Origin of the sequence: Pseudomonas sp. 22515 (genome assembly GCF_052044625.1) — a bacterium.
Taxonomy (GTDB): Bacteria; Pseudomonadota; Gammaproteobacteria; order Pseudomonadales; family Pseudomonadaceae; genus Aquipseudomonas; species Aquipseudomonas alloputida.
The window spans coordinates 1-57,189 of the sequence record NZ_JBQENN010000028.1 but is presented as its reverse complement, the minus strand read 5'-3'; the positions used below and the strand labels follow the sequence as shown (position 1 = coordinate 57,189).

50 protein-coding genes (1 of these 50 only partly in view) are annotated in these 57,189 nt (G+C 61.8%); 24 read left to right on the top strand and 26 right to left on the bottom strand.

Annotation, left to right across the window (positions count from 1 at the left end; all coding sequences use genetic code 11):
- A protein-coding gene (locus ACTJJN_RS22495) for a carboxymuconolactone decarboxylase family protein (RefSeq protein WP_003256052.1) crosses the window boundary here: on the bottom strand, positions 1 to 382 show its 5' portion. Its footprint begins 179 nt before the window's first position; the window shows 382 of its 561 coding nt (coding positions 1–382); it begins with the start codon at positions 380 to 382; its stop codon lies beyond the left edge, outside the window.
- A gap of 102 nt (positions 383 to 484) precedes the next feature.
- Here ACTJJN_RS22495 and ACTJJN_RS22490 point away from each other — a divergent pair, with 102 nt between their 5' ends.
- Positions 485 to 1,396: an AraC family transcriptional regulator gene (locus tag ACTJJN_RS22490; RefSeq protein ID WP_014756280.1), complete on the top strand. Its 912-nt coding sequence runs from the start codon at positions 485 to 487 to the stop codon at positions 1,394 to 1,396.
- 46 nt (positions 1,397 to 1,442) lie between these two features.
- On the opposite strand, the gene ACTJJN_RS22485 is transcribed toward ACTJJN_RS22490, so the two are convergent.
- Positions 1,443 to 1,982, bottom strand: a complete 540-nt coding sequence (locus ACTJJN_RS22485; RefSeq protein WP_011805352.1) for an RrF2 family transcriptional regulator — start codon at positions 1,980 to 1,982, stop codon at positions 1,443 to 1,445.
- A gap of 193 nt (positions 1,983 to 2,175) precedes the next feature.
- On the opposite strand from ACTJJN_RS22485, the gene ACTJJN_RS22480 reads away from it, so the two are divergent.
- Together ACTJJN_RS22480 and ACTJJN_RS22475 are read left to right on the top strand one after the other, a co-directional pair.
- Complete coding sequence (locus tag ACTJJN_RS22480) at positions 2,176 to 3,378, top strand: NAD(P)/FAD-dependent oxidoreductase (protein ID WP_014756278.1); 1,203 nt, start codon at positions 2,176 to 2,178, stop codon at positions 3,376 to 3,378.
- Between the two features lie 230 nt (positions 3,379 to 3,608).
- Positions 3,609 to 5,234: a methyl-accepting chemotaxis protein gene (locus tag ACTJJN_RS22475; RefSeq protein ID WP_440781621.1), complete on the top strand. Its 1,626-nt coding sequence runs from the start codon at positions 3,609 to 3,611 to the stop codon at positions 5,232 to 5,234.
- Between the two features lie 52 nt (positions 5,235 to 5,286).
- Here the strand turns inward: ACTJJN_RS22475 and ACTJJN_RS22470 are convergent, their stop codons facing one another.
- The gene (locus ACTJJN_RS22470; protein ID WP_012052008.1) at positions 5,287 to 6,693 is read right to left on the bottom strand and encodes a purine-cytosine permease family protein; all 1,407 of its coding nucleotides are present in this window, start codon (positions 6,691 to 6,693) and stop codon (positions 5,287 to 5,289) included.
- Positions 6,694 to 7,009: 316 nt separating this feature from the next.
- Between ACTJJN_RS22470 and ACTJJN_RS22465 the strand changes: the two genes are divergently transcribed.
- The 10 genes from ACTJJN_RS22465 (at position 7,010) to ACTJJN_RS22420 (ending at position 16,673) form a co-directional block, all read left to right on the top strand.
- Complete coding sequence (locus tag ACTJJN_RS22465) at positions 7,010 to 7,495, top strand: flavin reductase family protein (protein ID WP_003256061.1); 486 nt, start codon at positions 7,010 to 7,012, stop codon at positions 7,493 to 7,495.
- A gap of 80 nt (positions 7,496 to 7,575) precedes the next feature.
- Positions 7,576 to 8,616, top strand: a complete 1,041-nt coding sequence (locus tag ACTJJN_RS22460; protein ID WP_012052007.1) for an LLM class flavin-dependent oxidoreductase — start codon at positions 7,576 to 7,578, stop codon at positions 8,614 to 8,616.
- Positions 8,617 to 8,880: 264 nt separating this feature from the next.
- Entirely contained in the window at positions 8,881 to 9,477 is a 597-nt protein-coding gene (locus ACTJJN_RS22455; protein ID WP_003256068.1) for an amino acid synthesis family protein, read from the top strand.
- A 68-nt stretch (positions 9,478 to 9,545) separates the two neighbouring features.
- Positions 9,546 to 10,379 carry an alpha/beta fold hydrolase gene (locus ACTJJN_RS22450; protein ID WP_003256070.1) on the top strand — a complete coding sequence of 278 codons (834 nt, stop codon included), beginning with the start codon at positions 9,546 to 9,548 and terminating at the stop codon, positions 10,377 to 10,379.
- Positions 10,376 to 11,857 (top strand): aldehyde dehydrogenase, encoded by a 1,482-nt coding sequence (locus tag ACTJJN_RS22445; RefSeq protein ID WP_003256071.1) that lies wholly within the window; start codon positions 10,376 to 10,378, stop codon positions 11,855 to 11,857. The genes ACTJJN_RS22450 and ACTJJN_RS22445 overlap by 4 nt, the downstream gene beginning before the upstream one ends.
- A 12-nt stretch (positions 11,858 to 11,869) precedes the next feature.
- Positions 11,870 to 12,355, top strand: a complete 486-nt coding sequence (locus ACTJJN_RS22440) for a flavin reductase family protein (RefSeq protein ID WP_003256072.1) — start codon at positions 11,870 to 11,872, stop codon at positions 12,353 to 12,355.
- 186 nt (positions 12,356 to 12,541) lie between these two features.
- On the top strand, positions 12,542 to 12,931 hold the full coding sequence (locus ACTJJN_RS22435) for a carboxymuconolactone decarboxylase family protein (RefSeq protein WP_012052006.1): 390 nt from the start codon (positions 12,542 to 12,544) through the stop codon (positions 12,929 to 12,931).
- 88 nt (positions 12,932 to 13,019) lie between these two features.
- Positions 13,020 to 13,772, top strand: coding sequence for a GntR family transcriptional regulator (locus ACTJJN_RS22430; protein WP_014756270.1), 753 nt, complete (start codon positions 13,020 to 13,022; stop codon positions 13,770 to 13,772).
- A gap of 2 nt (positions 13,773 to 13,774) precedes the next feature.
- Positions 13,775 to 14,338, top strand: a complete 564-nt coding sequence (locus ACTJJN_RS22425; RefSeq protein ID WP_012052004.1) for an NUDIX hydrolase — start codon at positions 13,775 to 13,777, stop codon at positions 14,336 to 14,338.
- 151 nt (positions 14,339 to 14,489) lie between these two features.
- On the top strand, positions 14,490 to 16,673 hold the full coding sequence (locus ACTJJN_RS22420) for an ATP-binding protein (protein WP_440781620.1): 2,184 nt from the start codon (positions 14,490 to 14,492) through the stop codon (positions 16,671 to 16,673).
- Between the two features lie 19 nt (positions 16,674 to 16,692).
- Here ACTJJN_RS22420 and ACTJJN_RS22415 read toward each other — a convergent pair whose 3' ends face one another.
- Complete coding sequence (locus tag ACTJJN_RS22415) at positions 16,693 to 17,325, bottom strand: LysE family translocator (RefSeq protein ID WP_014756268.1); 633 nt, start codon at positions 17,323 to 17,325, stop codon at positions 16,693 to 16,695.
- Between the two features lie 66 nt (positions 17,326 to 17,391).
- Positions 17,392 to 18,006: a LysE family translocator gene (locus tag ACTJJN_RS22410; RefSeq protein ID WP_064493008.1), complete on the bottom strand. Its 615-nt coding sequence runs from the start codon at positions 18,004 to 18,006 to the stop codon at positions 17,392 to 17,394.
- Positions 18,007 to 18,117: 111 nt separating this feature from the next.
- Here ACTJJN_RS22410 and ACTJJN_RS22405 point away from each other — a divergent pair, with 111 nt between their 5' ends.
- A complete protein-coding gene (locus ACTJJN_RS22405) occupies positions 18,118 to 18,570 on the top strand; it encodes an Lrp/AsnC family transcriptional regulator (protein ID WP_064493009.1) in 453 nt (150 codons plus the stop codon).
- A gap of 348 nt (positions 18,571 to 18,918) precedes the next feature.
- Positions 18,919 to 20,331, top strand: coding sequence for a purine-cytosine permease family protein (locus tag ACTJJN_RS22400; RefSeq protein WP_014590635.1), 1,413 nt, complete (start codon positions 18,919 to 18,921; stop codon positions 20,329 to 20,331).
- Positions 20,332 to 20,481: 150 nt separating this feature from the next.
- Here ACTJJN_RS22400 and ACTJJN_RS22395 read toward each other — a convergent pair whose 3' ends face one another.
- The 4 genes from ACTJJN_RS22395 to ACTJJN_RS22380 all read right to left on the bottom strand — a co-directional run bounded on the left by ACTJJN_RS22395 (position 20,482) and on the right by ACTJJN_RS22380 (position 25,311).
- A complete protein-coding gene (locus ACTJJN_RS22395; protein WP_003256081.1) occupies positions 20,482 to 21,801 on the bottom strand; it encodes an OprD family porin in 1,320 nt (439 codons plus the stop codon).
- Positions 21,802 to 21,905: 104 nt separating this feature from the next.
- On the bottom strand, positions 21,906 to 22,634 hold the full coding sequence (locus tag ACTJJN_RS22390) for a nitroreductase (RefSeq protein WP_012051997.1): 729 nt from the start codon (positions 22,632 to 22,634) through the stop codon (positions 21,906 to 21,908).
- A 28-nt stretch (positions 22,635 to 22,662) separates the two neighbouring features.
- Entirely contained in the window at positions 22,663 to 24,015 is a 1,353-nt protein-coding gene (locus tag ACTJJN_RS22385) for an MFS transporter (protein WP_014756263.1), read from the bottom strand.
- A 270-nt stretch (positions 24,016 to 24,285) separates the two neighbouring features.
- On the bottom strand, positions 24,286 to 25,311 hold the full coding sequence (locus tag ACTJJN_RS22380; RefSeq protein ID WP_004577492.1) for an AraC family transcriptional regulator: 1,026 nt from the start codon (positions 25,309 to 25,311) through the stop codon (positions 24,286 to 24,288).
- A gap of 231 nt (positions 25,312 to 25,542) precedes the next feature.
- Here ACTJJN_RS22380 and ACTJJN_RS22375 point away from each other — a divergent pair, with 231 nt between their 5' ends.
- The gene (locus ACTJJN_RS22375) at positions 25,543 to 25,998 is read left to right on the top strand and encodes a MaoC family dehydratase (RefSeq protein WP_004577493.1); all 456 of its coding nucleotides are present in this window, start codon (positions 25,543 to 25,545) and stop codon (positions 25,996 to 25,998) included.
- Positions 25,999 to 26,215: 217 nt separating this feature from the next.
- Here ACTJJN_RS22375 and ACTJJN_RS22370 read toward each other — a convergent pair whose 3' ends face one another.
- Entirely contained in the window at positions 26,216 to 27,103 is an 888-nt protein-coding gene (locus ACTJJN_RS22370; protein WP_017148269.1) for a LysR family transcriptional regulator, read from the bottom strand.
- 112 nt (positions 27,104 to 27,215) lie between these two features.
- On the opposite strand from ACTJJN_RS22370, the gene ACTJJN_RS22365 reads away from it, so the two are divergent.
- Both ACTJJN_RS22365 and ppnN read left to right on the top strand, forming a co-directional pair.
- A complete protein-coding gene (locus ACTJJN_RS22365; protein WP_440781619.1) occupies positions 27,216 to 28,265 on the top strand; it encodes a YeiH family protein in 1,050 nt (349 codons plus the stop codon).
- Between the two features lie 213 nt (positions 28,266 to 28,478).
- The gene (gene ppnN / locus ACTJJN_RS22360) at positions 28,479 to 29,852 is read left to right on the top strand and encodes a nucleotide 5'-monophosphate nucleosidase PpnN (protein WP_003256095.1); all 1,374 of its coding nucleotides are present in this window, start codon (positions 28,479 to 28,481) and stop codon (positions 29,850 to 29,852) included.
- 121 nt (positions 29,853 to 29,973) lie between these two features.
- Here the strand turns inward: ppnN and ACTJJN_RS22355 are convergent, their stop codons facing one another.
- Together ACTJJN_RS22355 and pssA are read right to left on the bottom strand one after the other, a co-directional pair.
- Positions 29,974 to 31,119, bottom strand: a complete 1,146-nt coding sequence (locus tag ACTJJN_RS22355) for a GGDEF domain-containing protein (RefSeq protein ID WP_014756257.1) — start codon at positions 31,117 to 31,119, stop codon at positions 29,974 to 29,976.
- A 233-nt stretch (positions 31,120 to 31,352) separates the two neighbouring features.
- Entirely contained in the window at positions 31,353 to 32,681 is a 1,329-nt protein-coding gene (gene pssA, locus ACTJJN_RS22350; protein ID WP_014756256.1) for a CDP-diacylglycerol--serine O-phosphatidyltransferase, read from the bottom strand.
- Between the two features lie 181 nt (positions 32,682 to 32,862).
- Here pssA and ACTJJN_RS22345 point away from each other — a divergent pair, with 181 nt between their 5' ends.
- Positions 32,863 to 33,870, top strand: coding sequence for a GlxA family transcriptional regulator (locus ACTJJN_RS22345; protein WP_012051992.1), 1,008 nt, complete (start codon positions 32,863 to 32,865; stop codon positions 33,868 to 33,870).
- Positions 33,871 to 33,974: 104 nt separating this feature from the next.
- On the opposite strand, the gene ACTJJN_RS22340 is transcribed toward ACTJJN_RS22345, so the two are convergent.
- The 3 genes from ACTJJN_RS22340 to katG form a co-directional block, all read right to left on the bottom strand.
- A complete protein-coding gene (locus ACTJJN_RS22340) occupies positions 33,975 to 35,309 on the bottom strand; it encodes an MFS transporter (protein ID WP_012051991.1) in 1,335 nt (444 codons plus the stop codon).
- 162 nt (positions 35,310 to 35,471) lie between these two features.
- On the bottom strand, positions 35,472 to 36,683 hold the full coding sequence (locus ACTJJN_RS22335; RefSeq protein WP_014756254.1) for a M24 family metallopeptidase: 1,212 nt from the start codon (positions 36,681 to 36,683) through the stop codon (positions 35,472 to 35,474).
- 159 nt (positions 36,684 to 36,842) lie between these two features.
- Positions 36,843 to 39,098 carry a catalase/peroxidase HPI gene (katG, locus tag ACTJJN_RS22330; protein WP_014756253.1) on the bottom strand — a complete coding sequence of 752 codons (2,256 nt, stop codon included), beginning with the start codon at positions 39,096 to 39,098 and terminating at the stop codon, positions 36,843 to 36,845.
- A gap of 364 nt (positions 39,099 to 39,462) precedes the next feature.
- On the opposite strand from katG, the gene ACTJJN_RS22325 reads away from it, so the two are divergent.
- Positions 39,463 to 40,368 carry a LysR family transcriptional regulator gene (locus tag ACTJJN_RS22325; protein WP_012051988.1) on the top strand — a complete coding sequence of 302 codons (906 nt, stop codon included), beginning with the start codon at positions 39,463 to 39,465 and terminating at the stop codon, positions 40,366 to 40,368.
- A gap of 59 nt (positions 40,369 to 40,427) precedes the next feature.
- Here ACTJJN_RS22325 and ACTJJN_RS22320 read toward each other — a convergent pair whose 3' ends face one another.
- Positions 40,428 to 41,306 (bottom strand): DMT family transporter, encoded by an 879-nt coding sequence (locus ACTJJN_RS22320; protein ID WP_003256106.1) that lies wholly within the window; start codon positions 41,304 to 41,306, stop codon positions 40,428 to 40,430.
- A 245-nt stretch (positions 41,307 to 41,551) separates the two neighbouring features.
- Between ACTJJN_RS22320 and ACTJJN_RS22315 the strand changes: the two genes are divergently transcribed.
- The gene (locus ACTJJN_RS22315) at positions 41,552 to 42,376 is read left to right on the top strand and encodes an aldo/keto reductase (RefSeq protein WP_088512324.1); all 825 of its coding nucleotides are present in this window, start codon (positions 41,552 to 41,554) and stop codon (positions 42,374 to 42,376) included.
- 14 nt (positions 42,377 to 42,390) lie between these two features.
- Here the strand turns inward: ACTJJN_RS22315 and ACTJJN_RS22310 are convergent, their stop codons facing one another.
- From ACTJJN_RS22310 to ACTJJN_RS22290, 5 genes are all read right to left on the bottom strand, one after another.
- A complete protein-coding gene (locus ACTJJN_RS22310) occupies positions 42,391 to 44,490 on the bottom strand; it encodes a putative bifunctional diguanylate cyclase/phosphodiesterase (RefSeq protein ID WP_440781618.1) in 2,100 nt (699 codons plus the stop codon).
- Between the two features lie 160 nt (positions 44,491 to 44,650).
- Positions 44,651 to 45,145 carry a GNAT family N-acetyltransferase gene (locus ACTJJN_RS22305; RefSeq protein ID WP_060546040.1) on the bottom strand — a complete coding sequence of 165 codons (495 nt, stop codon included), beginning with the start codon at positions 45,143 to 45,145 and terminating at the stop codon, positions 44,651 to 44,653.
- 117 nt (positions 45,146 to 45,262) lie between these two features.
- Entirely contained in the window at positions 45,263 to 46,198 is a 936-nt protein-coding gene (catA, locus tag ACTJJN_RS22300) for a catechol 1,2-dioxygenase (protein ID WP_003256110.1), read from the bottom strand.
- Positions 46,199 to 46,241: 43 nt separating this feature from the next.
- Entirely contained in the window at positions 46,242 to 46,532 is a 291-nt protein-coding gene (gene catC / locus ACTJJN_RS22295) for a muconolactone Delta-isomerase (RefSeq protein ID WP_088512326.1), read from the bottom strand.
- A 17-nt stretch (positions 46,533 to 46,549) separates the two neighbouring features.
- Positions 46,550 to 47,671, bottom strand: a complete 1,122-nt coding sequence (locus tag ACTJJN_RS22290) for a muconate cycloisomerase family protein (protein ID WP_003256112.1) — start codon at positions 47,669 to 47,671, stop codon at positions 46,550 to 46,552.
- 135 nt (positions 47,672 to 47,806) lie between these two features.
- On the opposite strand from ACTJJN_RS22290, the gene catR reads away from it, so the two are divergent.
- The 3 genes from catR (at position 47,807) to ACTJJN_RS22275 (ending at position 50,993) form a co-directional block, all read left to right on the top strand.
- The gene (gene catR / locus ACTJJN_RS22285; RefSeq protein WP_014860020.1) at positions 47,807 to 48,679 is read left to right on the top strand and encodes an HTH-type transcriptional regulator CatR; all 873 of its coding nucleotides are present in this window, start codon (positions 47,807 to 47,809) and stop codon (positions 48,677 to 48,679) included.
- A 246-nt stretch (positions 48,680 to 48,925) separates the two neighbouring features.
- Positions 48,926 to 49,693, top strand: coding sequence for an SDR family NAD(P)-dependent oxidoreductase (locus tag ACTJJN_RS22280; protein ID WP_440781616.1), 768 nt, complete (start codon positions 48,926 to 48,928; stop codon positions 49,691 to 49,693).
- Positions 49,694 to 49,721: 28 nt separating this feature from the next.
- Complete coding sequence (locus ACTJJN_RS22275; RefSeq protein ID WP_017148266.1) at positions 49,722 to 50,993, top strand: D-arabinono-1,4-lactone oxidase; 1,272 nt, start codon at positions 49,722 to 49,724, stop codon at positions 50,991 to 50,993.
- Between the two features lie 46 nt (positions 50,994 to 51,039).
- Here the strand turns inward: ACTJJN_RS22275 and ACTJJN_RS22270 are convergent, their stop codons facing one another.
- From ACTJJN_RS22270 to ACTJJN_RS22250, 5 genes are all read right to left on the bottom strand, one after another.
- On the bottom strand, positions 51,040 to 51,837 hold the full coding sequence (locus ACTJJN_RS22270; RefSeq protein ID WP_004577507.1) for a helix-turn-helix transcriptional regulator: 798 nt from the start codon (positions 51,835 to 51,837) through the stop codon (positions 51,040 to 51,042).
- A gap of 115 nt (positions 51,838 to 51,952) precedes the next feature.
- Positions 51,953 to 53,185: an ethanolamine utilization protein EutH gene (eutH, locus tag ACTJJN_RS22265; RefSeq protein WP_004577508.1), complete on the bottom strand. Its 1,233-nt coding sequence runs from the start codon at positions 53,183 to 53,185 to the stop codon at positions 51,953 to 51,955.
- Between the two features lie 153 nt (positions 53,186 to 53,338).
- Positions 53,339 to 54,187 carry a helix-turn-helix domain-containing protein gene (locus ACTJJN_RS22260; RefSeq protein ID WP_080580376.1) on the bottom strand — a complete coding sequence of 283 codons (849 nt, stop codon included), beginning with the start codon at positions 54,185 to 54,187 and terminating at the stop codon, positions 53,339 to 53,341.
- A 53-nt stretch (positions 54,188 to 54,240) separates the two neighbouring features.
- On the bottom strand, positions 54,241 to 55,653 hold the full coding sequence (locus ACTJJN_RS22255) for an aminotransferase (RefSeq protein ID WP_012051980.1): 1,413 nt from the start codon (positions 55,651 to 55,653) through the stop codon (positions 54,241 to 54,243).
- A gap of 34 nt (positions 55,654 to 55,687) precedes the next feature.
- Positions 55,688 to 56,791, bottom strand: coding sequence for a polyamine ABC transporter substrate-binding protein (locus ACTJJN_RS22250; protein ID WP_003256117.1), 1,104 nt, complete (start codon positions 56,789 to 56,791; stop codon positions 55,688 to 55,690).
- Between the last annotated feature and the right edge of the window lie 398 nt (positions 56,792 to 57,189).

Below are 57,189 nucleotides of genomic sequence, written 5' to 3'. Positions count from 1 at the left end.
GGGTGGCGATCACTTCGCGGGCAAAGGCGGCCAGGGTTTCGTAGCGGGCGTTGGGGAGTTCGCCACGGGCACGCAGAGCATCGACCACCTCCTGCGGCAGCTTGGCCTTGTTCAGCGCGACGGCCGTATGGCCGGCCACGCAAAAGTCGCAGCCATGCTGGGTGGCCGCGATCAGTTGCACCACTTCACGCTCGGCCAGGCCAAGCTCGGACTTGCCATTGAGTGCCGAAACGGTCACGTAGGTTTCAAGCGCCGCCGGGGCGTTGGCCAGCACGCCGAGCAGGTTGGGGATGAAGCCGGAATTCTTCTGGGCATTCTCAAGAAACGGCCGTGCCGCTTCCGGGGCGCTCTGCAGCGTGTGTAAAGTAATGCGCGAGGACATGCAGTGATCTCCTTTGATGAGTGTCACTACAGTCTGTTGGTTATAAGAACTACCCTCCATATTCATCAGTCGCCTTTCCTTGTTCCTGAGTCTTTGTATTAGATGATTTCGTCCAGCCACCTTGTCGATTGGTTATTAGAGGGCCTGGAGCTCGATGCCAGCCTGTTTCATGTCGGGCGCTATTGCGGTGGCTGGCATGCCAGCACCCAGGGCATGGGCCGCGCCAGCTTTCACCTGGTGGTGCAAGGGCATTGCTGGCTGCACATTGACGGCCAGCCGCAACCGGTGCGCCTGGAGAAGGGAGATGCCGTATTCCTGTTGCGCGACCTTGCCTATCGCTTGTCCAGCGATCAGGACCCGGTCGACGCCTGTGCCCAACCGCGCCAGGCCATGCAGTCGCTGGATAGCGAAGCCAGCGACGGCGTCGGGCTGGTTTGCGGCTTCTTCCATTTCCAGTCCGGCCTGTCTTCACTGATTGTCGAAGGCCTGGCCGACTGGATCCTGCTGCGCGCCGAAGACCCCGCCGGCAGTGCGGCGCGGGCGCTGTTCGAGCTCATTCTGGAAGAATGCCGGCGGGCCGCCGGCCCGTCGCAGGCGTTGCTAGAGCGCTTGACGCACCTGTTGTTCCTGTACGTGCTGCGCCAGCAGGTCATTGCCGGGCAGTCACTGGGCGGGCTTGTCGCCCTCGTTCGCCAGCCAGCGTTTACCGGGCTGCTGGAGCAGTTGATCGAACAACCGGGGCAAGCCTGGACGCTGGAGAGCATGGCCGCCTGCACCGGCTTATCGCGGTCTGCGTTTTTCAAGCGCTTCAACGAACTGGCGGGGCAATCGCCAGGGCAGGTGCTGCTGGCACTGCGCATGCGCCATGCCAGCCAGTTGCTGCGGGCGGGTAATACCGTGGAGCAAGTGGGTGCGCAGGTGGGGTATCAGTCGGTGGCGGCGTTTACCCGGGCGTTTGCCAAGGCCATGGGGGTGCAGCCTGGGGCCTATCGGCGCCAACACGAAGGGCGCTGATCGGCGTACTTCCCTACTCGCGCAAAGGCCGGTTCGGGCAAGCCCTTCACACCTGGTCTACCGGAATATCCCCAGCCCCCTTGGCCTCCCGCCGCTCACCCATCCAGGCATCGACCTGCTGGCCAAATTCAGCCGGGGCCTTGCGCCCGAAGCGCATGGCCAGGTCCAGCACAGTCTGCTGTGCCAATGATTCTTCCATGCGCTTCTGCGCCCCCAGCATCACTGCGTGGATCGCACAGGTACCCTCGGTCGCCCAACGCGGCGGCGAGCCGTCGAACAAGGTGCAACGCTCGCGCACCTCGCGGCAATCGAAGATCTTCTTCGGTCCATCAATGGCATGGACGATATCCAGCACGCTGATCTGCGCCGCCGGCCGCGCCAGGCGGAAGCCGCCGCGCACGCCTTCGGTGGCCGCCACCAGCCCGGCACGGGCCAGCTTGGTGAAGACCTTGGCCAGGTATTCCTGCGGCACGCCTTGCAACTCGGCCAGGTCGCGCACGCTGGAATCACGAGTTTCACCGCGCTCGTCGACTAAAAACAACAGGCAATGGATACCGTATTCCACGCCAGCACTGTAAAGCGACATTCAAATCTCCGACCGATTTTGTCGTACATGTTACGCCGATACCCCGGCACTGACAAAACAAGGTGTCAAAAGGTAGCTCCACCGCAAAGGGAAAAGCCCTTGCCGAAGGCAACTACGACCGATATAGTCGTAGTTACTCGAAGGCCATACAGCTGGCCCCCGATGCCCTCTTCGAACCTTGCGGAGCACCTTCATGAAATCCAACATCCTGATCATCGGTGCCGGCTTTGCCGGTGTCTGGAGCGCCCTGAGCGCTGCCCGCCTACTCGACCAGGCGCAACGTGCCGATCTCAGCATCAGCGTGCTGGCGCCACAGCCGGAACTGCGCATTCGTCCGCGCTTTTACGAGGCCGACGTGCATGGCATGAAGGCGCCTCTGGGTGAACTGTTCGAGGCCGTGGGCATTCACTTCTTCCCGGGCAACGCCGACAGCATCGACACCGAAGGTCGCAGCGTCAGCTATACCGACACCCACGGCCAGCCACAGCGCATCGCCTACGACCGCCTGATCCTGGCCGCAGGCAGCCAGGTTGCCCGCCCGGCAGTACCAGGCCTGGCGGAGCATGCGTTCGATGTCGACCAGATGGAATCGGCCATGCGCCTGGAGCAGCATCTGGTCGATCTGGCCGCCCTGCCCGCTTCGCCAACTCGCAATACCGTGGTGGTGTGCGGCGGCGGCTTCACCGGCATCGAGACCGCAACCGAAATGCCTACTCGCCTGCGCTCGATCCTCGGGGCCGACGCGGCATTGCGGGTAGTGGTGGTCGACCGTGGTGCGCAAGTGGGGGCGGCATTGGGTGAAGGGATCACACCGTCGATTGTTGCCGCGTGTGAACAGGCCGGGGTCGAATGGCTGGCCGGCGCTTCGGTGGTGGCTGTCGATGCTGCGGGAGTCACCCTGGACAACGGCGAGCACATCGCCAGCAACACGGTAATCTGGACCGTTGGCGTCAAGGCCAGCCCGTTGACGGCGCACGTTGCCGGCGAGCGCGATACCTTCGGCCGGCTGAAAGTGGATGGCCATTTGAAAGTGCTGGGCCAGGAGCACGTTTATGCCACCGGCGACACCGCCTGGGCTGCGGTGGATGACCTGGGCAACCATGCCCTGATGACGTGCCAGCACGCCATCCCCATGGGCCGCCACGCCGGCAACAACGCCGCCGCCGACCTGCTCGGCCTGCAGCCGGTGCTGTATCGCCAGCCCAAATACGTCACCTGCCTGGACCTGGGCGACTGGGGCGCCGCCTTCAGCGAAGGCTGGGAGCGCGAACTGAAGCTGCACGGCCAGGAAGGCAAGGCCCTCAAGCGCCAGATCAACTCGGTATGGATTTATCCGCCAGCGGCTGACCGCGCCTTGGCGCTGGCTGCGGCGGACCCAATGATCGCCATCGTTTAACGGCATTTTTCTGACAAAACCGTCAACAATTGGCGGTTTTGTCAGTTTTGGCCGTTACATTGAATGGCTGTTCAATAATGATGGCCATATGGCATCATTGAAATCAAAAAAGTCACGAGGGTGAGACACACAAACAACTCCGCAGCGCATCAAGAGCCTGGCGCCATACCGGTGACCCGGCCATCCACCCAAGCTCCTGAGGCCTGCACGCCACCGTCAAGGAGCATTCCATGCAGTTACGGAATTTGAAGATCGGCATTCGCGCTGCAAGCGTGTTCGCCCTGTTGGGCATCCTGGTCCTGTTCATGGGCTTGATCGCACTTTACGAAACCCGGCAGATGGACAAAGCCACGGATGAAATCCGGGTGACCTGGATGCCGGCCGTAATAGCCCTCGGTGACATCAGCGCCAACCTCGGGCGTGCCCGCGCCGTCACCTTGCGTGCCGCGCTGGACGACAACCCCAGTGACCGCGAGCGCAACCTGCAGATGCTCAACGGCATCAATACCGAGCTGAATAATGCGCTGAAGGATTATGCCGACACGATCATCGCTGCCGATGACCGCGCCCTGTTCAATGCCTTCAGCGCGGCTTATCAGCACTATTTCGAATTACAGACCCGCGTGCTGCAAGACATTCAAGCTGGGCACATGGACGACGCCAAGCAGCAGATCAGCGGCCCGCTGACTCAGCACGCCGACAGCATGATGCAGGCCATGGCAGCGTTGATCGCCTATAACGGCACAGGTGCCGAACAAGCCTCGCAGCGCAGCAGCGACGTAGCGGACGAAGCGTTCACTGCGCTGGTTGCCTCACTGGTGGTGATCATGCTGGCCCTTGCAGCCATCGCTACCGTGCTCACCCGCAGTATCGTCGTGCCGCTGGCCGATGCACTGGCTGTGGCCGAGCGCGTGGCGACCGGCGACCTGACCCGGGAGATACGGGTAACCGGCCGCGATGAGCCGGCCATGCTATTGCGCGCCCTGAGCCGGATGCAGGGCAGCCTGCGCGATACCATTCGCCAGATCGCCGCGTCTTCCGACCAACTGGCCTCAGCCTCGGAAGAACTGCACACTGTCACTGAAGACACCAGCCGCGGCCTGCATCAGCAAAGTGCAGAAATCGACCAGGCCGCCACGGCGGTGAATCAGATGACTGCGGCAGTCGAGGAAGTGGCGAACAACGCGGTCAGCACTGCTGATGCATCCAAGGGCGCTGACCAGACCACCCGCGATGGCCGCGACCAGGTCAACCAGGCGTTGGCATCCATCCAGCATCTGGTAGCGGATGTGACCGGCACATCGGCCGAGATCGAACAACTGGCCAGCAACGCCAACGAGATCAGCCGGGTGCTGGACGTGATTGGTGCAATTGCCGGGCAGACCAACCTGCTGGCACTGAACGCCGCCATCGAGGCGGCACGGGCCGGAGAGGCAGGACGTGGGTTTGCCGTGGTGGCTGACGAGGTACGCGCCCTTGCCCACCGTACCCAGCAATCGACGGCAGAGATCGAGCAGATGATTGCCGGGATTCAGAACGGCACCGAGCGGGCAGTGACAGCAATGCACAGCAGCCAGGGTCGCGCCACGGGTACGCTGGAAGTGGCACAAAGCGCAGGGCAGGCGTTGGAGGTGATTGCCGAGGCCATTGCCTCGATCAACCAGCGCAACCTGGTGATTGCCAGTGCCTCGGAGGAGCAGGCGCAGGTCGCACGCGAGGTGGACCGGAACCTGGTGAATATTCGTGACCTGGCGATGCAAACGTCGGCGGGGGCGAATCAGACCAGTGCGGCGGCGCAGGAACTGTCGCGGTTGGCGGTGGACCTGAACGGGATGGTGGCGCAGTTCAAGGTTTGATCCAAAACAGCCGGGGCCGCATTGCAGCCCCGGCTACAGCAACAGCGGTCTATCAGTCGTTGACGCTTACCACCCGCCCCGCCTTCTCGACAGCCTTCCCCCGCGTCGCCAGGCAGTAGTAAAGCGGCACGGTCACCAGCAAGCCGAACAGCCACGACAGGTCAGCCCCTTCGACAATGTTCGAGTACGGCCCCACATACAGCGAAGTATTGGCAAACGGCAGCTGCACCAGGATGCCGCAGGCATAGGCAATGATCGCGTGGTGGTTGAAGCGGCCATAGATGCCGCCGTCGGCACTGAAGATCGAGGCGATGTCGTACTGGCCCTTCTTGATCAGGTAGAAATCGATCAGGTTGATCGAAGCCCACGGCACCAGCACCAGCAGCAGCGCCAGGATCAGGCCGATGAACTGGCCGATGAAGTCCGCCGAGGCATTCAGTGCCACCATCCCGCAGCCCACCAGAATGACCGAGGCCAGTATCACCCGTACCCTGATGCTCGGCGTCCACTCGGCCATGAAGGTCTGGATCGCGGTCACGATCGACAGCACGGCGCCGTAAAGGTTGAGGGCGTTGTGGCTGATGATGTTAAGCAGGAACAACACCATCAGGATCGGGCCCAGCCAGCCGGTGGCCTGCTTCACCGCATCCATTGCGTCGGTGCCTTCCGGCACGCACAGCACCGCCACCGTACCAAAGCTGAAGCACAGGATGGTGCCCAGGGTGGCGCCGAAGTAAGTGGCCCAGAACGGCTTGGCAATGCCCACTTCACGGGGCAGGTAGCGCGAGTAGTCAGAGGTGTACGGCGAGAAGCTGATCTGCCAGATCACACCCAGCGACACGGTGGCAATGAAGCCCGACAGGTTAAACGCGCCACGGCTGAAAAAGTCAGCCGGCAGATCCTGGACGAACATCATGATGAAACCGGCCAGCAACGCCGAGCCCATCACCCAGGTACCGATGCGGTTGAGGATATGGATGAAGCGGTAGCCGATCACGCCAATGGCAGTCGCACTCAGGGCACCGATCACGATCGCGCCGGGCATCGGCACGCTCGGCGCGATGCCGTGAATGGTCTTGCCCGCCAGGACGATATTGGAAATGAAGAAGCCGACATAGATCAGCGCGGTGAAGAACACGATCAGCAAGGCACCGTAGCGGCCAAACTGGCCACGGCTCTGCACCATTTGCGGAATGCCCAGCTGCGGCCCCTGTGCAGAGGCCAGGGCGATGACCACGCCCCCGACCAGATGGCCCAGCACGATGGCGATCAGGCCCCACAACAGGTTCAGGTGGAACACCTGGACCACCATGGCGCCGGTCACAATAGGCAGTGGCGCGATGTTGGTACTGAACCAGAGGGTGAACAGGTCGCGCGCCTTCCCATGGCGCTCGGCAGGTGGAACGTAATCGACCGTGTGATTCTCGACAAACTGGTGTTGCGACGACGGTTGGGACATGGTTTTCAGCTCGAAAGGTCGTTTTTATCTTTGTAAGGAAACCGCATCAAGGCGGCCTCTCAGCTGCGGACCATATTATGGTATTCCAAACTTTTGACAACACTGATCCGCATGAAAAAGCGGCCACTGATCCGCTTGCAAAACCCCTGCGACAAACCGCCTCACCGCTCAAGGCCACGTTTTTCGTGGCTTTGGGCCGTTCATCGCGAAAACGCAGGGTTGAAAATTCCGCTTGCAAAATAGGTATTACGGTATACCATCAGACACATCAACGATAAAAACCGCGGACCACCGCAGCCCTTCAGAGGTACTCCCGATGATCGACGCAACTGTCTACAAGAACGTTCTGGGCTCCTTCCCGTCCGGCGTTACCGTCATCACCACCCAGGACGACGACGGCTCGGTCGTCGGCCTGACCGCCAGCGCCTTCTCCTCCCTGTCGATGGACCCGCCGCTGGTGCTGTTCTGCCCCAACTACACCTCCGACTCCTACCCGGTACTGATCAAGCAGAAGCGCTTTGCCATTCACCTGCTGTCCGGTGAACAGCAGGCCGAAGCCTACGCGTTCGCCAAGAAGGGCAAGGACAAGGCCAGCGGCATCGAGTGGACCCTGAGCGAACTGGGCAACCCGATCCTGGCCGGTGCCACCGCCGTCATCGAATGCGAACTGTGGCGTGAATATGAAGGTGGCGACCACGCCATCATGGTCGGCAAGGTACACAACCTGATCGTCCCTGCCGAAGCGCCACGGCCGATGGTGTACTGCCGCGGCAAGATGGCCAGCCTGCCGGCCTTTGCCTGAAGCCTGCAGTTGGACGCAGCCTGCTCCCACACTGAAGCCCGATTGACTGACGGGCAATAACAAGCGTTGAGGAAAAACCCATGAAATTTTCGTTGTTCGTACACATGGAACGTTGGGATGAACAGGTCAGCCACCGCCAGCTGTTCGAAGACCTGACCGAACTGACCCTGATGGCCGAAGACGGCGGTTTCAGCACCGTGTGGATCGGCGAACACCACGCCATGGAATACACCATTTCGCCAAGCCCGATGCCACTGCTGGCCTACCTGGCCGCGCGCACCGAGAAGATCCGCCTGGGCGCTGGCACCATCATCGCGCCGTTCTGGAACCCGATCCGCGTCGCTGGCGAATGCGCCCTGCTCGACGTGATCAGCAACGGCCGCATGGAAGTGGGCCTGGCCCGCGGCGCCTATCAGTTCGAGTTCGACCGCATGGCAGGTGGCATGCCGGCCACCGACGGCGGCAAGGCGCTGCGCGAGATGGTGCCGGTGGTGCGCAAGCTGTGGGAAGGCGACTACGCCCACGACGGTGAAGTCTACAAGTTCCCGACCTCCACCAGCGTACCGAAGCCGTTCAACGCCACGCCGCCTATGTGGATCGCCGCCCGCGACCCGGACTCGCACAACTTTGCCGTTGCCAATGGTTGCAATGTCATGGTCACCCCGCTGATGAAGGGGGACGAAGAAGTGCTGGACCTGAAGAACAAGTTCCAGGCCGCCCTGGACAACAACCCAGACGTGCCGCGCCCGCAACTGATGGTGCTGCGCCACACCCATGTGCACAGCCCGGCTGATCCGGAAGGCTGGAAGGTCGGCGCCCAGGCGATCTCGCGCTTCTACCGCACCTTCGATGCCTGGTTCGGCAACAAGACCACCCCGGTGAATGGCTTTCTGGAGCCGAGCCCGGAGTCGAAATTCGCCGAAGTGCCGGCGTTCCAGCTGGAGAACATCCGCAAGAACACCATGATCGGCACGCCGGAAGAGATCATCGCACGCATCAAGTACTACCAGGAACTGGGCGTCGACGAGTTCAGCTTCTGGTGCGACAACAGCTTGCCCCACGCCGAGAAGAAGAAGTCGCTCGAGCTGTTCATCAAGGAAGTGGTGCCGGCGTTCGCCTGAATTCCCATTGCCTGAATCATTGCGGGACGCGCCCGCTCCCGTGGGCCCCTTCGGCCTGCGTGAGCGGGCTTTTTTTTGAAACCTGTGCAGTCCCTGTGGAAGCGGGCAAGCCCGCGAAGAGGCCAGTACAGACAATAGAGAAATCAAGGCATCAGGCCACCTTTCGTCCCCCGACAAGAGAAATTTCCTGACACCTCTTGCACAACAAATATTATGGTATACCATCAGACAACAAGAGCTGATAACCCTCACCAGGAGCCATCCATGAGTTTCGAAATCCGCAAGATCGTCACCTACTCCGAAGAGACCCGCATCGAAGGCGGCAAAGCCACCGACAAGCCGGTGACCATGGTCGGCCTGGCCGTCGTGATCAAGAACCCATGGGCCGGTCGCGGTTTCGTTGAAGACCTGAAGCCGGAAATTCGCGCCAATTGCTCGGAGCTGGGTGCCCTGATGGTCGAGCGCCTGACTGCTGCCATTGGCGGCGCCGACAAGATCGAGGCCTACGGTAAGGCCGCCGTCGTCGGCGCCGATGGCGAAATCGAGCACGCCTCGGCCGTCATCCATACCCTGCGCTTCGGCAACCACTACCGCGAGGCGGTACAGGCCAAGAGCTACCTGAGCTTCACCAACAAGCGCGGCGGCCCAGGCACTTCGATCCAGATCCCGATGATGCAGAAGGACGACGAAGGCCTGCGTTCGCACTACATCACCCTGGAAATGCAGATCGAAGATGCCCCGCGTGCCGATGAAATCGTCGTGGTCCTGGGCGCAGCCGATGGCGGCCGCCTGCACCCGCGCATCGGCAACCGTTACATCGACCTGGAAGAACTGGCTGCCGAAAAAGCCAACGCTCAATAACAACAACCAAGACGGGCCGGGGCGTGGCGTGCTTACCCGCCGCGCCCGACCTTCAAGGAGCGCCCTCCATGATTCAGCCTGTCGCTGAACGCACACCTGCCGGCACCAGCTATCTGGATGTCGGCCAGGGCCAACCCGTGGTGCTGATCCACGGCGTGGGCCTGAACAAGGAAATGTGGGGCGGTCAGTTCGTTGGCCTGGCCAACGACTACCGCGTCATCGCCTACGACATGCTCGGCCACGGTCAAAGCCGCGTACCGGCCGCCGACACACCGCTGGAAGGCTATGCCGACCAGCTCGCCGAACTGCTTGACCACCTGCAAATTGCACAAGCCACCGTGATCGGCTTCTCCATGGGCGGCCTGGTTGCCCGTGCGTTCGCCCTCAATTACCCGCAGCGCCTGGCTGCACTGGTCGTGCTCAACAGCGTGTTCAACCGCACCCCCGAGCAAAGTGCCGGGGTGATCGCCCGCGCTGCCCAGGCGGCGGAGCTGGGCCCAGACGCCAACGTCGATGCTGCCCTGGACCGCTGGTTCAGCCGTGAATACAAGGCTGCCAACCCGGCGCAGGTCGCCGCCATTCGCCAGGTGCTGGCGAGCAACGACCCGCAGGGTTACCACACCACTTATTCGCTGTTCGCCACTCAGGACATGTACCGCGCCGACGACCTGGGCAGTATCCAGGTGCCGACGCTGATCGCCACCGGCGAACTCGACTCGGGCTCCACCCCGGCCATGACCCGCCAGCTCGCCGCCAGCATTCCTGGCGCACGCAGTGTGGTCCTCGCCGAGCAACGGCATATGATGCCAGTGGAAGCACCGCGTGAAGTCAACAAGATGCTGCTGGACTTCCTCACCCAAGCCCGCACCCTCACCGAATCCGCCAAGGGGATTGTTGCATGACCCTCGTTCGTTTCCAGATGTGCATCGACGGCCAATGGCGCGATGCCCAGAGCGGCAAGACCTTCGACAGCCTCAACCCGGCCACCGCCCAGGCCTGGGCGCAACTGCCCGACGCCGATGAAGCCGATGTGGAGCTGGCCGTTCAGGCCGCCCAGCGTGCCTTCGACAGCAAGGCGTGGCGCAGCATTACCGCCACCGCGCGCGGCAAGCTGTTGCGTCGTCTGGGTGACCTGATTGCCGAGAACAAGGAGCACCTGGCCCAGCTGGAAAGCCGTGACAACGGCAAGCTGATCCGCGAAACCCGCGGTCAGGTCGGCTATCTGCCGGAGTTCTTCCACTACACTGCGGGCCTGGCCGACAAGCTCGAAGGCGGCACCCTGCCGTTGGACAAACCCGACCTGTTCGCCTACACCGTGCACGAGCCAATCGGCGTGGTTGCCGGGATCATCCCGTGGAACAGCCCGCTGTACCTCACCGCGATCAAGCTGGCGCCGGCCTTGGCTGCCGGCAACACCATCGTGCTCAAACCGTCCGAGCACGCCTCGGCAACCATCCTCGAGCTGGCCCGACTGGCCCTTGAGGCCGGCTTCCCGGCCGGTGTGGTCAACGTGGTCACCGGCTACGGCCCCAGCACCGGCGCGGCGCTGACCCGCCACCCGCTGGTGCGCAAGATCGCCTTCACCGGCGGTGCCGCCACCGCCCGCCACGTGGTGCGCAGCAGTGCCGAAAACTTCGCCAAGCTGTCGCTGGAGCTGGGCGGCAAGTCGCCGAACATCATCTTCGCCGACGCCGACCTGGACAGCGCCATCAATGGCGCCGTGGCCGGCATCTACGCCGCGTCCGGGCAAAGCTGCGTGGCCGGTTCGCGCCTGCTGGTGCAGGATGAAATCTTCGACGTGTTCGTCGAGCGCCTGATTGCCCGCGCCAAGCGCATCCGCATCGGCAACCCGCAGGACGACGCCAGCGAAATGGGCCCGATGGCCACCGCGCAACAGCTGGCAGTCGTCGAAGGCCTGGTGGCAGCAGCCAAGGCCGAAGGCGCAAAACTGCACATGGGCGGAAAGCGTGCCGACGTTGAAGGTGACGGCTGGTTCTACGAGCCGACCCTGTTCGAGTGCGACAGCAACGCGATGACCATCATGCAGGAAGAAGTGTTCGGCCCGGTCGCCGCGGTGATCCGCTTCAAGACCGAAGAAGAAGCGCTGGCCATAGCCAACGACTCGCAATTCGGCCTGGCTGCCGGCATCTGGACGCGCGATCTGGGCCGTGCCCACCGCCTGGCCCGCGACGTGCGTTCGGGGATCATCTGGGTCAACACCTACCGTGCCGTGTCGGCCATGGCACCGATAGGTGGTTTCAAGAACAGCGGCTACGGCCGTGAGAGCGGCATCGATTCGGTGCTGGCCTATACCGAGCTGAAGACCGTGTGGATCAACTTGTCCACCGCGCCGATGCCCGACCCGTTCGTGATGCGCTAAGAGGAACACGAGATGATCGAACCCGGCATCTACAAAGACGTGATGGGCTCCTTCCCATCCGGCGTCACGGTAGTGACCACCCTGGACGCCGACGGCGGCATCGTCGGCATCACCGCCAGTGCATTCAGCGCGCTGTCGATCGACCCGGCGCTGGTGCTGTTCTGCCCCAACTACGCCTCCGACACCTACCCGATCCTGCGCGACAGCAAGCAGTTCGCCATCCACCTGCTGTCCGCCGACCAGACCGCCGAAGCCTATGCCTTCGCAGGCAAGGGCAAGGACAAGGCCAAGGGCGTGGAGTGGCACCTGAGCGAGCTGGGCAACCCCCTGCTGGCCAAGGCTACGGCGATCATCGAGTGCGAGTTGTGGCGCGAGTACGACGGCGGTGACCACGCGATCATTGTCGGCGCGGTGAAGAACCTGGTGTTGCCGGCCGAGCCGGTGACCCCGATGGTCTACCACAAAGGCAAGCTCGGCGCCCTGCCGCCGCTTGGCTGATACATCTTGAAGTCGGTGTTGGCCGCTTCGCGGGCTCGCCCGCTCCCACAGGTATCGCACAGATCCTGGAACCCGTGGGAGCGGGCAATCCCGCGAAAAAGCCAACACCGATGACCCTGTTTTCAGGGGTCGCGCTAATCGTCTCACCCTCGGTTGCGGCCCCTGTTTTATGCCGGAGTACTGCACATGAGCAATGAAAAGTACGAAAAGGGTCTGAAAATCCGCACCCAGGTGCTGGGCGAGGACTACGTCAACCGCTCGATCCAGAACGCAGATGAGTTCACCAAACCGTTGCAGGAGCTGGTCACCGAGTATTGCTGGGGTCACGTCTGGGGCCGTGAAGGCTTGTCGCTGAAAGAGCGCAGCATGATAAACTTGGCCATGATTTCCGCGCTCAACAGGCCCCACGAGCTCAAATTGCACATTCGCGGTGCCCTGCGCAATGGCCTGAGCCGTGAACAGATTCGCGAAATCCTGCTCCAGGTCGGCATTTATTGCGGCGTACCCGCGGCGGTGGACAGTTTCCGCCTGGCCCGTGAAGCCTTTGCCGAAGCCGATGCGGAGCAAACCCGTTAACAACGGGCTGTTCGAACCACTGCATGGAAAGCCTCGGTTCGAGGCATTCCGCGATGTTGGCGCAACAGCCTCATAAAGAGCGCACCTGATGAAACGCCAGCCACTCGACGACAGCTTCAAGGTCAACCGCAATCCCGTTACTCTGCGCGAAATCGTGCTCGACAAGCTGCGCGCCGCTATCATGAACTTTCACCTGCTGCCCGGCGACCGCCTGGTCGAACGCGACCTGTGCGACCGTCTCGGCGTCAGCCGCACTTCGGTACGTGAAGCGCTGCGTCACCTGGAGTCCGAAGGCCTGGTGGAGTTCGCCGACGCCAAAGGCCCACGCGTGGCCATCATCACCCTGGAAGACGCACGTGACATCTATGAGCTGCGCTGTGTGCTCGAAGGCCTGATCGTGCAACTGTTCACCCTCAACGCCAAGGCCAAGGACATCCGTGCGCTGGAACGCGCGCTGGAAGTGAACCGCGAGGCACTGGAAGAAGGTGAGCTGCAACAGGTACTGGATTCGGTACAAGGTTTCTACGATGTGCTGCTGGAAGGCTCCGGCAACCAGGTGGCGGCCCAGCAGTTGCGCCAGTTGCAAGCACGCATCAGCTACCTGCGCGCCACCTCGGTATCGCAGGAAAACCGCCGCGGCGCCAGCAACCGCGAAATGGAAAAGATCGTCGAGGCAATCAAGAGCGGTGACCCGCTGGTAGCCCACCAGGCCTCGGTCGACCACGTCCGCGCCGCCGCCAAGGTGGCCTTGGAATACCTGCGCCAGAAGCAGGATGACAACGCCAAGGTGCGCGACATTGTCGAACCCTTGGCCCTGAAGGAACCCCGCATAGGTCGCTGATCATGCCCAATGCCCCGCGCTACTGCCCGCACTGCACCACGGAACTGGCCCGGGGCGTTCCCACAGGCGATACCCACGAACGCCTGCATTGCACCGGCTGCGGCTACATCCATTACATCAACCCCAAGATCATCGCCGGCTGCATCATCGAGCGCGATGGAAAGTACCTGCTGTGCCAGCGCGCCATTCCCCCTCGCCCCGGCACCTGGACCTTGCCTGCGGGGTTCATGGAAGCTGGCGAAACCACCGAGCAGGCGGCGCTGCGCGAGGTATGGGAAGAAAGCGGCGTACGTGCAGACATCGTCTCGCCGTATTCGATCTTCAGCGTGCCAAAGATCAGCGAGGTCTACATCATCTTCCGAGCCATCGTCACCGAAGAAACCGGGCAGTACGGGCCTGAGACGCTGGCGTACAAGTTCTTCGAGCCGGATGAAATCCCCTGGGATGAGATCTACTACCCGGCCATCCGGCAAATTCTCGAACGCTACATCCTCGAGCGGCAGGCCGGGGTGTATGGCATTTACATGGGCAATGATGACACCGGCAAGGTGCACTTCATGCGCTAGCCGGTACGGCCTCTTCGCGGGTGAACCTGCACTCACCCGGATTGCGCAGTTACCGAGGCTCGTGCAGTGGCACAGCCCCTCACAAAACCCTCGCCAACGGTCTATTCTCGGTGCACCCTAAGGGCCTTGAGAAAGAGGACCGGCAAAGCACATGGCTAGATGGCTAGATGGCGGCGGGCTAATGGCCGAACGCATCCGCAACCACGACTGGGCCACCACCCCACTGGGCCCGCTGGAACATTGGCCCGACGCCCTGAAAACCACGATGGCTCTGTGCCTGGCCTCGCGCTTTCCGCAAGCCGTGCTCTGGGGCCCGGACTTGATCACCCTGTACAACGATGCCTTCACCCCGATTCTCGGTCGCAAGCCCCTGGCCTTGGGCATCCCCTTCCGCGACGTGTGGCACGAAGCCTGGGATGAAATCAGCAGCATGGCGGCCCGCGCGTTGGCCGGCGAAGCGGTTTACATCGAAGACTTCCCGCTGATGATCGACCGCAACGGCGGCCTGGAGCGGGCCTATTTTACCTTCTGCTACAGCCCGATTCGCGGCCATGATGGCGAGATACTGGGCATGCTCGACACGGTCACCGAAACCACCGCCAGCGTGGTCACCAACCAGCGCCTGAACTTTCTCGATACCCTCGGGCGAGCCGTGACCGAGGCGACCGACCCGGACCAGATCATGGCCATCACCACCCGCATGCTGGTCGAGCACCTTGGCTTGTCCAGCTGCGCCTATGCGGTGATGGACCCCGACGAGGACGGTTTCACCATTTGCGGCGATGCGGTGACACCCGGCTCACCACGCCTGGTGGGCCACTATCACCTGCATGACTTCGGCCGCCTGGCGGTCAGCCGCCTGCGCAGCGGCCTGGCCCTGGTAATCAACGACAACCTGCGCGAACTGGCCACTGACGAGGCGGCGACTTTTCAGGCCATCGGCATTACGGCCACCATTTGCATGCCACTGATCAAGGGTGGCAGGCTGACCGCGCTGATGGCGATTCACGACCGCGTACCCCGGGTATGGACCGACTACGAGCAAACACTGATCAGCGAAGTGACCGAGCGATGCTGGGCACATATACAACGGGCCCAGGCCCATGCCGAAGTGCGCGAAGCGATGGCGGCCCTGGAAGCGCTCAACACCACCTTGGAACATCGCGTCGAAGAACGCACCACTCAGTTGCTGCACACCGAGGCCGTGCTGCGCCAAGCCCAGAAGCTGGAAGCCATTGGCCAGCTGACCGGCGGCGTAGCCCACGACTTCAATAACCTGCTGACCATCATCCGCTCGTCGCTGCACTTCCTGCAGCGCCCCAACCTCGCCGAGGAGCGCCGCGAGCGCTACCTCAAGACCATGTCCGACACGGTCGACCGTGGTGCCAAACTGACCGGCCAGCTACTGGCCTTCGCCCGCCGCCAGGCCCTCAGCCCACAGGTGTTCGAGGCCGGGCCTCGGCTGGAGGCCATGGCCGACATGCTCGACACCGTCACTGGCGCGCGCATCCGGGTCGAGCTGCAGTTACCGCAAGCGCCCTGCCACATCCGCGCCGACCTCAGCCAGTTGGAGACCGCGGTGATCAACCTGATGCTCAATGGCCGCGATGCCATGGCAGGCGAAGGTGCCTTGCAGCTGCGCCTGCAGGCCGACCAGTGCCTGCCTGCCTTGCGCGGCCAGCCTTCGCTGCCTGGCCCGTTCGCGGCGATATCGGTGAGCGACAGCGGAGTCGGTATTGCCAGCGAGTTGCTGGAGCGCATCTTCGACCCGTTCTTCACCACCAAGGCCCCGGGTGAAGGTACCGGGCTCGGGTTGTCGCAGGTGTTCGGTTTCGCCAAGCAATCCGGGGGCGATGTACAGGTGAACAGCATCCCCGGCCAGGGCACCACCTTTACCCTGTACCTGCCGCAGGAGGACTCACCTGCGGCCTTGCCCGAAGACGCCTCGGCCGGCAGCCAGCAGCAGGTACAGGGCGAGCGGCGACGAATACTGGTGGTAGAAGACAACCCCGACCTGGGCAGCTTCACGGCTCAGTTCCTCGAGGACCACGGCTACCAAATCAGCTATGCGCGTTCGGCAGAAGAAGCGCTGGCGCAGTTGACTGGCCCGGCAGGTGATTTTGATGCGGTGTTTTCCGATGTGGTCATGCCCGGCATGGGTGGCTTGGCACTGGCCCGCGAACTTCGCCGCCAGCGCCCGCAGTTGCCGGTGATCCTTACTTCGGGCTTTAGCGATGCGATTGCCGAAGGCGGGCACCAAGGGTTCACCTTCCTGGCCAAACCCTACTCGGCAGAACAGGTGTGCCAGATGCTCGGGCAAGTACTCGGCCACTGATACTTGTCGCAATGGACGATCAACGGCGCCCTTCTGCCAGCATGCGCACCGCCAGCCCCGCCAGCACCGTTCCCATCAACCAACGCTGAACCTGTTGCCACAGTGGCCTGCCAGCCAGGAACACGGCGATGGAGCCGGCCATTATCGCAATCAGCGCGTTGAACGTAACGCTGATGGCGATCTGCGTCGAACCCAGCACCAGCGACTGCAACAGCACGCTGCCGTGGCCCGGTTCGATGAATTGCGGCATAAGCGACAGGTACATGACGGCAATCTTGGGGTTGAGCAGGCTGGTGGCAAACCCCATGGTGAATAGCCGCCGCGGGCTGTCGGCGGGCAGTTCACGGAGCTGGAACGGCGATTGGCCACCCGGCCGCAGCGCCTGCCAGGCCAGGTACAACAGGTACAGCGCGCCACCGATGCGCAGCGCGTCGTAGGCAAAGGGTACTGCCATCACCAGCGCCGTAATGCCCATTGCCGCGCAGAACATGTAGATGACGAAGCCCAGAGCCACACCGCCAAGCGAAATCAACCCGGCTTGACGGCCCTGGCAGATCGAGCGGGAAATCAGGTAGATCATGTTCGGCCCTGGGGTCAGGACCATGCCGAGGCAAATCAGGGCGAACGTGAGCAGTTGCGTGGTTTCGGGCATGGGGCACTTCCTGGTTGTGCATGAGGGTGCAGCGAGTGTATCTGAAGTCATTCTGAACCGATAAATTCAGGTCATTTGCCCGGCTATCAAGCCCAGGGCGACGGTAATCATCGCCATCCCCGACACCCGCCCAACCAGCTTTGCCGCCCCCGGCCGGGTGCTCAGCACCGCTTTGGCGCCATAGCCGACCAGCGTGTAGATCACCAGCGAACTGCACAGGTGGACCAGCCCCAGCAACAAGATCTGCAACGGTACGGGCCAGCTCGACTGCGGGTCGGTGAACTGCGGCAGCAGGGCCAGGAACAGCAGGAATACCTTGGGGTTCAGGCCGCTGACGCAAAAACCCTTCAACGCCCAGCGCGAGCCCGACTCCCCCGCGCCGCCCTGCCCGGCCGCCGGCAAGGATGGGCTGAGCAACAGGTTACCGCCCAGCCACAGCAAATAGGTGCACCCCGCCAGGGTCAGCAAGGTCAGCGCCAACGGGTGACCAGCCAGCAGGCTGCCAACCCCGGCCGCCACCACCAGCGTGGCCAGGAAATGCCCCGACAACATTCCCGCCACCGCTGGCATCACCCAGCGACCGCGCATGCCTGCAGAGATGGCATACGCCCAATCTGCACCCGGGGTAATCACGAACAGCATCGACACCGCCCAGAACGCCGTCAGCACACTGATAGCCACTTGAATCTTCCTTATCTACTGCATTGGGATGTCGAAAGATTACGGATTTCGCTCGGGGATATTCTTTCGTATATTTCCCCTTGGCATTCATGAATTGGAAGATTCTTCCCAATGGATAGAACTGATCGAAAGATCCTTGCCGAGCTGCAAAAAGACGGGCGCCTGTCGGTAACCGAGCTGGCCGACCGTGTGGGGCTCAGCCTGTCACCCTGTCATCGGCGCTTAAAGGCACTGGAAGAGTCCGGAGCCATTCTGGGCTATCACGCACGGCTGGCACCGAGCGCCCTTGGGCTGAACTTTGCCGCGCTGGTATTCGTGACGCTACGCGAGGTAACCCGCCAGCCGGTGGCGGACTTTGAAACGGCACTGGCGCAGATCCCGCAGATTGTCGAAGCGCAGCGGCTGTTCGGCGACCCGGATTACCTGCTGCATGTGGTAGCCAAGGACCTGCCGGCGTTTCAGAAGCTGTATGACGAGCACCTGACCAGTATTCCCAATGTGAAACGCTTGAGCTCGACCTTGGTGATGAAGGAAGTGCTTCAGGATCGGCTGCTACCCATGTAGCTGTTTCTTCGTGTGCCGGCCCCTTCGCGGGNCCCGCGAAGAGGCCGGCCCAGGCAACCTTTCATCTGCCCTGAAAACGCGCACATCGCACCAACCCAGCCCACCGTGATCCGGTTGCCACCCCCGCCGCCCCTCTACCCCAAGGCCTTCAGCCAGCTGGCACTCTCCTTGCTACCGTCACCCGCTTAAGCTTTTGTCAGCCTTAGTTTTTTTAACGCTTATGGGCACATATTTACTAATTTCTCGTTATCCCCGCGCCCCTCATCATCGCTCCAACAAGAACGCGTCGCCCACCGCCGGCACGCCCCCGGGCAGTTCCCAATGCCCTACCTTGCCTTGGAGTCAGTCATGACCAGTGCAGCCAATTCGGCACCCCTGATAGAAAAACACACGATCGGCTACGTGCCCCCGCAAGACCGCCATGGAAAGGTAAGGGATCTGTTCACACTCTGGTTCGGCGGCAACATCGCGCCGTTGCCCATCGTCACCGGCGCGCTGGGTGTGCAACTGTTCCACCTGAACCTGGTATGGGGCATCGTCGCCATCCTTGTCGGCCACCTGGTCGGCGGGGTGCTGATGGCCCTGCACTCGGCCCAGGGCCCGCAAATGGGCATTCCGCAGATGATCCAGAGCCGCGCCCAGTTCGGCACCCTCGGTGCGCTGTTGGTGGTGGTGATCGCCGGTGTCATGTACATCGGCTTCTTCGCATCCAACATCGTCCTTGCCGGCAAGTCACTGCATGGCGTGGTGGACGCCGTTCCGGTACCGGTGGGCATCGTCATCGGGGCGCTGGGTTCAGGCATCATCGGCATCATCGGCTACCGCTTCATCCACGTGCTCAATCGCATTGGCACCTGGGTACTGGGTATCGGTATCGTGGTCGGCTTCGGCTACATCTTCACCCATGTACAAAGCGACGATTTCCTCACCCGTGGCAGTTTCAACCTGGCCGGCTGGCTGGCCACCGTGTCGCTGGCGGCGTTGTGGCAAATCGCCTTTGCGCCCTATGTGTCGGACTACTCGCGCTACCTCCCGGCAGATGTCAAAGTCAGCTCGACCTTCTGGACCACCTACCTGGGCTCGGCCCTGGGTTCAAGCCTGTCGTTCATCTTCGGCGCCGTGGCCGTGCTGGCGATCCCGGCCGGCATGGACACCATGGACGCGGTCAAGCTGGCCACCGGCACGCTCGGCCCGATCATGCTGGTGCTGTTCCTGCTCAGTGTGATCAGCCATAACGCCCTCAACCTGTATGGCGCGGTGCTGTCGATCATCACCCTGGTGCAAACGTTCGCCTACCGCTGGATCCCCACCGCCAAAAGCCGTGCAGTGCTGTCGCTGATCGTGCTGTCGGCCTGCTGCGTGGTAGCGGTGTTCGCTTCGGCAGACTTCATCGGCCACTTCGTTGACATGGTGCTGGTACTGCTGGTGGTGCTGGTGCCGTGGACGGCGATCAACCTGATCGACTTCTACGCCATTCACAAAGGTGACTACGACATCCAGTCGATCTTCCAGGTCGATGGTGGGATCTATGGGCGCTACAACCCGCAGGCCCTGATCGCCTACGCTGTGGGTATCGTGGTGCAGATACCGTTCATGAACACCCCGCTGTACGTCGGGCCGATTTCCGAGCACATCAACGGGGCTGACCTGTCGTGGCTGGTAGGGTTGGCGATCACCTCGCCGCTGTACTGGTGGCTGGCGAGCCGAGACAGTGCCTACCGTCGTCGGCAGACCAGCGCCAAGCTGGCAGCAGTGGCTTGATCGGTACTGGCCTTTCGCAGCAAAAGATGAAACGGCGGGGTGCAGGCGTCCGAACGCCTGGTGCAATTCAGGCGGGAAACAGCGAACCCGTCGATTGGGAGTGAATGGCAAAAAGTGGGCCGGCGCCAGAAGGCCGGCCCATTTCGCTATTCAGAAGTTGAAGGTGTAACGCATGATCAAGCGATTTTCATTAGCGCTGTCAGCGTAGGTCGAGCGGTTCGTGGAGTTTCGCCATTGGAACGAAACACCCTTCGCCGGCCCACTCTGAATGACATAAGAGATATCAGTGACCCGCTCCCATTCTTTGCCCTCCTCCCCGTTAAGGCGGAGTGAAGCGGCTTGGCGGCTCTTCAGCAGATCAGGATCAACATCATCACCTTTCATGTACCGGGTGGTGAACAGCAAGCCAGGTACACCCAACGCAGCGAAATCAAAGTCGTACCTTGCGAACCACACCCGCTCCTCAGGGGCAGTGAATGTACTGACCAGCGATTCGCCGAACAGGTAGGTATCCGTGCCGTTCACGAACGCAAACGAGGTGTCGCCCCAAGCCTTCTGGTAACCGCCACCGAGGGTGTGTCCCTTGATGCTGTAGGCGAAGTAGCTACTCAGCGTTCTGTTGTCCACCTCACCCAGTTTTTTGGAGCCTGTCTCGCTGGCATCGAACACGCGAACATCCGCGATCACATTGCCTTCCCCCAACGGTTTGATGACTTTAATGCCGGCGAAGTAGGAGGTGTAGAGGTCTTCAAGCTCGGCGGCGTGCAAGCTGAAGGTCATGTCCTTCGTGGGCTTGAAGTCAAATGCCAGGTAGTTGTAGTGATCCGCCTCAACCGGGGCATAGCCCGTGGCTGTGAGTGATTCGAAATCGGTGGAATTACGCTGCTTCACGGCGTTGACCCTTATAGCCGTTACCGTCAATTTATCGATGTCGTTGACGGTCAGCGAACCACCGCGAAAGACCTGAGGCAGCAGGCGGCTGTTATTACTCCAGAGCAGAGGCATCAGAGGGTTTACCCCCCCTATCCTCAACTCCGTCTTACCCATCCTTGCTTTGGCGGTGGCCACGAACTTACCGTATTCATCCTCAACCTGCCTGTCGGAATCGTAGGCCAGCAGCCCTGATCCCGTTCTGTCCGGGCTGGAATCAAGCTTCACCCCCAGCAAGCCCATCGCATCAATACCGAAGCCCACGGGCCCTTCTGTAAAACCCGATTGCAAGTTCAAAATAAAGCCTTGCGCCCACTCATCGCGCTTGGACTGAGTGGCGCCATCATTGCGAAAATCGCGATTATAGTAGAAGTTACGGAGTTCGAGACTGCCTTTGAAGTCTTCCACGAACGCGGCAGAAGCATAAGGCGCGACCAGCAATGCTGCTGAACAAGCCAACGATTTTTTTAAAGCAATAGACATCACAGGCACCTTGTTCTTGTTGTGTGCTTGAACATGGAGCGCAGCGAAGCGCCCCATGCAATGCCAATCCTACAAATGGGTGAAGGCCCGCTTTTGCGGAATGATCGAAACAGTATCACCCTGCCCGGCGCTAAACTTGGACAGGGCGCACGCCAGGTTTTTTATTCTGAGTGAAAGGTCGTGAATGCACGCACGGGTTCACGGCCAGTAACCAACGTGTTCTCAATGCTGCCATCATCGGCATAACCCAAGCTCATCCCACAGACGAGCATTTGGCTCTTCGGTATTGCCAGCATTTCAGTGATGATGCTGTGATATTTAAGGAATGCTGCCTGCGGGCAGGTGTGCAAGCCTCTTCCCCGTGCGGCAATCATGAGGCTTTGCAGGAACATGCCATAGTCCAGCAGGCTCCCTTCCTGAAGCACGCGGTCAATTGTGAAGAACAGGCCAACAGGCGCCCCGAAGAAGCGATAATTCCGGCCGTGTTGCTCGTGCATCCTTTGTTTATCGCTTCGACTGATGCCCAACAAGCTATAGAGCCCCCACCCTACCTCCCTGCGCCGTTCGATGTAGGGAGATGTCCACTCCCTGGGGTAATACGCGTAGGGATCAGAAAAGCGTTGGTCATCAGCCGGATGGTCATCAACCTCAGTCAGTGCTGCGGACAACCGTGCCTTCATATCGCCGGTAACAACATGCACGTTCCAGGGCTGCAGGTTGACGCCTGTTGCGCTATAGCGAGCAACGTTCAGAACCGCTTCAATTTCCTCCCGCGGAACTGGGGTTGGGAGGAACGACCTGATGCTCCGACGTGAGACGATTGCCCAGTCGATCAAACGGGCAGTTTCGTCCGAACCTACCGGTGATTTGCGCAAGCGATCAATAAGCATACCTGGCACCTTTCTCTCAGCATTATGGTCAGGTCAGCTCATGGGCAACCGTGGCCTTCTTCCTCACTACAGCCGAGTCCGAGCGAGATTGGTTGATCATGGTCACTGCAACAGCCCCTACCAGGCCGGCGAGCGCAATTGCCATGAAGTTCTGCTCCAGCGGCAACGCCATCGACACCAAGGCACCAATCAAAACAGGCGCGACAATCGCCCCGACGCGACCGACGCCCGAGGCAAAACCGACGCCAGTCGAGCGGATGGTGGAGGGATAGAAATCGCCGGCGTATGCATAGGCCAGAAGCTGGGTGCCAAGGGTCGAGGCACCCACGATGAACACGACGACAAAGAGCAGTTCGGTGGAGCGGGTATATCCCAGCAACGTGAGTGCAACCGCGCCCACGACATAGAACACCACCAAGACGTGTTTGATGCTGAATTTGTCGCTAAGCCATCCACCCAGAATTGCACCGAAGATCGAACCGAGGTTGAACACGATGACGAAATTCAGGGCTGAACCGAGGCTGAAACCCGCCATGGCCATCAACTTGGTGAGCCACGAATTGAGCGCATACACCATGAACAGCCCAGTCATGAATGCCATCCAGATCATGACCGTGCTGTATCCACGGCCTTCCAGGAAAAGGCTTCGTACTGGCTTATCTTGAGCAGAGATAATCTGAGGATTGCCGACGAGCTGCGTGTCATCCGTGATCACAAGGTCAGGACGAAGGCGACGCGCGATGATTTTCAACTCGTCTTGTCGACCCTGCTTCAACATAAAGCCGATAGAGTCGGGCATTGACTTGAGAATGAAAGGAATCAAAACCACTGGCAGGACGGCCACGTAAAACACGTATTGCCAACCGTAGCTTTCGATCAGTTGTTTACCCGTCAGGGCTACCAGAATTCCGCCCACCGAATAGCCTGCGAAAACGATGGTCACCAGCCGGGTGCGAACTTTCAAGGGCGAGAACTCACCCATCTGCGCCGTACAGATGGGCAACACACCGCCGATGCCCAAGCCGGCGATAAAGCGCATGATACTGAAGGTCAGCGGGCTGTCAGTGAACCCTGCCGCAGCGGTGAAAACGCTGAACAGCGCCACACAGATCGCGATCATTTTCGGCCGGCCAATTCGATCTGCCAATGTGCCTAAAAAAATGGCGCCCAGCATTGTCCCAAACAATGCTGAGCCAGCCATTACCCCGGCGCTGGTTGCGTCAATTTGCATATCGGCCATGATGGCCGGTAAGGCAGCCCCCACCACTGCCAAGTCGTAGCCATCGATAATCAGAATTAACACGCACCAGAACAGAATAATTCCATGAAAGCGGTTAAACTTCGACTCTTCGGTCAACGTGTAAATATTCAAAGCACTCATACCGTGTCTCCTTCAATCTTATTGTTGTGTTTTTGAAGTCCACATACGTATAGCGATCTGGCACAACTCGACCACACGCACAGGTACGCATGGTTCCGCGTGTGAGTCGGGAGAGTTGAGAGGCACCAACTAGACGGCGCCCGAGAAAAATCGTAGGCCTTATGGCAAGCGCCAACCATGCCCAATGGCATCATTCTGCTTGACCGGAACGGGCAGTTTTGGAAAACCAGATGGCTTCAATCAGCGGGTGATCGGCCCAAGCGCAGAGGACTAGTCCCCTCGAGGGCTACGCAACGAGCGTCGGTAAGCACCAGGGGTGATACCCGTCCATTTTTTGAATGCCCTGTGGAACGCACTGGTTTCAATGAAGCCAACCTCTGACGCAACGCCATCCACCGTCATACCTGCCCGGCAGAGCAGACTGATGGAAATATCCCGCCTTAGATTATCTTTGAGCCGTTGGTAGGTGAAACCCTCAGCGTAGAGCCTTCGCTGTAGGGTGGAACTGGACATGCTCAAGTCGCGTGCGAGTTCATCGAGTTCAGGCCATGTGTGTGGAGAGAGCAGTTTTAGTCGCCGCCGGATCGTAATGCTCGTGCTGTCGTCGTTACGGTATTTCACAAGGAAGTTACTTGGCGTTCCCTTCAAAAACAAAGGCAGTGTGCTGAGCGTTTGGCAAACCTTGTACTCCAGAACATTCTTCTCGAAAACAGCGGAGGTTCTCTCGGCCCGCCACTCGATTTCCTCACAAAAACGCATTCGATAGTCGCTGTCGTCCTCTGGCTGAGGAGGACGCATCGATAACTTCAAAACAGGGATGCGCCTGTCGCACAGCCAACAAAGCAGACCGTGCACGAGGACCAGCCAGGCACCATAACAAAACGCCCTTCGCGACTCACCATGATCATGGATGACAATTGCAGCATACTCTCCATCGCACTCCACCGACCCATAGATGTCATCAAGGGCAGTCCTGAGAAACGCCAGAATCCGCTTGAGCGCCTGTCCAATGGTGTCGCAGCCGAGGGCCAACTGCGCCATCAGCTTGAAGCTACCTCTGCGAAGAGGGTGACTGTCTGCCGCAAAAAACTCATCGTCGAGCAAATCCGCTAACGCAATCCACAATCTGGAGAACGTACCAGCAGGTACCCTGGCATAGCGCTGGTCCAGCAGGCGTGGATCAATATGCGCGTGGCTGAGCACAGTAGCAACATCCAGGCCACGCAGTTCTGCTCCTTGAAGTGCGTCCCGCACGAGGCTGATCGACGTAGTGCCTTTGTGGGCAGAAAACTCCATCTGGGGCTCCGTTGCTAACTCGATACCAAAGGCTGCCTTGCAAAGCAGACACACCCGTAGAAGATCTACCGTACCAATATCACTGTGCCAGGTGTCAACGCCCCTTGTTTTTTATTGCAACACGTTTTGGATTACCGCCCAGAGAGGTCACAACACCTGAGGTAAGCGGGCATTGCTTCATTCTCGCCCCTGCATCCAGGATAGTCACCCCACCTGTTTAAGGCCCTTTCCATGAGTGCCAGCGAGATGTTCTGGGAGCAGTTTTCTGTCGGCCAGGCGTGGACACACCATCGAGATGAAGCGTTGGCGCAAGACGAAATCATCGCCTTCGCAAAGCAATACGATCCGCTATACATGCACACTGATCCCGTTCAGGCGCTTTCCAGCCCCCTGGGCGTACATTGTGCAAGCGGCGTGCATACCTTCGCACTGGCTCAGCGAATGCTGTGTGATGCGCTGTTTTCGGTGACGCATGTCGTGGCCGGGCACCGCATTGAAAACTTCATCATGCATCGACCTGTGAAGCCGAGAGATAGGCTCAGCCTGACGGCAAAGGTGATGAATGTCTCACAGCACGCTCGTCGAGACGATTGCGGCTGGGTCACGCTCGCGATTGCTGTGCAGGTAGCCGGCACCGGTTCGGTGTTGACCTACGACCTGACTGTGCTAATCGCACGAGCAAAATGACCCCGACGCCGATCCATTTGGCCAATCCTCATTGCTCAGAAGCCCCCAAACATCTCTCTCAAGTACCGCCGTCAGAGGGTCGCAATTGCGCGAAGCGGCTGAGCAAGCGCAGCGCGCAGGCTTTCAAATTTTGGCGGGCAGTCCAGGTACAGCGCAGTCTTCAACATCTGTGCTGTAACCTGTGGGACCGGGCACGCCCGCGAAGAGGCCAGCACAGTCAACCCACCTCTTGCATGGCAACACACAATTCAAGAAACCGCGAGGCAGCCCGCGAAGGCGTAGCCCCATGCGGCAACAGAATGGAAAAACGCCGCACCAGCGCCTGCGGCGCAACCTGCAGCCGGTGCAGCGCCCCATCTTCATGACGAATGGACATCGCCGACACAAAGCCAACCCCCATCCCGGCCCGGACCGCCTCTTTTACCCCTTCAACGCCAGCGATCTCCAGCGCCACTCGCATTGCCACGCCATCACGGGCAAACGCCCGCTCGACGATCTGCCGCACACCCGAGCCGCGTTCACGCAGTACCAAGGGGTAGGTGCCGAGCGCCGCCAGTGTCTGCTGGTCACTGCTTGCCAGGGGATGCCCACGGGGCACAATCGCCACGATCTCGTCCTCGCGCCACGGCGTCACTTGCGTACCCAACGGCAACTCCTGCCCGGGCGGCCCCTCGATCAGGGCAATATCAACACTGTCCAGGGCGGCGACGATCTCCGCCGTGTTGCCATGCGAGGTGCTGACCAGCACATCCGGATGACGCCCGTGAAAATCGGCGATCAGGTAAGGCAGCAGGTAACTGGCGGGCGTGGTACTGGCGCCGATGCGCAAGGTGCCGCGCTCCAGCCCGCGCATGGCCTCGCGCAATGCTTGGGCCTGGCGGAAGGTTTCGCGCAGGCGCTCGGCATGCGCCAGCAACTGCTGACCGGCCGCTGTCAGCCGCACGCCGCGGCCGGCACGTTGGTAAAGGGGTTCGCCAAACGCCTCCTGCAAGAGCTTGAGCTGGCCGGACACCGCCGGCTGCGACAGGTGCAGGGCTTGAGCGGCATGGCTGATGTTGCCGTGCTCGGCAACCGTGGCAAATGTTATCAGCTGTTCTGGGGTCATGATTCAAAAATATCAGCTAAACGGATATTTGCCATCCTAAATTACGATTTTTTATAAGCTTATAACCAGATTAACGTAGGCCTTGTCGAAACACCTTTTCCGGAGGACTCACATGGCCACGGTTCCGTCCAACCCTGCCTTTGCCCCTACCCTCTCCACCCGAGGGCGGCTCAATGGCATTCTTTTCGTCGCGCTGTTCGCGGTCGCAGTCACTCAACTGGCGGCCCTGCCCGCTATCGCCAACCTGGGCATCAGCCCGCTGATCGTGGGTATCGTCGCAGGTGCCTTGTATGGCAACGCGTTGCGTGACGGCGTACCGGCAAGCTGGGCGGCAGGCATCAATTTTTCCGCTCGCGGCCTGTTACGCATTGCTGTGGCATTTTTTGGCCTGCGGGTAAGCCTGCAGGAAATTGCCGAAGTCGGCTGGTCGGGGCTTATCGTGTCGGTGCTGGTAGTCACCAGTACCCTGCTGATCGGCCTGTGGTGTGGCATGAAAGTGTTCAAGCTCGACCGCGATACCGCCTTGCTCACCGCCGCCGGCAGCGCTATCTGCGGCGCTGCCGCCGTGCTGGCATTTGAATCGNCCCCCCATAAAAGCGCCATGGCAGTCGGAAGCGTGGTGCTGTTCGGTACCTTGTCGATGTTCCTTTACCCGCTGGCGATCAATGCCGGCTGGCTGCATCTGGATACCATGGGCGCCGGGCTGTTGCTGGGCGGCACAGTCCACGAAGTGGCGCAGGTGGTAGGCGCGGCCAGCAATGTCAGCCCCGAAGCCACGCATGTCGCCACCATCGTCAAGATGACCCGGGTCATGCTGCTGGTGCCAGTACTGCTGGTGGTGGGCCTGTGGATCAGCCGTTCGCGCAAGGCTGGCCAGGCGCAGGGCAACGGGCGCATTGCCATGCCCTGGTTCGCTTTTGGCTTCCTGGCACTGGTACTGGTGAATTCGCTGCAAGTGCTGCCTGGCAGCGTGACCCAGGCCGTGAACAGCCTGGACACCTTTGCCTTGACCATGGCCATGACGGCGTTGGGCATGGAGACCCGCTTCAGCCAGATTCGCCAGGCCGGGCCACGGGCGCTGGCGACCGGGGCGATCCTCAACCTGTGGCTGGTTGGCGGGGGGTTGGCGATTACCCTGGGGGTGCAGAAGCTGTTGGGCTGACGGGAGACCGAGTCGGCTGCTTCGCGGGTAAACCCGCTCCGACACAGGTCCGCACCGCCATCAAGGCTTGCGCTGTACCTGTATAGGAGCGGGTTTACTCGCGAAGCAGGCCGCCCGGTCTCAAGGTTTTTCACAGCCCCCCTCGTTGCCGTCCACATTTCTCGGTATGGTGGTGTCAAAGAAGGATGTTTTACCCGCACAGGAAAGACTTAGATGCCTCAACGCCATGTCATCAATGCATCCGTCAGCCCCAAAGGCAGCCTGGAGACGCTGTCACAACGTGAAGTGCAGCAACTGAGTGAAGTCGGTACCGGTAGCCTCTACACACTGTTCCGCCAGTGCGCCCTGGCAATCCTCAACACTGGCGCCCATGTCGACAATGCCAAGACTATCCTTGAGGCCTACAAAGACTTCGAGGTGCGTATCCACCAACAGGACCGCGGCGTGCGCCTGGAGCTGCTGAACGCCCCGGCCGACGCCTTCGTCGATGGCGAAATGATCGCCAGCACCCGTGAAATGCTGTTCAGCGCCTTGCGCGACATCGTCTACACCGAAAGCGAGCTGGCCAGCCAGCGCATCGACCTGGAAAGCTCCCAGGGCATCACCGACTACGTTTTCCACCTGCTGCGCAACGCGCGTACCTTGCGCCCGGGCGTGGAGCCGAAGATGGTGGTGTGTTGGGGCGGCCACTCGATCAGCACCGAGGAATACCAGTACACCAAGAAGGTCGGCCACGAACTGGGCCTGCGCAAGCTGGATGTCTGCACCGGCTGCGGCCCGGGCGTGATGAAAGGCCCGATGAAGGGCGCCACCATCGCCCACGCCAAGCAACGCATGCACGGCAGCCGCTACCTGGGCCTCACCGAGCCCGGCATCATCGCCGCCGAGGCGCCCAACCCAATCGTCAACGAACTGGTGATCCTGCCAGACATCGAGAAGCGCCTGGAGGCCTTCGTGCGTGTCGGCCACGGCATCATCATCTTCCCAGGCGGTGCCGGCACGGCGGAGGAGTTCCTGTACCTGCTGGGCATCCTCATGCACCCGGACAACCACGACCTGCCGTTCCCGGTGGTGCTCACCGGCCCGCGCAGCGCCGAGCCTTATCTGCAACAGTTGCACGCTTTCGTCGGCGCCACGCTGGGTGAAGCGGCCCATCGCCTGTACGAAATCATCATTGATGACCCGGCGGAAGTCGCCCGGCACATGGTCGAAGGCCTCAAAGCGGTCAAGCAGTTCCGCCGCGAGCGCAACGATGCCTTCCACTTCAACTGGCTGCTGAAGATCGAGGAGAGCTTCCAGCGACCGTTCGACCCGACCCACCAGGCCATGGCCGACCTGGACTTGCGTCGCGAGCTGCCGCCCCATGAACTGGCGGCCAACCTGCGCCGGGCGTTTTCCGGGATTGTCGCAGGCAACGTCAAGGACAAAGGCATCCGCCTGATCGAGGAACACGGGCCGTATCAGATCCACGGTGACAGCGCCGTACTGGACCCGCTGGGCCGGCTGCTGCAGGCATTCGTCGACCAGCACCGGATGAAGCTGCCCGGCGGCGCGGCGTATGTACCGTGCTATCAGGTGGCAACCTGACCACGCTGTTTTGCTGATGACGGGCATGGATGCCCGTCAAACGCGGGGGCCGGGTGACGGGAGCGTCTGTACGGATCACCCACATGGGTTATATGAGAGCTCACCCACCTAGGTGATTCGCTCACTGCCGGAGTTCAACCACCGTCCGCTCGAAAAACCGAATGCTGTCGCGCCCCCCACGTTTGGACTGGTACAACGCCACATCCCCCTGCTCGATCAACGCCGCCAGGCTCGCCGGCGGCTGATCGAACACGTTGGCACCAATGCTCAAGGTCACCGCCTGGGGCGTAGGCACCGTCTTGTCGGCGTACTGCTGGAACTGCTCACGCAGCCCACTACCCAGTTCCATAACCCGTTCACTGCTCGCGCCACTGAGCAAGATGACGAATTCATCCCCGCCCAATCGCGCCGCCAGCGAGCGCTCGGGCAGCGCCGTACGAATCATCTCGCTCAAGGCAATCAGCAAACGGTCGCCGGCGATATGCCCGTGCAGGTCGTTGACCAGTTTGAAGTTGTCGATGTCGATCAGTAGCAATGCCCCAGGTTGCGCCGGGCTCACGTCCTTGAAGAAATGCCCCGCCCGTACCTCCAGTGCACGCCGGTTGTACAGCGCAGTCAGCGGGTCACGGGCGGCCAGCCGGGCAATCCGCTCTTCACGCCGGTAACGTACGGTGCCGGTCATCGACAAGGCAATCAGCATGATCGCCATCGCGCCTTCCACCAGCGAAACCTGAATGATCAGCCCGCCAAAGGTCGCCAGGTCAATCAGCGTGCCTGGCGTGATCGCGATGGCCGCCTTGGCCACATAGAACAGCCCATGGATCAGCAACACATAGCGCAGCTGCACGGCCCCGACACTCAGGGATTTACCATGTGGCCGCAGCAGGAAACTGGCCTTGAGCGTCAGCGAGGCCACCAACAACGAGTTGACCATCAGCATCACCTTCGACCACTGCGGGCCCACGGGCAGCAGCAGCAAGGCGAACCAGACCAGCACGATCATCAACCAGGCACGTGACAAGCGCTCCTGGGTGAAGCGCAGCACGCCGATCAGGAAAAAAACGTGGGCCACCACCAGCAAGCCATTGGCGAACCAGATACCGATGAACAGCAAGCCGATCCCGCGCAACAATGCCAGAGTGCTACCAACCGTAATCGTGGCGAAACCCGCACTCCAGTAAAGCAACGAGGGTTCGCGCACACTCCGCCATTCAATCGCCAAATACAAGGCGGCCGCAGCGGCCAAAGCGACTGTAATAGTCAGCATCGTGGGTGGATCTAATGCCATATACGCATTGGCCTGTCTGGTTAACGGGAAAAGGCCCGACTGTCTGCGACCGTGATCACGTTTCAGAGGGGCCTTGCAGTGTTGCCTGCACATTGTAATCCAGCCCCTGACAAAGGGCCGTGGGCAGCAATATCATAATGACATCAATGCGCGGTGCGCACCACTCTGACCCTGTCGCTGGCTTGCTGGCGACAGGGCCCGTACAGGCGATGTCAGAGCACCCGCTTGATCAACGGTTCCAACCGGCTATAGCGCAACCGACGCAGAAACTTGCGCACTTGCTTGGGATGTTCGGCCTTCTCCCCCAGCGCCTCTGCCGAACCGATTCTCGGCGCAAAGCGCCGCAGTTCGCTCAACTCCGCTTCCCGTGGCGCCAGCCATTGCCCCTGCGGGTCGTCGATCAGCAGGCCGTTCTCAAGGTCCAGGTTGAACCCGCGCGGGTTCAGGTTGTTGCCGGTCAGCAGCGAATAACGCTGATCGATCCACACACCCTTGGCATGGAAGGTATGCCCCGGGTCGTTCCAGATGCGTACTTGCAGCTGGCCACTGGCAATCGCGGCGTGGCGGCGGCGGGCAAAGGCGCGCAGGTTGTCCTCATACAGATAGGGCAATGCACCACTGGCACTGAACGGCTCGCCAGGGGCGATGTAGAAGTCGTTGGCGGTGCGGTCACCGACAATCAGTTCCACCCCAACCCCCCGTGCCAGCGCATGGTCAAGTTCGCGCATCACGACCTGTGGCGGGTTGAAATACGGCGTACTGATGATGATCTGCGTGCGCGCCACTGCCAGCAAGGCGCACAGCGCCCGGTTCAGTGGATTGCCACGGCCCACACCCAGCAGCGGGATCACCTGCAGGCCCTGCCCCGTCACGCTGGCCGGTACCTCGTAGGCCATGCGCCGCAGCCGTGCGCGCAAACGCCGAATGTCACCGCGCAAACTGCGGGTAGAAGGTGGCGCCGGCAGGTCGAGGCGCGGTGTGGCGGTATGGTGCAGCAAACGCTGAACCAGGCCGACCATGGCATCAGCCAGTGCCGGTGACTGGAACAGGTGGTAGCGATCCAGGCGATAGCGGTCGAAACGATGCAGGTAGACGTTGTTCAGACTGGCGCCGGTGTAGATCACGCAATCGTCGATGATGCTGCCTTTGAGGTGCAGCACCCCGAACAGTTCGCGGGTCTGCACTGGCACGCCATGAATCGCGATGTCCAGCCCGCGCAACTGACGCTGGGCCTGATACCAGGCGGCATTGCCCGGCTGACGCCCGGCCCCCAGCAGCCCGCGCCTGGCGCGGAACCAGTCGACCACGATGGTGATCTCCAGGCCTGGCCGCTCGGCCTTGGCCTGGTACAAGGCATCCAGGACTTCCTGGCCAGCCTCATCCTCCTGCAGGTACAGCGCGACGATAACGATGCGCCGAGTCGCCGTACGGATGCGCTCGAACAGGCAGGCGCGGTAAGCCCTGGCATCGGGCAGCACCTGGATCGCTTCGGGGGCCATGGCGTAGCCTGGCAAGCCCGCCAGCATGGTTTCGGGGTTCACTGACGCTCACCTTCTCTGTGCAATCACTGTCGGCCCAGCCAGCCGGCGGGGCCATTCCTGGCCGCTGCATCCGGGGTGTATGATCGACCCGGCAACGACCCATAACAACAAGAACCACGCGAGGCTCTGCTTTCTCACTGCCCCTGCCCAACCAGGCCTCAGCTTGCACAGGAACAGCGCAATGGTCCACCCCGCTTCTGCAAACCTATCGCCGTCTAGTGTAAAGAATTGTTCGGCAAAGACCTTTGGCTTCCTGATTTTGCCCAGTTTCACCACCATCGGCCTTGCGTCGGCGGTAGAGACCCTGCGCATGGCCAACCTGGCCGCGCGCAAGCCACTGTATCGCAGTGTGCTGATCGCCGCAGACGACGCGCCGGTGGTGGCCAGCAACGGCATGCGCGTACTGCCCGACTACAACATTACCAACGCCCCCGCGCTGGATGCCTTGCTGGTGGTCGGCGCCAACCCGATCGACCGAAGCCGTAGCAACCGCCCATTGATCGACTGGTTGCGCCAACTGGCCCGCCAGCGCTTGCCACTGGGCGGTATCTGCACCGGTAGCTACCTGCTGGCCAAGGCCGAATTGCTCAAGGGTTACCGCTGCACCATCCACTGGGAAGACCTGCCGACGTTGCAGGCACACTTCCCCGGTATCGTGATCTCCAGCCAGCTGTTCGAACTGGACCGCGACCGTTACACCTGCTCAGGCGGCGTGGCAGCCATGGACATGATGTTGCAACTGGTGGCCCGCGACACGGGCGGCCAGGACATCGCGGCCAAGGCCGCCGAGCTGTTGCTGTGCGACCGCGTACGCGGTGAGCGTGAGCGGCAGCGTGTGCCGCTGCGTACCCTGCTCGGCAGCGCCCAGCCCAAACTGAGCCAGGTGGTGGCGATCATGGAGGCCAATCTCGAGGAGCCGCTGGGGCTGGAGGAACTGGCCAGCCTCAACGACGTGACCGTGCGCCAATTGGAGCGGCTGTTCCACAAGTACCTGCAGCGCACGCCCAGCCAGTATTACCTGGAGCTGCGGCTATCACGGGCGCGGGAGTTACTGCTGCGCAGCGACGTGCAAGTGCGTGAGGTAGCGCTGGCCTGCGGCTTCAGTTCGCCTGCGCATTTTTCCAAGAGTTATAGCCGGTTCTTCGGGCTGTCGCCTTTAGGGGAGCGGCGGCAGGCCTCTCTCCACTGACGGGGGTCAGGTATTGGCATTGCTGGCCTCTTCGCGGGCAAGCCCGCGCCTACACGCACATCGGTGGTCCNGGGCTTGCCCGCGAAGAGGCCAGTGCAGGTCAACTAATCTTCAAGGGCCGCGTGCGCCGTCTCCCGACACATCAGCATGGCCACCAGCGCCACCAGTGCTGCCGCCAGCAAGTATCCTGCCGGGGCCAGCTTGCTGCCCGTCACCTGAATCAGCCAGGTGGCAATGAACGGCGCAGTCCCGCCAAACAGCGAATTGGCCACATTGAAGCTCAGGGCAAACCCGCTGAAGCGCACCCGGGTCGGAAAGATTTCGGCCAGCAGGCACGGCAAGGTCCCGTCGTTCATCGCCAGCATCGCACCAAAAAGGATCTGGATGGCCAGAATCACCAGCAGCGGCTGGCCGTCCAGCAGGCGAAACAACGGCACGGTCAACCCCAGGAACAACAGCGAGGCCACCACCAGCATGGTCTTGCGACCAAACTGGTCTGACAGCCGCCCCATCAGGAAGATCAAGCCGATATAGGTGGCCAGCGACACCGTCGAGGCGATGAACGAATCCCGCTCGCTCATGCCCATTTCACTGGACAGGTAGGTCGGCATGTAACTGAGCAACAGGTAGAACGCAACCGCATTCAGGCAGGTGACACCCATGCCGATCGCCAGACTGCGCCGGTGCTGGCCCAGCAGTTCGCGCAGCGGCGTCGTGGCCATGCCGGCCTTGGTTTCCAGGCGCTGCTCCATCTCCAGGAACTTGGGCGTGTCCTGCAAGCTCATGCGGATATAGCGCCCTACCAGGCCGAACGGCGCCGCCAGCAGGAACGGCAGGCGCCAGCCCCATTCATGCAGGGCTTCACTGCTGAGCAGCTCATGCAGCACCGCAACGAACGCCGCACCGAACAACAACCCCGCCGCTGTGCTGGCCGGCACGATGCTGGTGTACAAGCCACGCCGCCCAGGCGGCGCGTACTCGGCCAGGAACGCAGCGGCCCCGGCGTACTCACCCGAGGCGGAAAACCCCTGTACCAGGCGGATCAGCAATAGCAAGGCCGGTGCCCACAGCCCGATCTGCGCATAGCCCGGCAACAAGCCGATGCAGAAGGTGGATACCGACATGATCAGGATCGACCACGACAACGCGTTGCGCCGACCGTGTCGGTCGCCGAAATGGCCCCAGACAATGCCGCCCAGCGGGCGTACCAGGAAAGACAACGCGAATACCGCGAAGGTAGCCAGCAGGCCGGTGGTCTTGTCAGTTTGCGGGAAGAAGGTGGCGGCGATGATGGTGGCCAGATAGCCGTAGGCGGCGTAGTCGAACCACTCGACGAAGTTGCCCATGAAGCTGGCCCGGGCGGCCTTGCGCAGCGCCTGGCGTTCGGCGTTGTGCGCGGGGCCGGCGATGGCGGATGGGTCTAGGGTGGTGCTGGACATGACGGGTACCCTCTGGTTCTTTTAATTGGAGGCAGGGTCTGGTGGTCATACGGGGATCTTGTTGTTGTCTGGGCCGGCCTTTTCGCGGGTGAACCCGCGCCTACGACAACGGTGAAATCTTTGTAGGAGCGGGCTTGCCCGCGAAGCAGCCGACGCCGATGCTTATTTGTGAATGATGTTGTGCTCCGGCCCATACGGGAACCTGGTGATGTTCTCGGCGCCGCTGTCGTTGACGATCAGGATGTCGTGCTCGCGATAACCGCCCGCCCCCGGCCGCCCTTCAGGCAGCATGATCATCGGCTCGATCGACACCACCATGCCCGGCTCCAGCACGGTATCGATGTCCTCGCGCAGCTCCAGCCCAGCCTCGCGGCCGTAGTAATGGCTGAGCGTGCCGAACGAATGGCCATACCCGAAGGTGCGGTACTGCAGCAGGTCGTGGCGCAGGAAGATCTCGTTCAGTTCGCGGGCGATATCGCTGCAGCGCATGCCCGGGCGCACCAGTTTCAGCCCGGCTTCGTGCACTTCGACGTTGGCCTGCCACAGGCGCAGGTACTCGTCCGGGCAGTGGTCAAGGAACAGGGTGCGCTCCAGCGCGGTGTAGTAGCCGGCGATCATGGGGAAACAGTTGAGGCTGAGGATCTCGCCCTTGCCCACACGGCGGCTGGTGACCGGATTGTGTGCGCCATCGGTGTTGAGCCCGGACTGGAACCAGGTCCAGGTGTCCATCAGCTCGGCGTCGGGGAAGCGTTTGGCAATTTCGCGCACCATCGCCTGGGTGGCATGCAGTGCCACCTCGTACTCGGGCACCTGCTCACGCAGGGCCTCGACCACTGCCGCCCCGCCGATGTCGGCCACCTGTGCACCGTGACGGATAAGTGCCTGCTCCTCGGCCGACTTGATCATGCGCATACGCATGCACGGCGCAGCGATGTCCACCAGCTCGGCCTTGGGGTAGCAGGCGGCGAGTTTGCCGTGGTTCTGCAGGTTCAGGTGGTCGTACTCCACGCCGATGCGCGAGGCCAGCGGCAACGCCTGCTGGATGGCGACGAAATAGTTGTCGCGCTGCCAGTCGGTGTAGACAATGTTGTCAGTGCCGACCGTGCGCCGCCAAGGTTGCCCGCCGTCGATGTTGGCACTGATCGAGACCACCTTGTCCTGGGTGATCACCAGCGCATAGGGGCGGCCGAACGAGCAGTAGAGGAAATCGCTGTAGTAGTTGACGTTGTGGTACGAGGTGAAGATTGCCGCCTCAATGTCCTGCTCGGCCATATAGGCCCGCAGCCGGGCGTGGCGAGCAGCGTATTCCTGAGCGGAGAAGGTTGGTTGTACCTTGTCGCCATTGCGAATTTTCAGGGTCTTGGGCATTTGCATGGTCGGGGTTCCTTGTCGTTGTGAGCACGCTGTTCAGGCCGGCCGCCTGAGAAGCATTGCAACAGAACCGACGAGGACACTTTTGTATCTATCCGACCTGGAATTGGCGGGATAACCACTGGCCAAGGGGGCGCTGAGCGCGCCCCCCGCCAGGCAACGCTATTTCAAATCAAAGCGGTCCAGCTCCATGACCTTCTGCCAGGCGGCCACAAAGTCGCGGACAAACTTGTCACCCCCATCACTGCTGCCATACACCTCGCTCAACGCCCGCAACTGGGCATGCGAACCGAACACCAGATCGACCCGGCTACCGCTCCACTTCACCTGCCCGGTCTTGCGGTCGCGGCCTTCGAAGGTTTCGTTGTCCGCTGAGGTCGGTTTCCACTCCACGCTCATATCCAGCAAGTTGCGGAAGAAGTCGTTGCTCAGCGTCCCCGGCTTGTCGGTGAACACGCCGAGGTTGCTGCCACCATGGTTGGCACCGAGCACCCGCAGGCCACCGATCAGCACGGTCAGCTCCGGCGCGGTCAGGGTCAGCAACTGCGCCTTGTCCAGCAACAGTTTCTCGGCCTTGACGCTGTAGCGTGCCTTGGTGAAGTTGCGGAAGCCGTCGGCCAGCGGTTCCAGCACGGCGAACGACTCGACGTCGGTCTGCTCCTGGGACGCATCGACTCGGCCCGGGCGGAACCCTACGCTGCCGCTGTAACCCGCATCCTTGGCAGCTTTTTCGACTGCCGCGGTACCGGCCAGCACGATCAGGTCGGCCAGGGAAACCTTTTTGCCGCCGTTGTTGAACTCGCCCCGGATTTTCTCCAATGCCGCCAGCACCTTGTCCACGCCCTGGTTTGCAGCCCAGTCCTTCTGTGGCGCCAAGCGCAAACGTGCGCCGTTGGCACCACCGCGCTTGTCGGAGCCGCGGAAGGTCGACGCGGATGCCCAGGCGGTGGAGACCAGTTCGCCCACGCTCAAACCCGAGGCCAGGATCCTGGACTTGAGGGTCGCGATGTCTTGCTCGCTGATCGTGGATGGGTCAGCTTTGGGCAACGGGTCTTGCCACAGCAACTCTTCATTGGGCATTTCCGGGCCCAGATAGCGCGCCAGCGGGCCCATGTCGCGGTGGATCAGCTTGTACCATGCACGGGCAAAAGCATCCGCCAGCTGGTCAGGGTTTTCTTTGAAGCGGCGAGCGATTGGCTCGTAAATGGGGTCGAAACGCAATGCCAGGTCGGAGGTCAACATCGACGGTGCGTGCTTTTTACCGGGATCGTGTGCATCGGGCACCGTGCCTGCGCCTTTGCCGTCTTTCGGCCGCCACTGGTGCGCGCCGGCCGGGCTTTTGGTCAGCTCCCACTCAAAGTCGAACAGGTTATTCAGGTACTCGTTGCCCCACCGGGTCGGGGTGGAGGTCCAGGTCACTTCCAGGCCGCTGGTGATGGTATCCCCGCCTTTGCCGGAGCCAAACGTGTTGTGCCAGCCCAGGCCCTGCATCTCCAGGCCTGCCGCTTCCGGCTCGGGGCCGACGTTGTCGGCGGGGCCGGCACCATGGGTCTTGCCGAACGCGTGACCACCGGCGATCAAGGCCACGGTTTCTTCATCGTTCATGGCCATGCGGCCAAAGGTTTCACGGATGTCCTTGCCCGAGGCCACGGGGTCGGGGTTACCTTCCGGGCCTTCCGGGTTCACGTAGATCAGGCCCATCTGCACGGCGGCCAGCGGGTTTTCCAGGTTACGCTCGGCCGACAGGTCGCGATTCTGCTCTTCACCATGCTTGGCCGGCTCGGCCACCAGGTCACCCTGCCCCGGCGGCTGCGCCTTGACCTGATCCTTGCCGTAACGGGTATCGCCGCCCAGCCAGACCTTTTCCGACCCCCAGTACACGTCTTCGTCCGGCTCCCACACATCGGCACGCCCGCCGGAGAAGCCGAAGGTCTTGAAGCCCATGGACTCGAGGGCAACATTACCGGTGAGTACGATCAGGTCGGCCCAGGAAATCTTGTTGCCGTACTTCTGCTTGATCGGCCACAGCAGGCGCCGGGCCTTGTCCAGGCTGACGTTGTCCGGCCAGCTGTTGAGCGGAGCGAAGCGTTGCTGGCCAGAGCCCGCACCACCGCGGCCATCACCAATGCGGTAGGTGCCCGCGCTGTGCCAGGCCATGCGGATGAACAGCGGGCCGTAATGGCCAAAGTCGGCCGGCCACCAATCCTGCGAGTCGGTCATCAGGGCAGTCAGGTCTTTCTTCAGGGCCTGGAAGTCGAGGCTCTTGAACGCCTTGGCATAGTCGAAGTCCGGGTCGGGGCTGGACTTGGAGGAATGCTGGTGAAGAATTCTCAGGTTGAGCTGGTCAGGCCACCAGTCACGGTTGGTGGTGCCGCCACCTGCGGTTTGATGGAACGGGCATTTCGATTCGTTCGACATCTGCGGGTACCTTTGGGTCGGTTATCCAGATTTCCGGTCTATGCCAGTGTTCTTTCAGCCGAGCGGGTGGGCTCGTACTACCCCTCATCAGGTGTACACGGGGCTTGCGAAGCTGTCACGGCGGGGGGGCACGGTCTTGCACGCAGGTGCTGACGCGCTGCCCTGTCGCGGAATTCGCGGGGCCACGAGAAAGACTAGCCGAGCTTGGGCAGAGTTCTAATAGAGTGGCTGTTGGAGCCTGATAGGCTGGCTCTGTCAGGCGCAGGCCTGTATCGGNTGAGGCCGGCACATCCATACAAGGCACAGGGCCCTGCACCCTGCTTCAATACACAGCCATACCCTTTGCCCAGGACGCCGAGCCCTCATGAACCGCAATGACCTGCGCCGCGTCGACATGAACCTGCTGGTACTGTTCGAAGCCCTGATGATCGAACGCAACCTGACCCGCGTGGGTGAAAAGCTGTTTATCACCCAATCCACCGTCAGCGCCGCCCTCGCCCGCCTGCGCGAGCTGTTCGACGACCCGCTGCTGATCCGCAGCGGCCGGGCCATGGAACCCACCCCACGGGCCATGCAGATCTTTGCTGAACTGGGCCCGGCCATGGACGTGATTTCCGCCGCCATCAGCCGCGCCCGCGAGTTTGACCCGGCCAACAGCTGCAACGTGTTCCGCCTGGGCCTTTCTGACGATGCCGAGTTCGGCCTGTTTCCGGCCCTGCTGCAGGCCCTGCGTGAAGAAGCCCCCGCCATTAGCGTGGTAGTGCGGCGAGCCAATTTCCTGCTGATGCCGGGCCTTCTTGCCAGCGGCGAGATCTCGGTAGGTGTGAGCTATACCACCGACCTGCCGGCCACCGCCAAACGCCGCAAGCTGCGCGACATCGGTGTACGGGTGCTGCGCGCCGACGACCGCCCGGGGCCGCTGACCCTCGACGAATACTGCGCCCGCCCGCACGTAATGGTGTCGTTTTCCGGTGACATGAGCGGCAACATCGACCTCGACCTGGCACGCATCGGTCGCTGCCGCAAGGTGGTGCTGGCGGTGCCGCAGTTCGGTAGCCTGCGCGCCCTGCTGCGCAACACCGAGCTGATCGCCACGGTGCCGGACTATGCCGCTTGTGCCCTCGCCGACGACGGCAGCCTGCGCGCCGACCCAGCGCCGTTCGACATCACCGAGGCCGAGCTGTCGATGGTCTGGAGCGGCGCCCAGGACAACGACCCCGCCGAGCGCTGGCTGCGCGACCGCATCCTGCAGTTCATGGCCACGCCGTGATGCCCGCTTCGCAGCACAACGCTGTTGCTACCGGCCGTAAAGCCTGAAGTACGCAGCTGCTATTTGCTGCGCTGCATCCACGCTGCGCCAAGCCCACTGAGGCAGATCACCAAAATCCCCACCAGGCTCAGGGTATCTGGCACCTGGCTGTACACCACGAAGCCAAGCAACCCGGCAAACACGATCTGGCAATAGCTGAACGGCGCCAGCAACGCCGGCGCTGCATGGCGGAAGGCCTGGGTCAGCAGCAGGTGCGCAGTCATGCCAAAGCCCCCCAGTGCCAGCATCAACAGGGCATGGTCCCAGCGCGGCACTTCCCAGAAGAACGGCACCAGCGCACTCATTGCCAAGGTGTTGCACAGCCCCGCATAGAAGTTGCTGGTGGTCGGGCTGTCATGCGCCGCCAGAATGCGCGTCAGCAACTGATAGAAGCAGAAGCCCAACGCCGAACCGAACGGATACAGAATGGCCGGGGTAAACATCGCCCCACCCGGGTGCACCACCACCAGCACGCCGATAAAGCCCATGACCACCGCCACCCACTGCCCCACTGTCACTCGCTCTTTGAGCAGCGGCGCCGACAGCGCGGTGACCAGCACCGGGGCAAGGAAGTTGACGGCCGTGGCCTCGGCCAGTGGCAGGTATTGCAAACCGGTCGTGAACAGCAGGCTGGTGCTCAGCAGGCTCAGGGCCCGCAGGGTCTGCAGTACCGGCCGACGTGTGCGCAATACATTGAGCCCAGACTTGGGCAGGAAGATACCGGCCATCAGCAGCGTGTGCACCACATAACGCGCCCACACCACCATGACTATCGGGTACAGGCCACCCAGGAATTTGGACAAGGCATCGTGGCTGGCAAACAGGAACGTCGCCACCACCACCAAAGCGATGCCGCGCAGGGGTTGGTTGACGCCGGACAGCGGTGTGCTGGAACTCATGGCTCTCTCGATGACGGCGCGGCAACATGCCCCGCCCAAGGAAGACCGCGCAGGCATTGCCTAGCGGATGTAACAGCTGGGATTCTAGAAGAGATGCCGCAGCATAAGGAAGTTCATTTGCCGCTTGCCCCGGCCAAGTGCAATTTCTGTTCGGTGATCGACCACTTTTCACCTTGTAAGCATGGCCCGTGCACTGTCGATCGCCGACCATCGACCGACCCCTGCCCACCCTACAAGGAATTTACATGCAAAGGCTCAGCACCCGCACCGGCCTGGACCTGCCCGCCATCGGCCTGGGCACCTGGCCAATGACCGGCAGTGAATGCACCCAGGCCGTGCGCCAGGCACTGGACGTGGGTTACCGGCATATCGACACTGCCACCGCCTACGAAAACGAAGCAGCCGTTGGCCAGGCGCTGCGCGACAGCGACGTGCCACGCGAGCAGATCCACCTGACCACGAAGGTCTGGTGGGACCGCCTGGAGCCCAACGCCATGCGTCAGTCGCTGGAAGACAGCCTGCGTGCGCTGGGTACCGAACAGGTCGACCTGTTCCACATCCACTGGCCAGGCAAAGACTGGGACCTGGCCCGCAGCATCGACACCTTGGTAGCCCTGCGTGACGAAGGCAAGGCGCGCCACATTGGCGTGGCCAACTTCCCGTTGGGGTTACTGCACCAGGTGGTGGAAACCCTGGGCGCGCCGTTGTCGGCGATCCAGGTGGAATACCATGTTCTGCTCAGCCAGCAACCGCTACTCGACTTCGCTCGCCGCCATGACCTATTGCTCACCGCCTACACCCCGCTGGCGCGCGGCCAGGCAGCGGCGCAGCCAGTGATCCAGGCGATTGCCCGCAAGCATGGCGTACTGCCCAGCCAGGTCGCGCTGAAATGGCTGCTGGACCAGGACGGCGTGGCGGCGATCCCCAAAGCCAGCAGCCGCGAAAATCAGCTGGCCAACCTGGCTGCGTTGACCGTGCAGCTGGATGACGAAGACCGCGCAGCCATTGCCGGGCTGCCGAAAGACCAGCGCGTGGTTAGCCCGCCGTTTGCCCCGGACTGGAACAGCTGAGGCCGCCGCGCAAGTCATTGTTCTTGCGTGATGACCTGCTTCAACCGCTCGCTCGCCGGTGCCGGCCGCCCGTAAAAGAAGCCCTGGAAGTGCGAACAGCCTTCCGCTGCGAGCCGGCGCATCTGCTCCTCCGACTCCACGCCTTCGGCCGTGGTCTTGATCATCAGGCTGTTGGACAGCTCGGTAATGGCGCGAATGATCGACATGGCCTCGCGGCTGTCGCACATGTCATGCACGAACGACTTGTCGATCTTGATCCGGTCGAACGGGAACGAACGCAGGTAACCCAACGATGAGTAGCCGGTACCAAAGTCATCCAGTGAAATGGACACGCCCAGGTCTTTCAGCGCGCGCAAGGTGCGCACGTTTTCCTCGCTGTTGCCCAGCAGTACCGACTCGGTAATTTCCAGCTCCAGCCGCTGCGGCGGCAGGCCCGAGTCGGCCAGCGCGAGGGCGACGGTATGCACCAGATCGCCGTTCTTGAACTGCACCGCCGACAGGTTGACCGACACCGTCTGCTCACTGTCCCAACTGGCCGCCTCCTGGCAGGCCAGATTCAGCGCACGGTTGCCCAGCTCGTGGATCAACCCGGTTTCTTCGGCAATGGGGATGAAGTCCATCGGCATGACCATGCCACGGGTCGGGTGTTCCCAGCGCAGCAGCGCCTCATAACCGGTAACGCTGCTGGTCTGATGATCGACTACCGGCTGGTAGTGCAGCTGCAACTGCCCCAGGTGCAGCGCTGTGCGCAGGTCGGTTTCCACCAGGCGGCGCTGACGGGCGGCAACGTCCAGTTCGACATCAAAGCATTCATAACGATTACGGCCGTTACGCTTGGCTTGGTACAGGGCCATGTCGGCGTAACCCAACAGTTGCTCTGCCTGGTCATTGTCATCAGGCGCGATGGCGATGCCGATGCTCACCCCCACCACGAACTGATGCCCTTCGATCTGGAATGGCGGGCTGATGGCCTTGATCAGGCGCTGCGCGGTATTACACGCGGCATCCCGCCCCTCCAGGCCCGTCAGCACCACGGCAAACTCGTCGCCCCCCAGGCGGGCCAAGGTGTCGTGCTCACGCAGTTCGCGGCGCAGACGCTTGCCCAACTCGCGTAGCAACTTGTCACCAAACGCATGGCCAAGGGAGTCGTTGATGTTCTTGAAGTTGTCCAGGTCCAGGCACAGGGCAGCCGTCAGCTTGGCGTTTTCGCTGCCGCGCAACAGGGCCTGGCGTAGCCGTTCGTGGAACAGCGTACGGTTGGGCAGCCCGGTGAGCGCGTCATGGTGCGCCATGTGATGGATCTGCGCATGGGCGGCCAGCTCTTCGGTGGCGTCTTCAGCCACGAACAACACGTAATCGGCCTGCCCCTCGCGGCTCTGGCTGAGCAGGGTACGGCTGCGCAGGGTGCGAGGGCCACGGGCGGTCTCGACGCGCGTTTCGGCGGCGTGTCCCTTGGTGCTGCGGGCACCCCGCACGAATTGCTGCTCCAGGTAGTCACCGGCAGCCGGCGCCAGGCATTCCTTGGGCAACTGGCCGATCATGCTGCGCTGCGGCCCGCCGAACAGGCGTTCGGCCTGCTGGTTGGCCAACAGGATGCGCTGACTTTCCAGGTCCTGGACGATGACGCTCGCGGGAATGTTGGCAATCACCGAATCGAGAAACTGCGAAAGCTTGGCCATTTCCTGGCTGTACTGCTCGGCCAGCTCTTTGGCCTGCAGCAGTTCGAGCTCCTGGCGGTGGCGTTCGGAAATGTCGCGGGTGACCTTGGCGTAACCCACCAGTTGCCCGGCATCGTCGTACACCGCTTCGATGACCACATGGGCGTGGAAGACCGTCCCATCCTTGCGCAGGCGTGCGCCCGTTTCTTCAAAGCGTCCGGTGCTGCGCGCCTGCTCCAGGTTTAACGCCGGCAACCCGGCTACGCGCTCGGCATCGGTGTAGAACAACGAGTAATGCTGGCCGACGATTTCCTCGGCACGGTACCCCTTGGCGCGCTGGGCGCCGGGGTTCCAGTTGGCGACGATACCTTCAGGGGTGAGCAGGTAGATGGCATAATCCACCACGCTCTGGATCAACAGCCGGTACATGATGTCGGGGTTTGCTGCGAGCGACATGAACTTTACCTGAACCTTCGAAGCGCATGAAAAGGGACCCCGGCAAGCGGCGGCCGGGTCTTGGAAAGCGATGGTGGCATTATGCCGCTCGCGAGCATTTTGTGAAGCACATCACAAAAATGGCACTATCCCTTATCCGCACCAACGAAAAGGCGCCCCCTCAATGGCGGGTGCCGGTCACCAGGAAATTGAGCAAGTCCGGCTCATCCCCCAAGGCGATAGCCTGCACCGGCCGCGGCAGGCTCGCCAGCACGGCATTGCAGAAAGCCACGGCGGGCAGATCCTGTGCGTAGCAACGCAGCAGCCAGTCACCCTCGCCACTCAGCAACTGCAACGCCACCGCTTGGCCGATGCCCTGGCGACGGTACTTCTTCAAAATAAACAGGTCGGCAAGTTCCTGCGCATCGATGCCAGGCAGTTCGCTGCGCTCGACCAGGACGAAGCCGGCGATGAATCCGTCCACCAGCACCAGATACGCGCCCCAGCCGTCGTCCTGCCAGTAGCGTTGCAGGTGCTCCTCGTGGATGTAGAAACGGCCATCCGCCTCGACGTCTTCCTGCTCCCAGTCGGAGGACTCGTAGCAATAGAACTGGTAGAGATTGCGGATCAGCGAAGCCTGGTCGAGGGTGGTTGGCAGCAGCGCGATGGGGAGCATGGTGTGGGAGGCCTGAACAAAAAGACGATTCTAGATCACCCACCCCTGGCAACAAAAAGCCCGGGACCTCCCCGCACGGAAAGCCCCAGGCAAAATCACAGTGACACAACCTTGAACTCAGCCCTCCTGCAACGCCCGCGGCCGATGGCTTCGCGCCTCGGCGTCAGGCGACTTGGCACCCTGTAAGCGGAAGTCGAATGACAACTCGGCAAAGCGCTCTGCTTGCACGCCGCGGTCGCGCGCCGCCGCCGCATCCTCGACAAAACGCAGTTCGCCGATCAGCCCGTCACGGGTGGCATAGGCAAAGTCGTCCCACAGGTACTTGTCGCCCGCAAAGTTGATCTGCGTAGTCAGGTGGCGGTGCCCCGGTGCCGAGATGAAGAAGTGCACGTGCGCCGGGCGCTGGCCATGGCGGCCGAGCAGGTCCAGGCATTCCTGGGTTGGCCCCTGCGGGTCGCAGCCATACCCCGACGGCACGATCGAGCGCGCGCGATAACGGCCCTCGGCATCGGTAATGATACGCCGACGCAGGTTGAACTCGGACTGTGTCGAATCGAAGTACGAATAGGTGCCCTGGGTGTTGGCGTGCCACAGGTCGACGGTGGCACCGGCCAACGGTTTGCCGTCGGCATCGAACACCTGGCCCTGAAGGAACATCACCACGCCTGGGTCAGTGCCGTCGTCCATGCGCACTTCGCCCTCTGCCAGCGGCGCCCCGGCAACGTACAACGGGCCTTCGATGGTGCGCGGGGTGCCGCCGCCAAGGCCGGCTTCGGCATCCTTGGCATCCTGCAGCAGGTCGAGGAAGTGCTCGATGCCCAGGCCAGCAGCCAGCAGGCCTGCCTCGTTACGGCCGCCCAGGCGGTTGAGGTAGTCCACGGCGTGCCAGAACTCGTCCTCGGTGATGTCCAGGTCTTCGACCAGGCGAGCGGTGTCTTGCAGCACACGCAGAATGATCTGCTTGAAGCGCGGGTTTCCTTCGGCATGGTCCAGGCCAGCCACCCGGTTGAAGAAGGCTTGAATGTCGGCAGTGTGGGAAATTTTCACGGTCATCGTGCTTACCTCGTATTGTTCTTGTCAGGCATACAGGTGCGAATCAGCGATCGTCGCTGTGAATAGACGAGGGATGCCGACACAGGCCGTCGACCTCGATGTCCATGTACGGGAACAGCGGCAGCTGCATCAGCGTGTCATGCAACGTCTCGACGCTGGGCACATCGAACACGCTGTAGTTGGCGTAATGCCCGGCAATGCGCCACAGGTGGCGCCAGGTGCCTTCGCGCTGCAGGCGCTGGGCCAGTTCCTTTTCATCGGCCTTGAGCTGGGCGGCCTTGGCCGGGTCCATGTCGACCGGCAGCTTCACGGTCATCTTCACGTGGAACAACATGGTTATCTCCTTGCTTGTCAGCGACGAGCGAAGCGCGCCAGGCGCTGTTCGTCCAACGTCAGGCCCAGGCCTGGGGTATGGGGGATGTGCAGCTGGAAGTCGCGGTATTGCGGCGGCTCGTTGACGATCTCCTCGGTCAGCAGCAGCGGCCCGAACAGCTCTGTACCCCAGGTGAGCTGGCGCAGGGTGAGGAATGCGTGGGCCGAAGCCAGGGTGCCGATCGAACCTTCGAGCATGGTGCCGCCGTACAAGGCAATGCCAGCGGCCTCGGCGATCTGTGCAGTGCGCAGCACCGCGCGCGGGCCACCATTCTTGGCGATTTTCAGGGCGAAGATGCTGGCGGCGCCGTCGGCGGCCAGGCTGAAGGCGTCCTCGACGCTTTCGATCGACTCATCGGCCATGATCGGTGCCGGGCTGCGCTGGTTCAGGCGCACCTGGCCACCGCGGTTGATGCGCGAGATCGGCTGCTCGATCAGGTCGATGCCGTTGTCGCCCAATACCTGGCAGGCGCGGAGGGCCTGGGACTCGTCCCAGTACTGATTGACGTCGACCCGCACGCTGGCGCTGTCACCCAGCTCGCGCTTGATCGCGACCACGTGCTTGAGGTCCTGCGCCACCGGGTTGGCGCCGATTTTCAGCTTGAACACCCGGTGCCGGCGAATGTCCAGCATGTGCTGGGCTTCGGCGATGTCGCGGGCGGTGTCGCCGCTGGCCAGGGTCCAGGCCACCTCCAGGCTGTCACGCACGCGGCCCCCCAGCAGTTCGCTGACCGGCAGGCCCAGGCGTTTGCCCTGGGCGTCGAGCAAGGCGCTTTCGATGCCGGACTTGGCGAAGGTGTTGCCCTTGGCCAGCTTGTCCAGCTTGAGCATGGCGGCATTGATGTTGTCTGCCGGTAGGCCGATCAGCGCCGGGGCGAGGTACGCGTCGATATTGGCCTTGATGCCTTCGGGGCTTTCGTAGCCATACGCCAGGCCACCGATGGTGGTGGCTTCACCGATGCCTTCCACGCCATCACTGCAGCGCAGTCGCAATACCACCAGGGTCTGCTGCTGCATGGTGTGCATCGCCAGCTTGTGCGGGCGAATGGTCGGAAGATCGACGATAATTGCATCTATGTGTTCAATCAGCGCGCTTGTCATTGTTGCCAGGTCCCGTCAGGTCGGGCTTACAGTCGTAGGCCCGAGTGATGCGTTTACTTGATAGTTGAAGGATTGCGCGAGACCCTGACGACCGTCCAATATCAAATGAATCTCCCACCATACCCTGGAGGTCTGATGGAGCTGCGCCACCTGCGTTACTTCAAAGTCTTGGCCGAGACCCTGAACTTCACCCGCGCCGCCGAGCTGCTGCACATCGCCCAGCCACCCCTGAGCCGGCAGATCAGCCAACTTGAGGACCAGCTCGGCACCCTGCTGGTGGTGCGCGAACGTCCGCTGCGGCTGACCGAGGCCGGCCGTTTCTTCTACGAACAGACCTGCACCGTGCTGCAGCAGTTGCAGAACATCAGCGACAACACCCGCCGCATCGGCCAGGGCCAGCGCCAGTGGCTGGGCATCGGTTTTGCGCCCTCGACGCTGTACACCGTGCTGCCGGAGCTGATCCGCGAACTTCGCCAGGACAGCGAGCTGGAACTGGGCCTGAACGAGATGACCACACTGCAACAGGTGGAGGCGCTGAAAAGCGGGCGTATCGACATTGGCTTCGGCCGCATTCGCATCGACGACCCGGTGATTCACCAGCAGGTGCTGTGCGAGGACCCACTGGTGGCCGTGCTGCCCAAGGGCCACCCCCTGGCGGGCAGCCCGCTCAGTCTGGCCCAGCTGGCTGGCGAAGCGTTCATCCTCTACCCGGCCAATCCCCGGCCCAGCTATGCCGACCACGTGCTGGCGCTGTTCGCCCACCACGGCATGAGCATTCGTGTCAGCCAGTGGGCCAACGAACTGCAGACCGCCATCGGCCTGGTAGCGGTTGGCGTCGGTGTGACCCTGGTGCCAGCATCGGTACAGCAGCAGCACCGTCCCGATATCGAGTATGTCGGCCTGCTTGATAGCGGCGCCGTCAGCCCCATCATCCTCAGCCGGCGCAAGGGTGATGTAAGCCCGATCGTGAAGCGGTGCCTGGCGTTGATCGAGCAACAGGCACTCTGAACACACCATGCACCTTGTGGGGAGCGGGCGCGCCGGCGAATACGGGCAAAGCCCGTGCTATGCACCGGTTCTCCTGCTTCGCGGGCAGGCCCCACAGGGACTCTATAGCCCTGCCCCATTGCCTATGCGTGCCCCGTATACCCATCGGTATATGGATGTTCCCGATGATCTGTTTCATGCTCCGGCACGCGAATCGCGAAACGCCCGGGCTCAAGACAGTCAATCAAAAATCATCGGGAGTCGAACATGGCTGGACGTCTTAACGGCAAGGTGGCGCTGATCACTGGCGGTGCGGGTGGCTGCGGGCTGGCCGCATCGGAGCTGTTCGCGGCAGAAGGGGCAAGGGTAGGCATTGTCGACCTGCCCGGCAGCAAGGGCGCCGAAGTTGCAAGGCGATTGCGTGATGCAGGTTACCAGGCCATCTTCGCCGCCGCCGATGTCTCGGACGCACAACAAGTGAAGGCCGCGGTGGCGGCCGTAGAAGAGGCATTCGGCCACATCACCGTGCTGATGAACCACGCGGGCATCCTGTCGGCCATGCCCTTCCTGGAAACCAGTGAAGAAGAATGGGACCGGATCATGGCCGTGAACGTGAAGAGCATGTTCCTGGTCACCGGCGCGGTGTTGCCGGGCATGCTCGCGGCCGGCGGCGGCAGTATCGTCTGCACTTCATCCATCTCGGCAGTGGTGGGCATGCCGATGGAGGTGCTGTATTGCACCAGCAAGGGTGCCACCCATATGTTCGCCCGGGCTATCGCTGTGGAGTTTCGCGACCGAGGCATTCGCGCCAATGCCATCTGCCCGGGCTTCATCGCCACCGCCCACGGCCTGCGCGAGATCGATATGTTGCGCAAACATGGCGTGGACGTCAGCGAACAGGCCATCGCTGCCGCCCAGGGGCGCTTGTGCCAACCCTCGGAAGTCGCCAGCGCAGCCTTGTTCCTGGCCAGTGACGACGCCAGTTTCGTAAACGGTGCGCACCTGTTTGCCGACAATGGCTACACCGCCCTCTGATTACAAGAACAACCGGCAGGAGAACGATGTGAGCACCTCTTCCAACAACATGCATATAAACGAATTCGGCCTTGAACACGCGCACTGGCGCAACTGGGCCGGTAACCAGTCCTGCATCCGTACAGCACGCGGAGCACCGGCCAGCGAGGACGAACTGTGCTCAATGGTCAGCCAGGCCAGCAGCAATGGCATGAACGTGCGCGTGGCCGGCTCGGGGCATTCCTTCACCCCGGTGGCACTGACCAATGGCCTGCACCTGACCCTGGCCAACATGAGCGGCGTACGCCATATCGACCACGAGAGGAAGCGCGTCACCGCTGCCGCCGGCACCACCATCAATGCCTTGGGCAAGACATTGCGTGCCGCCGGGTTATCAATGGTCAACCAGGGCGACATCGACAGCCAGTCGATTGCAGGCGCATTGACTACCGGTACCCACGGCACCGGTCTGACCCTCGGCAACCTGGCCTCGTCGATTGTCGGCATGAAGCTGGTGCAACCCAATGGCGAAATACTCGTGGTCGACGAAAGCACCCCTGACCTGCTACAAGCGGGTCGGGTGTCGCTGGGCGTACTGGGCATTGTTTCCGAACTGACCTTGCAGGTGACCGACAGCTTCAACCTGCACGAGCGCATCTGGCGCGAAGACTTCGAAAGCGTGATGGAAAAGCACGACGAACTGGCACGCAAACACCGCCACTTCAGCTTCTTCTGGTGCCCCTACGAGCAAAGCCGGCATTGCTATTGCCTACCCGATACCGCCGCCACCTCTACAAGCGGGCGCACCACCGATGTCTGCGAAGTGAAGGTCATGGACATCACCGGCCACCCGATCTGGGAAAGCGAGTTCGAGAAAGTGGCCTACAGCTCGGATGTGTACCCGATCGAGTACCTGCCCAACTTTCACGAGCTGGAATACGCTGTGCCGTTGCGCCACAGCAAGGAAGCGTTGCGGGCCGTGCGCAAGCTGATGCTGGAGGACTTCCCCAAGGCCATCTACCCCATCGAGTACCGCTTTACTGCCGGTGACGGGGCGTGGATGAGCCCATTCTTCGAGCAGGACAGCGTGACCATTTCGGTGTCCGGCCAGCCGGGTACCGACTATTGGGACTATCTGCGGGCGGTGGATCAGATCCTGCGTTCCTATGGCGCCAGACCGCACTGGGGCAAGCTGCATTTCCTGACGGGTGAAGATGTGAGTGCAATATACCCGCGTGCCGAGGACTTCCGTAAGCTGCGCCGCCAGCTCGATCCGCAAGGGATCTACCTCAGCGAGCACCTGAGTCCGCTGTTCAGGTGACCTGTACCTGATACAGCAAGGGGCTGCTTTGCAGCCCCTTGCTGTATCAGCCCTTGGCCAGATAATCGATAAACAGGCGAAACAGTTCGGCGTTGGATGAAATTTCCAGGCGCTGATAGATGTTGTGCTTGTGCACCTTTACCGTCCCATCGGAAATATTCAGCTGCCGCGCAATCGACGCATTGCTGTGCCCCTGTAACAACAACTTGGCGATAAGGCGCTGGGTTTCAGTCAGTTGCCCTTGCAAGATCTCTACGAAGGCGTCCTCCAGCACCACCCCCTCTGGTGCTGCGCGCAGGATATCAGCGTAACGCAATCGACAGTGCTGACCAAAAACCGAAGCCAGCAGCGGCGACATTGCAGCCAACAGGTCCATTTCTCCTGCACCGAAATCCCCGCTGCCGTGGTTGCGCATCAGCGAATAGACGATCGCCAACCGGGGCCGAAGGGGAATGATGAAGCCCACCTCATCCACCGCCGTCCCATAGTCGGACGACACGCAGGGGTGGATGTCCTTGGAAATGGCAAACCCTGAAGAGAAGAAGCAGTCAGGTGCCAGTTCGCTCATGCGCCATAGCCCGGATGGGTGCTCGTTGACGCAAGCAACGTAGAACGGGTCAAGCAGGTAGCCGCCGCGCACGTAGGCGTTCAACGTACGCTCCGTGACCGTACGGTTGTACCCGTTATGCACCAGCAGTGCTGGTTGATTGAACTGGAACAGGTAGGCGCAACTCATGTCGAACGTCAGCTTGCTGCGCAGCCACGCATCCAGCGCCGGTCCCAGCTGTTCGCTGCCGATCGCCTCGATCACCGCTGCCAACTCGTTTGCCTCATCTTTTGTCATTGCTCACCACACGCTCATGCACCAAAGGCCTGCATGACCTTACCGCCTTGATCGGTTAAAAACACAAAATCCGGAGCGCCCAGGACGCTCCGGATCATGCGCATGACGCTTTTGCTCAGGACGGCTCGGCCACCCCCTTGCAGACACCTGCGGCAGCGTCCTGACGCCCCAACTCCTGCGCCTTGGGCACCGCCAGCCAACTGGCCAGCAGCATGGCGATCAGGCCGCCACTGAGTTTGCCTATCATTAACGGCAGTATCAGCGAGGGCTGGAAGTTGGCGGAGAAGGCCATGTGGTCGCCAAAGGTGAACGCGGCGCACACAGAGAAAGCGATCACCAATACCTTGTCCTTGGGCGGCATTTCGCTGACCAAGCGAAACATGGCCAGGATATTCGCCGAGGCCGCCAATACCCCGGCCGCACCGACACCAGACATGCCAAAGCGCGAGGCCACCCGTTCGATTGGCCGCGCCAGGAAGCGCTTGAGCAAGTGCACCATGGGGAACGCCCCGCACAGCATCAGGCCGATGTAGCCAGCAATTTCCAAGGCGCGAAACTGATCATCGGCATCGGCGATGATCGGCGCAAAACCCCAGCTGCCGAACAGGTGGCTGAACAGGCCGGTGAAGTACTGCACGATGGACGCTACCAGCACCAGAACCACGGCGATGTACATGAACTGGCCGAGCTTGAGGAACAGGTACACCATCAGTGTGGGGAAGTAGCGCAATGCTGCTGCCAGGGCAATGCAAAACAGGATCAACGGCATCAGGTTGCGCAGCAGCATTGCCCAGGTGAAGTGCAGTGCCTGGGTAGCGGCGCCAGTGGTAGCGATGTCCGGACGCACGCTCAGGCCAAGCGCCTGCATGGTCATGGCAATGATCATGATGCTCAGCGGAATGGTCAGCAGCCCGGCCATGATCCCCAGTGCCATGTACTTGTGGTCGGCCTTGCGCAGCATGGCCAACCCGACCGGAATGACGAAGATGATGGTGGCGCCGCACTGAAAGCCGGTGATCAGGCCGAGGATCCAGCCTTCCTGGCTTTGCGCCAGCGCTTTGGCTAACTGGTAGCCGCCCATGTCCGAGGCGATGAAGATGGGACCGGCGATGCCAGGGTCGGCCCCGATGGCCTGGAACAGTGGCGCGATCACATGACTGATACCTGCTGAAATGTACGGGATCGCCGCCATGATGCCGGCTACCGGGATAAAGATGGGGCCGATGCTGTGCAGGCCGGCGATGAACTCCTGGCCCAGTTCGCCTTCGGGGTTGTAGATGGATGCCACGGCACCCAGTACCGCGCACACCATGATGACGTAGATGACATAGGTGCCGATGCTTTCCATTTGCCGCCTCATTTTTAGAGTTTTGGGTTGGCAGGACTGAAATGTAACGGGGCATCGTTGTTGTTATGGCTTGAGCATAGCGCGCCCCGTCGAGGGTTAAGCTATGCGGCAAGGTGCAGGGCTGTCCATATACCGGGAGGTATAGAAAATTGATCACCGCGTTACGCTATGGATTTCCAGCTGATCACCGCGTAACCAGTCGATAAACCGTGCAAACAACTCCGATTGCGAGTTGATCCCGAGCTTCATGTACAGGTTCTTGCGGTGCATGCGCACGGTCTCCGGCGAGATACCCAGCTCCTGCGCAGTAGATTTCACCGAGTGCCCGCGCAGGATCATGTGCGCCACTTCCCGCTCGCGGTCGGTCAGCACCTGGCAGCCAAAGCTGTCGAACGCTGCCTGCAGGCTGCCGCGCTCGGTTGATGCAGCGCCCGGTTCCAGGTTGTGCCGGGCATAGCGCCCCAGCAGTTCGCGCACCATCGGCTCCAGCGCACGCAACAGGTCGACCTGCCCGGCATTCAGGCGCGTGCCGCTGCAGCCCTGGAACAGGCTCAGCGACAGCTTGCGGCCTGCGCTGAGGTCGACGATGTAGTAGCTGTCTTCACTGCAACCTGTACCCAGGTAATAAGCCTTGTAGTAGTCGCTGTCGAAGAAGTTGTCGGGGGCGATTTCCTGCAGGTGGTAGAAGCCTTCGGCCAGGCCGCTTTGCACGGCAAGGCAGAAAGGGTCCAGCAGGTAGCCGGCGCTGAAATAGCGCTCCAGCACGGCAGCCCGGTGCAGTTCAGGAATGCCTTGCTGGTACAGCAACTGCGGTGCCCGCCCCTGGCACTCAAGGCTGATCATCATCGACTCCACCTGCACCAACTGGCCGATGGCAGCGGCCACATACTCCAGCGCCTCGGGGGTTTCGCCATGGGCCAGGGCGCGCTGCAATGCCACGTGCCACTGCTGCAGCGCGCCCATTGTGAGGGTAAGCGGGGTATCGGGGGAGGCTTGGGTCATGCCCGGCAGTCTAGCCTGCCAGGCACGCCCGCGCACAGCCCTTTGCGCCAGGTTCATCGGCCTTGGTACAGGCCAAGCGCCGTGAGTTCACGCGCGGTTTCGAGGATACACTGGCGCAGGGTCTCGACGATCTCGTCCACCTGCGCATGGGTGATGATCAACGGTGGCGACATCACGTTCAGGTGCATGATCGGGCGCACCAGCAACCCTTTTTCCTGCGCCTTGCTGTGGATGCGTTCGCCGATGTTCACCTCATCGGCGAACAGTGCCTTGCTGGCCTTGTTGGCGACGAACTCGACACAGGCCATCAGCTTCATGCAGCGCACATCCCCCACCAGCGGCAGATCGCGCAGGCTCTGCAAGCGTTGCTCAAGGTAACCCCCCACATCGTTGACATGATCGAGCAGTTGCTCGCGCTCGATGATCTCGATGTTCTTCAGCGCCGCCGTGCAGCACACCGGGTGGCCGCTGTAGGTAAACCCGTGGGTAAAGCAACGACCCTTGCCTGGCTCGGCAATCACTTGCCAGATGCGCTCGGAAAAAATACACGCGCCCAGCGGCAGGTACGCCGAGGTCAGGCCTTTGGCGGTGGTGATGATGTCTGGGGTGACGCCAAACAGTTCCTCGCTGGCGAAGAAGGTGCCCAGGCGCCCGAACGAGGTCACCACTTCGTCGGCGACGAACAGGATGTCGTAGGTCTGGCACAGCTGCCACATGCGCTGGAAGTAGCCCTCGGGCGGAATGATCACCCCGCCCGAGCCCATGATCGGCTCGGCGAAGAACGCCGCCACGTTGTCGGCACCCAGCGACAGGATCTTGTCCTCGAACTCGGCCACCAGGTAGTCGAGGAATTCGGCCTCGTCCATGTCGTGCGGGGCACGGTACGGGTTGGGGTTGGAGACGTGGTGGATCAGGTCGTGGTGATAGTCGAACTCCGGCACCCGGTCGGCGGCCTTGTTGCCGATCGACATGGTCAGGGTGGTGGAGCCGTGGTAGGCGTTGTAGCGGGCGATGATGTGCTTCTTGTGTGGCTTGCCGCGGCAGTTCTGGTAGTACTGGATCAGCCGGTAGGCGGTGTCGACAGCGGTCGAGCCGCCGGTAGTGAGGAACACATGGTTCAAGTCGCCCGGCGCCAGCTGCGCAAGCTTCTGGCACAGTTCGATGGCCACGTCGTTGGCCATGTCGGAGAACGGGTTGGAATACGCCAGCTGGCGCACCTGGTCTGCGATGGCCAGGGCCATTTCCTCGCGGCCCAGGCCGATGTTGGTGCACCACATGCCGCCGACGGCATCGAGGAAGCGGTTGCCGTGGGTGTCACGAATGTAGGCGCCCTCGCCGGCGACGATGTTCAGCGCGCCTTGCTCGCGGTGCTCGTCGAACACATGGTAGCCGTGCATGTAGTGGGCCTTGTCGGCCTCCACCAGCGGGTCGTGGGCGATAGCGAATGCTGTGCTTGGGGTGGCCATGGGCAGCTCCTTGGCGAGAATGTTTGGGCAGTGTTCAGAAACCGGTCTTGACCGTGCTCCAGACCCGGGTGATGGCGCGCATGTCCTTGGGGCTCTGGGTTTTCTGCGCGAACAGGCGCTCACGGGTTTGTGCGTCGGGGTAGATGGCCGGGTCCTGGCGGATGTCGTCACGCACCAGCGCGGTGGCGGCGGCGTTGCTGTTGGCGTAGTGGATGTAGTCAGTGACCTTGGCCATGGTCTGCGGCTGCAGCAGAAACTCGATGAAGCGGTGGGCGTTGGCCGCGTGCGGCGCATCCTTGGGGATGTACAGGTTGTCGAACCAGATCAGCGAACCTTCCTGGGGGATGAAGAACGACAGTTTGATGTCCTTCTTCGCTTCCACCGCGCGGGCCTGGGCGGTGGCGTAGTCACCGGACCAGGTCAGCGCCAGGCAGACATCGCCGTTGGGCAGGCTGGTGAGGTAGTTGACCGAGTCGAACTTGCGAATGTAGGGGCGGATGCCCAGCAGCAGTTGCTCGGCCGCCTTGAGGTCGGCAGGCGACGCGCTGCGTGGGTCCTTGCCCAGGTACTGCAGGGCCAGCGGAATGACCTCGGTGGGCGCGTCCATCAGGGTGACGCCGCAGTCGGCGAAGCGCGAGACGATCTTGGGGTCGAACAGCATGGCCAGCGAACCGATCGGCGCGTCGGGCATGCGCGCGGTGATCTTGTCGACGTTGTAGGTGACCCCCGAGCTGCCCCAGGTATAGGGCGCCGAGTACTTCAGGCCAGGGTCGTAGCCCTGCAGGTTGTTGACCACCTGCTGATCGAGGTTTTGCCAGCTAGGCAGTTGCTGCTTGTCCAGTGCCTGGAACACGCCGGCGCTGATCAGCGGGGGGACCAGCGAGGCGTTGAGCATGACCAGGTCGTAGCCGGAACGGCCGGTGAGCAGTTTGGTCTGCACGGTTTCGTAGCCATCAAAGGTGTCGTAGATGACCTTGATGCCGGTGGCCTTCTCGAAGTCGGCCAGGGTGGTTTCACCGATGTAGTCGGTCCAGTTGTACAACCGTAACGTGTTACCACTGTCCACCTCTGCCGCCTGGGCCAGGCTGGCGCCAGACGCCAGCAGCAGACCGCCAATCACCTTCAGTACCTTGCGCATGGCAACTCCATCGTGTGAGTGCTCCGGATCGAGCCGATGGGTTCACTATCGGTGGATTCGTCCAGGGGTGACATACCCCGAATGTGTGGGTGGTCGTTTTTTGGCAGGTGGCGCTGGAAGGTTTGCAGAACATCGTATGCTGACAAAATGTTGGGGCTGCTTTGCAGCCCTTTCGCGACACAAGGCCGCTCCCACAAGGACGGCGCAGCCTTCGAAGCTGGCGGTAATCCTGTGGGAGGACGGCGCAGACTTCGAAGCTGGTGGTAATCCTGTGGGAGGACGGCGCAGCCTTCGAAGCTGGTAGTAATCCTGTGGGAGGACGGCGCAGCCTTCGAAGCTGGCGGTAATCCTGTGGGAGGACGGCGCAGCCTTCGAAGCTGGCGGTAATCCTGTGGGAG

Bases quoted from the DNA above. Each gene is read 5' to 3' on its own strand.
- catR (WP_014860020.1), top strand. From the start codon at position 47,807: ATGGAGCTGCGCCACCTGCGTTACTTCAAAGTCTTGGCCGAGACCCTG.
- ACTJJN_RS22320 (WP_003256106.1), bottom strand. From the start codon at position 41,306: ATGAGTTCCAGCACACCGCTGTCCGGCGTCAACCAACCCCTGCGCGGC.
- ACTJJN_RS22435 (WP_012052006.1), top strand. From the start codon at position 12,542: ATGAGCAATGAAAAGTACGAAAAGGGTCTGAAAATCCGCACCCAGGTG.
- ACTJJN_RS22355 (WP_014756257.1), bottom strand. From the start codon at position 31,119: ATGCTGACTATTACAGTCGCTTTGGCCGCTGCGGCCGCCTTGTATTTG.
- ACTJJN_RS22470 (WP_012052008.1), bottom strand. From the start codon at position 6,693: ATGTCCCAACCGTCGTCGCAACACCAGTTTGTCGAGAATCACACGGTC.
- ACTJJN_RS22395 (WP_003256081.1), bottom strand. From the start codon at position 21,801: ATGGGGCGCTTCGCTGCGCTCCATGTTCAAGCACACAACAAGAACAAG.
- ACTJJN_RS22325 (WP_012051988.1), top strand. From the start codon at position 39,463: ATGAACCGCAATGACCTGCGCCGCGTCGACATGAACCTGCTGGTACTG.
- ACTJJN_RS22420 (WP_440781620.1), top strand. From the start codon at position 14,490: ATGGCTAGATGGCTAGATGGCGGCGGGCTAATGGCCGAACGCATCCGC.
- catA (WP_003256110.1), bottom strand. From the start codon at position 46,198: ATGACCGTGAAAATTTCCCACACTGCCGACATTCAAGCCTTCTTCAAC.
- ACTJJN_RS22260 (WP_080580376.1), bottom strand. From the start codon at position 54,187: ATGACCCAAGCCTCCCCCGATACCCCGCTTACCCTCACAATGGGCGCG.
- ACTJJN_RS22375 (WP_004577493.1), top strand. From the start codon at position 25,543: ATGAGTGCCAGCGAGATGTTCTGGGAGCAGTTTTCTGTCGGCCAGGCG.
- ACTJJN_RS22440 (WP_003256072.1), top strand. From the start codon at position 11,870: ATGATCGAACCCGGCATCTACAAAGACGTGATGGGCTCCTTCCCATCC.
- catC (WP_088512326.1), bottom strand. From the start codon at position 46,532: ATGTTGTTCCACGTGAAGATGACCGTGAAGCTGCCGGTCGACATGGAC.
- ACTJJN_RS22255 (WP_012051980.1), bottom strand. From the start codon at position 55,653: ATGGCCACCCCAAGCACAGCATTCGCTATCGCCCACGACCCGCTGGTG.
- ACTJJN_RS22390 (WP_012051997.1), bottom strand. From the start codon at position 22,634: ATGCTTATTGATCGCTTGCGCAAATCACCGGTAGGTTCGGACGAAACT.
- ACTJJN_RS22340 (WP_012051991.1), bottom strand. From the start codon at position 35,309: ATGTCCAGCACCACCCTAGACCCATCCGCCATCGCCGGCCCCGCGCAC.
- ACTJJN_RS22450 (WP_003256070.1), top strand. From the start codon at position 9,546: ATGATTCAGCCTGTCGCTGAACGCACACCTGCCGGCACCAGCTATCTG.
- ACTJJN_RS22455 (WP_003256068.1), top strand. From the start codon at position 8,881: ATGAGTTTCGAAATCCGCAAGATCGTCACCTACTCCGAAGAGACCCGC.
- ACTJJN_RS22345 (WP_012051992.1), top strand. From the start codon at position 32,863: ATGGTCCACCCCGCTTCTGCAAACCTATCGCCGTCTAGTGTAAAGAAT.
- ACTJJN_RS22445 (WP_003256071.1), top strand. From the start codon at position 10,376: ATGACCCTCGTTCGTTTCCAGATGTGCATCGACGGCCAATGGCGCGAT.
- ACTJJN_RS22425 (WP_012052004.1), top strand. From the start codon at position 13,775: ATGCCCAATGCCCCGCGCTACTGCCCGCACTGCACCACGGAACTGGCC.
- ACTJJN_RS22310 (WP_440781618.1), bottom strand. From the start codon at position 44,490: ATGTCGCTCGCAGCAAACCCCGACATCATGTACCGGCTGTTGATCCAG.
- ACTJJN_RS22485 (WP_011805352.1), bottom strand. From the start codon at position 1,982: ATGTCGCTTTACAGTGCTGGCGTGGAATACGGTATCCATTGCCTGTTG.
- ACTJJN_RS22370 (WP_017148269.1), bottom strand. From the start codon at position 27,103: ATGACCCCAGAACAGCTGATAACATTTGCCACGGTTGCCGAGCACGGC.
- ACTJJN_RS22405 (WP_064493009.1), top strand. From the start codon at position 18,118: ATGGATAGAACTGATCGAAAGATCCTTGCCGAGCTGCAAAAAGACGGG.
- ACTJJN_RS22290 (WP_003256112.1), bottom strand. From the start codon at position 47,671: ATGACAAGCGCGCTGATTGAACACATAGATGCAATTATCGTCGATCTT.
- ACTJJN_RS22460 (WP_012052007.1), top strand. From the start codon at position 7,576: ATGAAATTTTCGTTGTTCGTACACATGGAACGTTGGGATGAACAGGTC.
- ACTJJN_RS22480 (WP_014756278.1), top strand. From the start codon at position 2,176: ATGAAATCCAACATCCTGATCATCGGTGCCGGCTTTGCCGGTGTCTGG.
- ACTJJN_RS22270 (WP_004577507.1), bottom strand. From the start codon at position 51,837: ATGACAAAAGATGAGGCAAACGAGTTGGCAGCGGTGATCGAGGCGATC.
- ACTJJN_RS22465 (WP_003256061.1), top strand. From the start codon at position 7,010: ATGATCGACGCAACTGTCTACAAGAACGTTCTGGGCTCCTTCCCGTCC.
- ACTJJN_RS22335 (WP_014756254.1), bottom strand. From the start codon at position 36,683: ATGCAAATGCCCAAGACCCTGAAAATTCGCAATGGCGACAAGGTACAA.
- eutH (WP_004577508.1), bottom strand. From the start codon at position 53,185: ATGGAAAGCATCGGCACCTATGTCATCTACGTCATCATGGTGTGCGCG.
- ACTJJN_RS22490 (WP_014756280.1), top strand. From the start codon at position 485: ATGATTTCGTCCAGCCACCTTGTCGATTGGTTATTAGAGGGCCTGGAG.
- ACTJJN_RS22385 (WP_014756263.1), bottom strand. From the start codon at position 24,015: ATGAGTGCTTTGAATATTTACACGTTGACCGAAGAGTCGAAGTTTAAC.
- ACTJJN_RS22315 (WP_088512324.1), top strand. From the start codon at position 41,552: ATGCAAAGGCTCAGCACCCGCACCGGCCTGGACCTGCCCGCCATCGGC.
- ACTJJN_RS22430 (WP_014756270.1), top strand. From the start codon at position 13,020: ATGAAACGCCAGCCACTCGACGACAGCTTCAAGGTCAACCGCAATCCC.
- ppnN (WP_003256095.1), top strand. From the start codon at position 28,479: ATGCCTCAACGCCATGTCATCAATGCATCCGTCAGCCCCAAAGGCAGC.
- katG (WP_014756253.1), bottom strand. From the start codon at position 39,098: ATGTCGAACGAATCGAAATGCCCGTTCCATCAAACCGCAGGTGGCGGC.
- ACTJJN_RS22475 (WP_440781621.1), top strand. From the start codon at position 3,609: ATGCAGTTACGGAATTTGAAGATCGGCATTCGCGCTGCAAGCGTGTTC.
- ACTJJN_RS22415 (WP_014756268.1), bottom strand. From the start codon at position 17,325: ATGCCCGAAACCACGCAACTGCTCACGTTCGCCCTGATTTGCCTCGGC.
- ACTJJN_RS22250 (WP_003256117.1), bottom strand. From the start codon at position 56,791: ATGCGCAAGGTACTGAAGGTGATTGGCGGTCTGCTGCTGGCGTCTGGC.
- ACTJJN_RS22305 (WP_060546040.1), bottom strand. From the start codon at position 45,145: ATGCTCCCCATCGCGCTGCTGCCAACCACCCTCGACCAGGCTTCGCTG.
- ACTJJN_RS22280 (WP_440781616.1), top strand. From the start codon at position 48,926: ATGGCTGGACGTCTTAACGGCAAGGTGGCGCTGATCACTGGCGGTGCG.
- ACTJJN_RS22380 (WP_004577492.1), bottom strand. From the start codon at position 25,311: ATGGAGTTTTCTGCCCACAAAGGCACTACGTCGATCAGCCTCGTGCGG.
- ACTJJN_RS22400 (WP_014590635.1), top strand. From the start codon at position 18,919: ATGACCAGTGCAGCCAATTCGGCACCCCTGATAGAAAAACACACGATC.